This window comes from uncultured Roseicyclus sp. (assembly GCF_937892565.1).
GTDB lineage: Bacteria > Pseudomonadota > Alphaproteobacteria > Rhodobacterales > Rhodobacteraceae > Roseicyclus.
Genome location: NZ_CALAHQ010000073.1, coordinates 1 through 57,671 on the forward strand (window position 1 = coordinate 1; position 57,671 = coordinate 57,671).

Genomic DNA, 57,671 nt, shown 5'->3' on the forward strand with positions numbered 1-57,671 from the left:
TGGATCATCTCGCTGATCCTTTCGCTGATCGGTCTGGCGACACTCAAGCTGCGCTAGGTTGCGTGCGGGCGGCACGGCGGGTGCGCTTGATCGGTGTTGGTGTCTTTTGGCTGCTGTCCGCGTGACCGGATTGTTCGAGCGACAAGGGACAAGGCGCATGCTGGCCTTGGGGGCGGCAAAGGGGGAATGGGGATGATACCGGTTCAAGGGGTCGACGGGTGGCGGGTGGCGGTCTTGGGTCTGGGGCGGTCTGGCATGGCCACGGCGCGTGCGCTGCGCGCGGGCGGGGCCGAGGCGCTGTGCTGGGATGATGGCGCCGCCGCGCGCGAGACGGCCCTGGCCGAGGGGTTCACCATCTGGGATCCGATGGCGGCGGAGGCTTTCGAAGGGGTCGCCTGTCTGATCACGTCACCCGGCATTGCGCATCTTTACCCCGCCCCGCACCGCGCGATTGCGGCCGCGCGCATGGCGGGGGTGCCCGTCGACAATGATGTGGGTCTGTTTTTCCGGTCGCTCGGGATGGGCGACTGGGCCGGGATGGACGTGCCGCCGAGGGTCGTGGCGATCACCGGATCGAACGGCAAATCCACCACCTCGGCGCTGATTGCCCACATCCTTGCGGCTGCGGGGTGGTCGGTGCAACTGGCGGGCAATATCGGGCGCGGGGTGCTTGATATCGACCCGCCCGAGGATGGCGGGGTGGTGGTATTGGAACTCAGCTCCTACCAGATCGAACTGGCGCGCGCGCTGACGCCCGATGTGGCGGTCTTCACCAATCTTTCGCCCGATCATCTGGACCGGCACGGCGGCATGGGCGGCTATTTCGCGGCCAAGCGGCGCTTGTTTGCCGAAGGCGGGCCCGATCGCGCCGTGATCGGCGTGGACGAGATCGAGGGGCAATACATCGCCAACCAGATGGCCGAGGGGCCGACGGATGCCCGCGTGATCCGGGTGTCGCAGGCCAAGCTGTCGGGCTTGGGCTGGGATCTGGTGACGCGCAAGGGCTGGCTGTCGGAACTGCGCAAGGGCCGACAGGTCGCCTCGATCGATCTGCGCGGTGTGGCGGGCTTGCCCGGTGCGCATAACCACCAGAACGCGGCTTGCGCTTACGGCGCCTGCCGGGCCCTGGGCCTTGCGCCAAAAGACATCGAGATGGGCTTTCACAGCTTCCAAGGCCTGCCGCACCGCAGCCAGCGTGTGGCCGAGATCGGTGGCGTGTCCTTTGTCAACGACAGCAAGGCCACCAATGTGGACGCCGCCGTCAAGGCGCTGGGGGCTTTTGAGCGGATCCGCTGGATCTGCGGCGGGTTGGAAAAAGAGGGCGGGATGGACGCCTTGGCGCCAGCGGCGGGTGCGGTGGTCAAGGCCTATGTCATCGGGCGCGAGGCCGCGGCATTTGCCCTTCACCTTGGCGATATCCCGCACGAGATCTGCGGCGACATGGCCACCGCCGTCGCCCGCGCCGCCGCCGACGCCCAGCCGGGCGACACCGTGCTTCTGGCGCCAGCGGCCGCCAGCTTCGACCAATACGACAGCTTCGAGCACCGCGGCCGCGATTTCATGGATCAGGTTGGCAGGCTGAAGGGGTAGGGGGAGTGCCCCGCCCAAAGGCCCGCGCGCGCGTGGGCAAGGATCGGCTTTCGTATGCAGCGCGAGACGAAAGCAGGCGCGTCGAAAACCGGGTTTGCAGCTCAGTTTCGACGATGACGGTGAGGCGCCAATAGTCGAAGGTCGCGCCCAAGATTGACATCCTGACGGGGCTGCCCACCTTTCGTAGGTGCGTAAATTGAAACTGTTTTTGTGTAGGGCATGTCCCATGAAGGCAACCCATAAAACCATAGGCGTTTTGCTTTTCAAATCGGTCACGGGCATTCCCATTGGGATCTGGCGCAGGATACTGCGGAGGGAACCGGCCCTAAAGACCGATGCGTGATCTTCCCATCATGAATTTGCTACGCTCGCCTGTCATCGGTTTCACCCTGCTGGTCTTGGCGGTGACATGGTTGTTGTATTCGGAACCCCATGTCCGGACATATCTGTGCCCGGCATGCACAGGCTTCCGAGAGATCGCACCGCGCATCTATGTCGACCAGAAGGCCACGGACGCAGAAATAGACGCCGCGTTGCTGAGCTTTGCTGCTGGACAACGAATGGTTCTGGACTTCTATCCTGATCAAGCCTCCAATCCCGTGTGGCTGCTTTGCCTGTCAGGTCAATGTGGGGTACGAAACCTGCCCCGACCGCTTGCAATGGCCTATGTGAACTGGTTTGTCTTTGCCTACCCTGACGGGGCAAACGCGACCATTTTCGCTCATGAGCTTGCTCATGCGGAATTGCATCATAGGGTCGGCAGCAGTCGTCGGTTCTTCTCGCAAGCGGTGCCGGCATGGTTCGACGAGGGTCTTTCTGTCTATATCTCGCAAGATACCCGTTATTTGGACGTCGAAGATGGCGAGGTCACGGGCTGCAAAGCCGGCGATTGGCCGCAACCGCCATCAGATCAGCGGACATTCCGGCGACTTGGCGCAACACAATCGGAAGAAATTTACACAGCTTCGGCTTGTCGTGTGATTGAGTGGCTTGAACGCCATGGCGGTGCAGAGGCTGTTGTCGCGATGCTGCGCGAGAGGCGGGCAGGTGACGTCTTTCGCGAATGACCCCCCCGTCCCGCGGAGCGTCTAACGAAAGCAAGCGACCCGGCTCATGACACCGGCCCCCGAATGCCCCAACCTAACGCTGGCCCTGCGACGCGTTTCGGAGTAGAGTTGCCCCCAGACCCGGATAACCGGGCGATCCGAGGCAGGCAACGGCAAGAAACGGGCGGGTGGTTCCCATGACGGAGATCGCGCATGGCACGGTGATCGTGCAATCGGGCGAAGCGGTTATTCCACGCTGGTGGAGAACGGTCGACCGGGTCACCATCTTTTGCGTCCTTGTCTTGTTTGCGATCGGCATCTTGCTGGGCTTTGCGGCCTCTACGCCCTTGGCTGAACGCAACGGTCTTGACCCCTTCTACTATGTCACGCGGCAACTGGCCTTTGGTGGCATGGCGTTGATCGTGATGCTGATGGTGTCGATGCTGGCGCCTGTCACGATCCGGCGCATGGCCGTGATCGGCTTTTTCGGGGCGATGCTGGCGCTGGGGCTTTTGCCCGTTTTTGGCACCGATTTCGGTCAGGGCGCCGTGCGCTGGTTTTCGCTGGGCTTCGCCTCGGTTCAGCCGGCGGAATTTCTCAAGCCGGTCTTTGTGATCTTTACCGCCTGGATGATCGCGGCCAGTCAGGACATCGGCGGGCCGCCGGGCAAAAGCGTCTCGCTGTTCGCGATGGTGGTGATCGTGGGCTTCTTGGTCATGCAGCCCGATTTCGGTCAGGCTGCGCTGATCGTCTTTGCATGGTCGGTGGTCTATTTCGTGTCGGGTGCGCCGATGCTGGCGTTGTTTGTCGTGATTGCGCTTGTGGCCGTGGGCGGCGTGTTTGCCTATACCTCGTCGGAACATGTCGCGCGCCGCATCGATGGTTTTTTGTCGGCCGAGATCGATCCCCACACCCAGATCGCCTATGCCACCGATGCGATCCGCAATGGTGGGCTGTTTGGCGCGGGCTTGGGCGAGGGGACGGTCCGCTGGACCTTGCCCGATGCGCATACCGATTTCATCATCGCGGTCGCGGCCGAGGAATATGGCGTGATGCTGGTCTTTGTGATCATCGCGCTGTTCACCATCATCGCGGTCCGGGGCTATTTCCGGCTCATGCGCGAGCGCGACACCTTTATCCGTCTGGCAGGCACGGGGCTGGTCAGCCTTTTGGCGCTGCAGGCCTTCATCAATCTTGGGGTTGCGGCGCGGCTGTTGCCCGCCAAGGGGATGACGCTGCCCTTTGTCAGCTATGGGGGATCGTCGCTGATCGCGATGGGGATTTCCGTGGGGATGCTGTTGGCCTTTACCCGGTCGCGTCCGCAGGGCGATATCGGGGATTTTCTGCTTTCGCGACAGCGGTGAGGCAATGACATCCACCAGCGCCCATCTCATCATCGCGGCCGGTGGCACCGGCGGCCATATGTTTCCCGCGCAAGCCCTCTCCGAGGTGATGTTGCGCCGGGGCTGGCGGGTCAGCTTGTCGACCGATGCACGCGGCGCGCGCTACACCGACGGGTTTTCGCATGCCATCGAGGTGCGACAGGTTGCATCGGCCACCTTTGCGCGCGGCGGGGTTCTGGGCAAGATCGCAGCACCCTTTCGCATCGCAGGCGGCATTCTGGGCGCCACCGCGCGCATGTGGCGGGAAAAGCCCGATGTTGTCGTGGGTTTTGGCGGCTATCCCACCATCCCCGCCTTGGCCGCGGCGTGGATCACGCGCACGCCTTGCATGATCCATGAACAAAACGGCGTGCTGGGCCGGGTCAACCGGCTGTTTGCGGCGCGGGTCGATCTGGTGGCTTGCGGCACATGGCCCACGCTTTTGCCCGCGGGTGTGGCGGGGGTTCACACCGGCAATCCGGTGCGCGCTGCGGTTCTGGAACGCGCGGCCGCACCCTATATGCCGCCCGGCGATTGGCCCTTGAGCCTGTTGGTCATCGGCGGCAGCCAGGGCGCGCGCATCCTGTCCGATGTGGTGCCCGCCGCTATAGCACTCTTGCCCGAGCGGTTGCGCGCCCAGTTGCGCATCGCCCAACAAGCCCGCGCCGAGGATACACAGCGCGTGATTGCGGCCTATGGCGCGGCTGGCGTGCGTGCCGAGGTCGAGACGTTTTTCCGTGATATTCCGCGCCGCCTGTCCGAGGCGCAGCTGGTGATCAGTCGCGCGGGCGCCTCGTCGGTGGCCGATATCGCGGTCATCGGGCGCCCCGCGATCCTGATCCCCTATGCCCAGGCCACCGCAGATCACCAAAGCGTCAATGCCCGTGGTCTTGTCGATGCACAGGCGGCGACGATGATCCCCGAGTCCGCGCTGTCGCCGCCCCATTTGGCTGCCGCGATCCAATCCATTCTCACCGAACCGGCCAAGGCCGATCAGATGGCGCAAGCGGCCTTGTCGGCCGGCAGGCCCGACGCGGCCCAAAAGCTGGCCGCACTGGTCGAGGAACTGGCCCGCAAAGGAGCCGCATGACCGCTGCCATCACCAAATTGCCCAGCAAGCTGGGCGCGATCCACTTCGTCGGCATCGGCGGCATCGGCATGTCGGGCATTGCCGAGGTGCTGCTCAACCATGGCTATGACGTGCAGGGCTCGGATCTGAAGCCCTCGAAAATCACCGAACGGCTCGAGGCCTTGGGCGCGCGGGTTCATTTCGGACAGCGCGCCGAAAATCTGGATGGCGCCGAGGTGGTGGTGATTTCTTCGGCGATCAAGCCCGGCAACCCGGAACTGGATTCGGCGCGAACCAAGGGATTGCCCGTGGTGCGCCGGGCCGAGATGCTGGCCGAATTGATGCGGCTGCGCTCCAACATCGCGGTGGCCGGAACCCATGGCAAGACGACCACAACCACGATGGTGGCGACGCTTCTGGATGCGGGCGGCGTCGATCCGACGGTGATCAATGGCGGCGTGATCCACGCCTATGGATCGAATGCGCGGGTGGGTCAGGGCGACTGGATGGTGGTCGAGGCCGATGAGAGCGATGGCACCTTCAACCGCCTGCCCGCGACCATCGCCATCGTCACCAACATCGACCCCGAGCACATGGAACATTGGGGAACGCTCGACAACCTGCGCAAGGGGTTCCTCGATTTCGTGTCCAACATCCCCTTTTACGGGTTGGCCGTGTGTTGCACCGACCACCCCGAGGTGCAGGCGCTGGTGGGCCGCATCACCGACCGCCGCGTGGTCACCTTTGGCTTCAATGCGCAGGCCGATGTGCGGGCGATCAACCTGACCTACAAGGCGGGCGTGGCGCATTTCGACATCGCGCTACAGGCCGAAGGACAGGTGATCGAGGGCTGCACCCTGCCCATGCCGGGCGATCACAATGTGTCCAATGCGCTCGCGGCCGTGGCCGTTGCGCGCCATCTGGGCATGAAGGGCGCGGAAATCCGCGCCGCGCTGGCGGGGTTCAAGGGTGTCAACCGCCGCTTTACCAAGGTGGGCGAGGTGGGCGGCATCACCATCATCGATGATTACGGCCATCATCCCGTCGAAATCGCAGCTGTCTTGAAAGCCGCACGCCAAGCCAGCGAAGGCCGCGTGATCGCCGTGCACCAGCCGCACCGCTACACACGGCTGTCGAGCCTGTTCGAGGATTTCTGCGCCTGCTTCAACGAGGCCGATGTCGCCGGCATCGCCGAGGTCTATGCCGCCGGCGAAGACCCCATTCCCGGCGCCAGCCGCGATGATCTGGTGGCCGGCCTGATCCGTCATGGCCATCGCCATGCCCGCGCCGTGGTGTCCGAGGAAGATCTGGAGCGTTTGGTGCGTGAACAGGCCCGGCCGGGCGACATGGTCGTGTGCCTTGGGGCGGGCACGATTTCGGCCTGGGCACAAGGGCTTGCCGCGCGGCTGAAGGATCTCGATGCGCATGGCTGAGGCAGGCATGGCCCGGTCCGGACGGCGCGCCGTGCCGGGGCCGGGGGCCCGGCCATGACCGCCATCGCCGATATTCCCCTGCGCGGGCGCGCGACGCGCGACCGGCCCCTGGCCGATCTGACATGGCTGCGCGTGGGCGGCCCTGCTGATTGGCTGATCCAGCCCGCCGATGCCGATGATCTGGCCGGGTTTCTGGCGGCGCTTGGCCCGGATGTGCCGGTCTTTCCGATGGGGGTGGGGTCGAACCTGATCGTGCGCGATGGCGGTATTGCGGGGGTGGTGATCCGGCTTGGGCGCGGGTTCAACGACATCCGCATCGAGGGCGATCTGGTGATCGCGGGGGCGGCAGCACTCGATGCCCATGTCGCGATCAAGGCGGCCGAAGCGGGGCGCGATCTGACATTCCTGCGCACCATTCCGGGATCCATCGGCGGCGCGCTGCGGATGAATGCGGGCTGTTATGGCAGCTATGTGGCCGATCATGTCGTGTCGGCCCGCGTGATCGACCGCGACGGGCGGGCCCGGGTGCTGGGGCGGGGCGATATCGCTTTTGCCTATCGCACGACCGATCTGCCCCCCGATACCATCGTGACCGAGGTGACATTTCGCGCCGATGCGGGCGCGCCAGTGATGCTGTCGGCCAAGATGGCCGATCAGATCGCCAAGCGCGACGCCACCCAGCCTACCAGGGACCGCAGCGCCGGATCGACCTTTCGCAACCCGGCGGGGTTTTCCTCGACGGGGCGTGCCGATGACACGCATGAGCTCAAGGCGTGGAAGGTGATCGATGACGCGGGCATGCGCGGTGCAACCCGTGGCGGGGCACAGATGTCGTGGATGCATTCCAATTTCCTGATCAATGCGGGCGGCGCCACGGCTGATGATCTTGAATCTTTGGGGGAAGAGGTCCGAAAAAGGGTTTTCGAGACACAGGGAATAGCGCTAGAATGGGAAATCATGCGCGTCGGTATGAAACGGCGCGACGGATCCGGTTGAACCGGGCAGAAAAACACGGGGCAACGCCCCGATAACATACTGACCGGGCAATAGAATCCGGCGGATTGAGGCAATGGTGGCGGGTTCGGGCAGAACAACCCCCAAGATTGCGGTGCTGATGGGTGGCCCTTCGTCGGAACGCGAAGTGTCGCTGTCCACGGGCCGTGGCTGCGCGCAGGCGCTGCGGGGCGAAGGCTATGAGGTGATCGAGGTCGATTGCGGCCCCGATCTGCCGCAGCGTTTGGCCGCGCTCAATCCCGATGTCTGTTTCAACGCGCTCCATGGCCGCTGGGGCGAGGACGGGTGCGTGCAGGGCATCCTTGAATGGCTGCGCATTCCCTACACCCATTCCGGCGTGCTGGCTTCGGCGCTGGCGATGGACAAGGCGCGCACCAAGGATGTCTATCGCGCCCATGGCTTGCCTGTCGCCCAGAGTGTGCTTTGCACCAAGACCGAGGTGATGGCGGGCCATGTCATGACCCCGCCCTATGTGGTCAAGCCCAACAACGAAGGCTCTTCGGTCGGTGTGTATCTTGTGCCCGAGGGTGCCAATGCGCCGCCGCGCTTGTCCGAGACGATGCCCACGACCGTGATGGTCGAGGCCTTTTTGCGGGGGCGCGAGCTGACCTGTTCGGTGATGGGCGATGGCCCCGGCCAGCCCGGTGCCTTGACCGTGACCGATATTCTGACCGACGGCTGGTATGATTACGACGCCAAATACAAGCCCGGCGGATCGCGCCATGTTGTGCCGGCGGTCTTGCCCCAGCAGATTTTCGATGCCTGCATGGACATGTCGCTGACCGCGCATCGCGCGCTGGGCTGTCGGGGTGTCAGCCGCACCGATTTCCGCTGGGACGAGGATCAGGGTCTGTCCGGCCTGTTCTTGCTGGAAACCAATACGCAGCCGGGCATGACGCCCACCTCGCTCACGCCGGAACAGGCGGCGGTCTGTGGTTATGATTTCGGCGCATTGTGCCGCTGGTTGCTGGAGGATGCCTCATGCGACCGCTGATCGCCGAACGCACGCCGTCGCGTGCGCCCCGGCACGCACCCCCGCCAAATCGGCTGCAGGCGCCAGAACCGCCCCAAGCCGAGATCCCCCGTGATCCGGCGCCCTCGATCTGGTCTTATCGCGCGCAGCGCCTGTGGCTTACGCCGCATTTTCGCCGACTGGTTCGGGTCTGGCTGCCCTGTTTTGTGGTGGCACTTGGGCTGGGCATCTATTTTTCGCAAAGCGACAACCGAACCGCCTTTGGCGAAAGCTGGCAAGAGCTGCGCAGCGGCATCGAAAACCGCCCCGAATTCCGCATCACTGTCTTGGGAATAGAGGGCGCAAGCGATGCCGTGATGGCCGAGATCCGGGCGGCGCTGGCGATCGACTTGCCGGTGTCGTCATTCGATCTGGATCTTGATGCGTTGCGCACAAGGATCGAGGCGTTGCCAGCCGTGGCGCGGGCGGAATTGCGGATCCAGTCGGGCGGCTATTTGGCGGTGCGGGTCAGCGAACGGGTGCCGGCATTGATCTGGCAAACCCGCGAAGGCCCGGTTCTGATCGATGCCGAGGGGCATCATGTGGCCGCTTTGGCCGATCGTGTTCTCGACGCGCCGCTGCCGGTGATCGGTGGTGATGGCGCGGACCGCGTCGCAGATCAGGCCCTCGCGCTGCATGCTGCGGCCCAACCCCTGGCCGAGCGGTTGCTTGGTCTGGCTTGGGTGGGTGAACGGCGCTGGGATGTGGTGCTTGTCGACGGGCGGCGCATCTTGTTGCCGCAAACCGGCGCGGTGCAGGCGCTGGACCGCGCCCTGGCCTTGCATGATGCGACCGATATTCTGGACCGCGACGTGGTGCGCATCGATTTGCGCCATCCCGATCGCTTGACCGTGCAGACGACCCCGGCCGCGATCGAAGAGATGAACAAGCCACCGGCGCTGAACGGCGCACCCCCCACCGGAGAGCAACGCGGATGAACATGCTGCATCAGTCGCAACGCGCCATGCGGGCCAAAAGACAAGACGCGCTCAAGCGCGGCGTGGTGGCCGTGCTCGATATCGGGACGCACAAGATTTCGTGCCTTGTGCTGAAATTCGATCAGGCCGAGGCCGCGCTCCCCTCCGAGGGGATCGGCGCCATGGCGGGTCAGGCGAATTTCCGGATCATCGGGGCGTCGACGACGCGGTCGCGCGGGATGCGCTTTGGCGAGATCGACAGTCTGCAAGAAACCGAGCGCGCGATCCGAACGGCCGTGCAGGGCGCCCAGAAAATGGCCCAGATGCGTGTCGATCATGTGATCGTGGCCTTGGCCGGGGCCCGCCCGCGCAGTTATGGGCTCAAGGGCGAGGTGGCGCTTTCGGGTGGCTCGGTCACCGATGAGGATGTGGCCCGCGTTCTGGCTGTCTGTGACATGCCCGATCTGGGGCCCGGCCGCGAGGTGCTGCATGCCCAGCCGGTGAATTTTGCGCTCGACCATCGCAGCGGCTTGACCGATCCGCGCGGGCATGTGGGCAATCAGTTGTCGGTCGACATGCATCTGTTGTCCATCGAAGGCGCCGTGATCGAAACCTTGCTGCATTGCGTCAGGCGCTGTGATCTGGACTTGGCGGGCGTTGCCTCGGCCCCTTATGCGGCGGGCATTTCCAGTTTGGTCGAAGATGAACAAGAACTGGGTGCCGCGTGCATCGACATGGGCGGCGGCACCGCCAGCCTGTCGATCTTCATCAAGAAGCACATGATCTACGCCGATACGGTGCGCATGGGCGGCAATCATGTCACCAGCGACATCAGCAAGGGGCTGCAGATTTCCATGGCCGATGCCGAGCGGATCAAATGCCGCTTTGGCGGCGTGATCGCCACCGGGCTCGATGACCGCGAGGTGATCGAACTGACAGGCGAAACCGGCGACTGGCACCATGACCGCCGCACCGCCACCCGCGCCGAGTTGATCGGCGTGATGCGCCCCCGCGTCGAGGAAATCCTTGAAGAGGTCCGCGCCCGGCTGGATGCGGCGGGTTTTGACCATCTGCCCAGCCAGCGCATCGTGTTGACCGGCGGGGCAAGCCAGATCCCCGGCCTTGACGGGCTGGCCAGCCGCATTCTTGGCAATCAGGTGCGCCTTGGCCGCCCGCTGCGCGTTCAGGGCTTGCCGCAATCGGCGGCCGGACCAGCCTTTTCCGCGGTCGTCGGGTTGGCCTTGTTTGCCGCGCATCCGCAAGACGAATGGTGGGATTTCGAGACGCCGTCTGAACGCTTGCCGGCGCGCAGCCTGAAACGGGCGGCCAAATGGTTGCGCGACAACTGGTGACCCCTGCATCTGGTGGCTGGCCGCAATAGGCGGCTGCATCGGCGGATTTTCGCCCCAGATTTCGTCGACTCTGTCGAATTTCCGCGTGACGTGATCCTTAGAACGCGGTAACATCTTGGGAAATCAGAGGCAAAGATGGCCAATCGGCGTAAAGACCGGGGTCAGATCGAACAATGATCACCGACACGATCAATTACAGGCGGACAGACCCATGACATTGAACCTGATGATGCCCAGCAGCCAGCCGGACCTGAAGCCGCGGATCACCGTCTTTGGTGTGGGTGGGGCCGGGGGCAACGCCGTCAACAACATGATCGACCAGAACCTTGACGGATGTGAGTTCGTGGTCGCCAACACCGATGCACAGGCGCTGGCGCAATCGCGCGCGCATTCGCGCATCCAGATGGGCGCGCGGGTCACCGAAGGGTTGGGGGCAGGCGCGCGTCCGGCGGTCGGCGCTTCGGCCGCAGAAGAATCGATCGAGGAGATCGTCGATCATCTGGCGGGTGTGCACATGGCCTTCATCACCGCCGGCATGGGTGGCGGTACCGGCACCGGGGCGGCACCGATCATCGCACAGGCCGCGCGCGAATTGGGTGTGCTGACCGTGGGTGTCGTGACCAAGCCCTTCCAGTTCGAAGGCGTCAAGCGGATGCGCCAGGCCGATGAAGGCATCGAGGCGCTGCAAAAGGTCGTCGATACGCTGATCATCATTCCCAACCAGAATCTGTTCCGTCTGGCCAATGAAAAGACCACCTTTACCGAAGCCTTCGCAATGGCCGACGACGTCTTGTATCAAGGCGTCAAGGGTGTGACCGATCTGATGGTGCGCCCTGGTCTGATCAATCTCGATTTCGCCGATGTCCGTGCCGTGATGAACGAGATGGGCAAGGCCATGATGGGCACGGGCGAATCCGATGGTGACAATCGCGCGCTGCTGGCCGCCGAAAAAGCCATTGCCAACCCGCTGCTTGATGAAATCAGCCTCAAGGGCGCGCGCGGTGTGTTGATCAACATCACCGGCGGCTATGATCTGACGTTGTTCGAATTGGATGAAGCCGCCAACCGCATCCGCGAAGAGGTCGATCCCGAGGCCAATATCATCGTCGGTTCCACGCTCGACACCGCGATGGAGGGTCGGATGCGCGTCAGTGTCGTGGCGACCGGCATCGATGTCGCCGAGGCCAACCGCGCAACCGAGACCCCCCGCATCTATGCCGCCGCCGCTGTTGCCCCCCGTGCAGCCGCGCCCAAGCCCGCGCCCGAGCCCGAACCGGTTGCCGCGCCAAACCTTCAAACCCGCGCACCCGAGCGCTTTGCCCGCGACCCTCAGCCCGAGCCGTCGCTGTTCAGCGGTCTTGGCTTTCATGACGCGGACAATGACCCGATCGACGATCATGATGTTCAGGCGCCTTTGTATCGTCCGGCGGCCTCTGCACAGGCTGACCGCCGGCTTGCCGCGGACCCGGCACCAAATTTTGCGCACCAGCACGCACCATCGGCCCCAAGGCCCACGACCGAAATGCTGGCCAATCTGCGCGATGCCTTGCAGCGTGACGTGCCTGTAGCGCGCCAGCCAGAGCCCGCGCATAAGTCGCGTCTCAGCTCGCTCATCAGCCGCATGACCGGCCATGCCGAAGACGCGCCTGCCCCCGCCGAGCGGCGCCAACCTTCGGTCTTGGGTGGTCTTGCGCCCCGACCTGCAGCACCGCCCGCCCCCGTCGCGCGCCCCATGCCCGAAGACATGATGATTGACCCTGAACAGGAGCGGATCGAAATTCCCGCATTCCTGCGTCGTCAGGCCAACTGAAGCCTGTCACATTGCAACCTCAAGGGCTGGATTTTTTCCAGCCCTTTTTGTTTGTAAATCAAGCTCTTGATTGCCAGCTTGCTTGGTGTCGGCAAAGATATGCCGATCGTTGACCGGTTTGTTGCAACACGACACAAAGCTTGAATTGTTCCTTTTAATCCCCGTCGCTATTTCGGGTCCACGGTTAGCGGCTGATCCAACAAAGCCGCCACTTGGGTCCACACGGCCAAGGCCAAGGCCGATAGCCTGTGTGGACAAAAGTGAAAGAGACGGCGGGGAACTGGATGCAGGCGACGCTTAGGCAATCGGTGAGCTTCTCGGGTGTGGGGCTGCACTCGGGGCGTGTGGTCCGTGTCGTTGTGCATCCGCAGGCGGCGAACATGGGGATATGGTTTGCGCGCTCGGACCTGCCTGATGCCAAGATGATCCCGGCGCATTACACCGCTGTCCCGATGAGCCGTCTGTGCACCAAGCTGCGCGGCGATGATGGGGCCGAGATTTCGACGGTCGAGCATCTGATGGCCGCACTTGCGGGATGCGGCATCCACAATGCGATGGTCGAGGTTGATGGCCCGGAATTGCCGATTCTCGATGGATCGGCCGCCCCCTTTGTGCGCGCCTTTCTGGATGCGGGCATTCAATCCCAAAGCGCGCCCATCACCGCCATCGAGGTGCTGCGCGAGATCACCGTGACTGACGGCGATAGCCGCGCCACCTTGTCGCCCGCGCCGGGGCTTGAGATGGATTTCACCATCGACTTCGAAGATGCCGCCATCGGTCGCCAGCGCCGCGTTGCCAATCTGGCCAATGGGCGATTTGTGCGGGATTTCTGTGACAGCCGCACCTTTTGCCGCAAGGCCGATGTCGATGCGATGCGCGCCGCCGGTCTGGCGCTGGGTGGCACCTATGACAATGCCGTGGTTGTGGATGGCGACGCCGTGCTAAGCCCCGGCGGCTTGCGCCACACGGATGAAGCGGTTCGCCACAAGATGCTGGATGCCTTGGGCGATCTGGCGCTGGCAGGATCACCCATTCTGGGCCGCTACACGGGTCTGCGTGCGGGTCACATGCTGACCAATCAACTGTTGCGCGCGCTTTTTTCCAGCCCCGGCGCATGGCGGGTGGTGGAATGCAGCCCCCAACAGGCCGCGTTGCTGCCCGGCATGGGCCTGACCGGGGCCGATCTGGCCGATGTCGCCTGAAGGGCGCGCGGCGATCAGGTTGGCGCGGCCAAGGGTGATTTCAGGCGTTTTGCCCCCGGAAAGAATATGCTAGGACGGCACAAAGACGGGGCGGCATGACCGCCTGCGCACCGGCAAAGACGGGGTTTTTCGAGCATGCAGCAAAGCGAAAGCGGCGCGATCCGGAAATGGAGTCTCTGTGCGGGACTCGGTCTGGCGATGGTGCTGTCAGGCTGTGGCGAGAACGGGTTTTTCGGACGCGACGGGGGCGGGCTGTTTGCACGCAGCACCGCGCAGGTGCCGCTTGACCAGCAAGACGCGCAAAGCATCTTTCAGCAGGGCGAGGCCGCGCTTGAGGCGGGCGATTTCCCGGAAGCGGCCGCCTTTTACATCGAGGTTGAACGGCTGCACCCTTATTCCGAATGGGCCAGCCGCGGCTTGATCATGGCTGCTTTCGCCTATCATGCGGACGAGGATTACGAAAACACCCGCATCGCCGCGCAGCGCTTTCTTGATTTCTATCCCGCCGAAGAGGATGCCGCCTATGCCCAGTTCCTGCTGGCGCTCAGCTATTATGATCAGATCGATCAGGTCGGCCGCGATCAGGGCGTGACCTTTCAGGCGCTGCAAGCCTTGCGTCAGGTGATCGAACGCTATCCTGACAGCGACTATGCGCAGGACGCGATCTTGCGCTTTGATCTTGCCTTTGACCATCTGGCCGGCAAGGAAATGGAGATCGGCCGCTACTACCTGCGGGCCGAACATCATGCCGCCGCGATCAACCGTTTCCGCGTTGTCGTGGAACAGTTCCAGACCACCAGCCACACCCCCGAGGCGCTGATGCGTCTGGTTGAGGCCTATCTGGCGCTGGGTCTGACCGATGAGGCGCAGACCGCTGGCGCGATCCTTGGATACAACTTCCAATCCTCGCCATTCTACGACGATGCCTTTCGCCAGTTGACCGGGCAGAATCTGGCGCCCGAGGCGGCGGGCGAAGGATGGCTGCGCGACGTCTGGCGCCAGACGGTGCGCGGGGATTGGCTCTGAGATTGCAAAGGGCGCCCTTGACGGGGCGCGGGCGCTAAGGAACACCGTGCCCTGATGCTGCGTCACCTCGATATCCGCGACATGCTCATCATCGACCGACTGGAACTTGCCTTTCAGCCGGGCCTCAATGTGCTGACCGGCGAGACAGGGGCGGGCAAGTCGATCTTGCTCGATGCGCTGGGCTTTGCCCTGGGCTGGCGCGGCCGCGCCGATCTTGTGCGCGCGGGTGCCGCGCAGGGCGAGGTGGTCGCCACGTTTCACTTATCGCCCGGCCATCGCGGGCTGGATGTGCTGGCGCAAGCCGGTCTGCCCGCCGAGGCCGAGGTGATCGTGCGTCGCGTCAACACACCCGAGGGGCGCAAATCATCCTGGATCAACGACCGTCGCGTCAGCGGCGATGTGGTGCGCGCGCTGTCGGAAACGCTGGTTGAACTGCACGGGCAGCATGATGACCGCGGCCTTTTGGACCCACGCCAGCACCGCGTGATGCTGGACGGTTTCGGCGGGCATGACGATCTTGTGAGCCGGTCGCGCGATGCATGGTCCGCACAGCAGGCAGCGCAAAAGACGCTTGAGGCCGCCGAGGCGCGTCTGGCCACGATGCGCGCCGAAGAGGATTTCCTGCGCCATGCGGTGGACGAGCTGGATCGGCTTGACCCGCACCCCGGCGAGGAGGTCACGCTTGATGCGCGCCGCCGCTTGATGCAAGCCGCCGAACGGATGCGCGCCGATGTGGCCCGCGCCGGCGCCGCGCTTGGGTTCGAGGGGGCCGAAGGCGCCATGTCGGATGCGCGCCGCTGGCTTGATGGGGTGGCCGCACGCGCCGAAGGCGGGCTGGATGCGGCGCTTGGCGCGCTGGAACGCGCACTGATCGAACTGGGCGAGGCGCAGGCGGCTGTCGACAGCTTTGCCGAGACGCTGGCGTTCAACCCCGCCGATCTGGAACAGACCGAAGAGCGTTTGTTCGCCCTGCGGGCCTTGGCGCGCAAACATGGCGTGGTCCCTGATGATCTGGGCGCTTTGGCCGAAACCTTGCGCGCAAGGCTGTCCGCGCTTGATGGCGGTGCCGGTGAAATCGCCGCGCTCGGGCGGGCCGCCGCGATGGCCAGGGCCGCCTATGGGGTGGCCGCCGCTGCCTTGTCTGATGCGCGGCGGGCGGCGGCGGCGCAGCTTGACGCCGCCATGACCCGCGAACTGGCACCGCTCAAGATGGAGCGCGCCGTCTTTACCACGGAAATCACCCAAGGCCCGGCCGGCCCCGAGGGCGCCGATAGCGTCAGCTTTGTCGTGGCCACCAATCCCGGCGCGCCGGCCGGGCCGCTCAATCGCATCGCCTCGGGCGGGGAATTGTCGCGGTTCTTGCTCGCGCTCAAGGTCTGCCTGACCGCCGGGGACAGCGGTGTGACGATGATCTTCGACGAGATCGACCGCGGGGTCGGGGGCGCGACCGCCGATGCCGTGGGCCGCAGGCTCAAGGCGCTGGCTTCGGGCGGGCAGGTTCTGGTCGTCACCCATTCCCCTCAGGTGGCAGCACTTGGGGCGCATCACTGGCAGGTGGCCAAGCGCGTCGATCAGGGTGTCACCCTGAGCCAGGTGGTGGCCCTGAGCAGCACCGAGCGCATTGATGAAGTGGCCCGGATGCTGTCGGGCGACACGGTCACCGACGCCGCCCGCGATGCCGCCCGTGCGCTTTTGGCGGCGGGGCAGGGCTGACGCAAGGGGCGTGCCTTCACGAAAGCTTTCAATCGTGCCGGGCAAATCGGGCGCATCGTGATGTCGCCGGGCTTTCAACACGCCGCCCCGTGGCCTACACCTGTCCCACCCGGACCCGGGCCGCGTGCGCAACGGCTCGTATTTCCGGGCATGATGGCGGCTCTGCACAAGGGGAAGGACGTGGCCGAAACCGTGCTGCGCATCCTGAGGGACTGGTTCACGACTGCCTTGGCGGCAAGCCGGCGCGGCTGGGCGGTCTTGCGCGACAAGGGCCCCACGCAGGTTCAGTTCTGGATCATCGCCCTGTTGATCGGCATTGCCGCGGGGTTTGCAGCGCTCTTGTTCCGCAAGGGGATCAACTGGTTGCAAGAAACCCTTTATGGGGTCGAGGATGTGCGCTTGCTGCATTCCTTTGCCGAGGGGCTGCCTTGGTACATGATCTTGCTGATCCCGGTCGCAGGCGGGTTGGCGGTGGGGCTGATCTTGCACCTGTTCACCCCCGATGGCCGCGCACGGTCGGTGGCCGATGTCATCGAAGGGGCGGCGCTGGCCGATGGGCGGGTCGAGCAAAAGGCCGGTCTGGCCTCGGCCGCGGCATCGCTCATCACGCTGGGGACGGGGGGCTCATCGGGGCGCGAGGGGCCTGTGGTGCATCTGGCCGCGGTCATTTCAAGCCGGGTCAGCGATCTGATCCGCGCCGATGGCATCACGGGGCGCGATCTGCTGGGTTGTGCGGTTGCGGCGGCGGTGTCGGCTTCGTTCAATGCGCCGATTGCGGGGGCGCTTTTCGCGCTCGAGGTGGTGTTGCGCCATTTTGCGGTGCATGCCTTTGCACCCATCGTCATCGCAAGCGTGGCGGGCACGGTCATCAACCGGCTCGAATTCGGCGGCGTGACGGAATACAGCCTGATGGACGAAAGCGCGCTGCAATTCTACGCCGAATTGCCCGCCTTTCTGATCCTTGGGCTGTTGTGCGGGCTGGTGGCGGTGGCGTTGATGCGCGCCGTATTCTGGGCCGACGACCTTGGCAATCTGGCGCAGCGGGTCACCGGGCTGCCGCGCTGGCTCAGGCCGGCCTGTGCGGGGCTGTTGCTGGGGATGCTGGCCATTCCCTTTCCCCATATCATCGGCGTGGGCTACGAGACGACATCGGCCGCGCTGACCGGAGAGCTGCTGTTGCACGAGGCGGTGGTGTTCACCATCCTCAAGGTCGCGGCCGTGGCCATCACCCTGGGCGGGCGGATGGGCGGGGGGATCTTTTCGCCGTCGCTGATGATTGGCGCGCTGACCGGGCTGGCCTTTGGGCTTGTGGCCACGGCCATCTTTCCCGACCAGTCGGGCGAGGGCACGCTTTACGCGCTGGCGGGAATGGGGGCGGTGGCGGCCGCCGTTCTGGGCGCGCCGATTTCGACCACCTTGATCGTGTTCGAATTGACGGGTGACTGGCAAACCGGGCTGGCCGTGATGGTGGCGGTCTCGATCTCGACGGCGCTTGCCTCACGGCTTGTGGACCGCTCCTTTTTCCTGACCCAGCTGGAACGGCGCAACATCCATCTGGCCGCAGGGCCGCAGGCCTATCTTCTGGCGATGTTCCGGGTCAGGCTGGTGATGCGGCCGATGGATCATGAAAACGCCGCCCCCCACGAACAGCTTTTGACGCTGATCGAACAGGGCATCTACACCGACACCAACGCCACATTGGAGCGCGCCTTGCCGATTTTCGAGCGCACGGGGCTGGATTTCGTGCCGGTGGTCCAGCTGGCGCCCGGCGATGGCCCCCCCGCGCTGGAGGGGGCGCTGTTCCATGTCGATGCGCTCAAGGCCTATAACCGCGCTCTGGCCGCCACCGCGGCCGAGGAACACAGCTGATCAGAGCCGTTCGACCGTGATGCGGTCGGTGTAAAAGGCGATGTGGCCCGCAATCGCAGCCATCGATGCGATGGGCGCCTCATAGCTCCAGGCGGCGTCGGGCATGTCGCCCGCCGGCAGGCAGACGGTGTAGTAGCTTGCCACGCCCTTGTGCGGGCAGCGGGTCGAACTGTCGGATTTTTCCAGAAAAGCCATGCCGACATCTTCGCGCGGGAAATAGATGACCGGCGGGTAAGAGCCTTCGGTCAATTCCAGCGCCCGGTCGCTTTCGCCCAGAATGGCACCGCCCGCACGCACCACCCAGGTACCGGCTGCGTTGCGGATCGTGATGTGTTCTGCCATGTCCCATTCCCCCCCTGTGGTCATCTCTTTATGTCGGTCGCGGCCCGGGATGCCAAGGCCATGTGACAGGTCTGGTCACATCGGCGCACAGGCGCGCGCAAGCCACGCTTGCGTGTCCGCCTCCAGCAGCGGCCCGATCCGCGCCAGAACCTCGCCATGATAGCGGTTCAGCCAATCGCGCTCCCATGGGGCGAGCCGGTCAGCGATCACCAGCCGCCGGTCGATCGGGGCCCAGGTCAGCGTTTCGAAGCACAGCATCTCGCGCGCGTCCCCGCCGGGCAGCGCGGGGGCCTCGGCCACGACGATCAGATTCTCGATCCGGATGCCGAACGCGCCTTCGCGGTAATATCCCGGCTCGTTGGACAAGATCATGCCGGGCTCGAGCGGCAGGGTCGAAACCCGGCTGATCCGTTGCGGCCCTTCGTGGACACCCAGATAGACGCCGACGCCATGGCCCGTTCCGTGATCGTAATCGCGCCCCGCATTCCACAGTGCCGCGCGCGCCAGGGCATCGAGATGCGCGCCGGCCACCCCGCGCGGAAAGCGCGCGCGATGGATGGCGATCAGGCCTTGCAACACCTGGGTAAAGGCCTCGCGCGCCGCGAGGGCGGGGGCCTCGCCCACGGCCAGCGTGCGGGTGATGTCGGTCGTGCCGTCGTCATATTGTCCGCCGCTATCGATCAGGAACAGCGATCCGGGCTTGAGCGGCGCGTTGGTCGCCTCGGTCACGCGGTAATGCACGATGGCGGCGTTGGCGCCTGCGCCCGCGATGGTATCAAAGCTGATGTCGCGCAGCGCGCCCGTGTCGCGGCGGAACCCCTCGAGCGCGCGGACACAGTCGATTTCGCTCAGCGCGCCCTTGGGCGCCTCCAGGTCGAACCAGTGCAAAAACCGCGCCATGGCCGCCCCGTCGCGCAGATGCGCGGCTGTCGTCGCGGCAATCTCGGCGGGGTGTTTGCGCGCCTTTGGCAAAAGGCAGGGGTCGGTTGCCTCGACGATCGTGGCGCGGCTTGCGGCCAGGATGGATTTGGCCGCCTGCGGTGCCGAATTGGGATCGATCCGCACCCGCCCGGCTTCGCCCGCCAGCATCCCGGCAAGCGCGTCGGGCTGATGCTGGCGCACCGCTTCAGGCAGGCGCAGGGCCGCAAGCTTTTCGCGCTCCACGAAAAGATCGAGCCGCCCGTCGCGGCGCAAGATGCCCATGGCATGCAACAGCGGCGTATGGATCACATCGCCGCCGCGCAGGTTCAACAGCCAGCACAGGCTGTCGGGCTGGGTGATCAGCGCGGCATCCTCTCCCGCTTTGGCAAGATCGGCGGCAAGTCTGGCAAGCTTGTCTTCGGCCGATTGCCCGGCAAAGGCGATGGGCCATGCTTGGGCGGGGGCCATGGGTGGGTCCGGGCGGTCGGACCAGATCGCGTCGATGGGGTTGTCCACGGCCGTCAGCGCGATTTGCCGGGGGCCCAGGGCTGCCTCCAGCCGGGCGATCTCGGCGGCGGTATGCAGCCAGGGGTCAAAGCCGATCATCGCGCCATGTGGCCGGGCCTCCAACAGCCAATCCTCAAGCTGGGTTTCGGGCCAATGGACGGGGGTAAAGACCGACGCATCGGTCTGTGCCCGCACCTGTACCCGGTAGCGCCCGTCGATGAAGACACCCGCCCGGTCGCTCAGCACCGCGGCAAAGCCCGCCGATCCGGTGAACCCCGTCAGCCAGGCCAGACGCTCGTCGCAGGCGGCCACATTTTCCCCCTGAAACCGGTCCGCCCGTGGAACGAGGAACCCGTCAAGCCCCATCCGGCCCAGTTCGGCCCGCAGCGCGGCCAGCCGTGGTGGCCCATCCTCGGGCCGGGTTTTCGCCACGAAACTCTGGAACATGACCCCATCCCCTTCATCTTTCCCCAAATACGCCGTCCCGGCCGATCACCCAAGGCAGGCTGTCGGAAAGCGCTTCGGAAAACGCGCGTTTTCCGCCCGGATCGCCGCGCAAGCGGCGATACCGGCCTCAGCTTGCCCGGCGCATCCCCATGACCCGGGCCCGCGCCCGCGGGTCGCTGTCAAACAGGCTGGCCAGTTGCTCGGTGATGGCGCCGGCCAGTTGCTCGGCATCGGTGATGGTGAGGGCGCGCTGGTAATAGCGCGTCACGTCATGGCCGATGCCGATGGCCAGCAATTCCACCGCGCGGCGCCGTTCCACCATGGCGATGACATCGCGCAGATGCTTTTCGAGGTAATTGGCCGGGTTGACGCTCAAGGTGCTGTCATCGACCGGCGCGCCGTCCGAGATCACCATCAAGATCTTGCGGGCCTCGCGTCGGTTCACCATCCGCCGATGCGCCCATTCCAGCGCCTCGCCATCGATGTTTTCCTTCAACAGCCCCTCTTTCATCATCAGGCCCAGATTGTCGCGCACCCGCCGCCAGGGCGCATCGGCCGATTTGTAGACGATGTGGCGCAGATCGTTCAGCCGTCCGGGCTGGCCGGGGCGGCCCTTTGCCAGCCATTCCTCGCGTGCCTTGCCACCCTTCCAGGCGCGGGTGGTAAAGCCCAGGATCTCCACCTTGACGCCGCAACGTTCCAGCGTGCGCGCCAAGACATCGGCACAGATCGCCGCGATGGAGATCGGCCGCCCCCGCATCGAGCCGGAATTGTCCAGCAAAAGCGTCACCACCGTGTCGCGGAATTCGGTGTCCTTTTCGACCTTGAAGGACAGGGGCGTGGTCGGGTTGGCCACCACGCGTGCCAGACGGCCCGCATCAAGCGTGCCTTCCTCCAGATCGAACTCCCAGGCGCGGTTTTGCTGCGCCTGAAGCCGGCGCTGCAGCTTGTTGGCCAGACGGCTGACCGCGCCCTTCAGCGGTTCAAGCTGCTGATCCAGATAGGCGCGCAGACGTTCAAGTTCCTGCGCCTCGGCCAGATCTTCGGCGGCGATTTCCTCGTCATGGGCGGTGGTGAACACCGCATATCCCGGGTCAGCGTCGGAATGGGGGGGCGGGGGGGGCGGTTCCTTGGGGGCCTCGCCTTCGGGCATCTCCTGTTCGTCGGCTTCGTCCATGTCGCCCTCGTCGTCCATCTGGACCTGGGCCTGGCTCTGATCTTGCTGCTGATCCTGACTGCGTTCGGGGTTGGCCTCGGCCTCTTCTTCCTGACTGTCATCCTCACCGGTCGAATCGGGTTGGTCCTGATCGTCGCTTTCCGAGGTTTCCTCGTCTGACTGATCGTCCATCTCGTCGGGGTCGTCGCCCAGTTGATCGCCATAGCCCAGATCGTTGATCACGCGCCGTGAAAACCGGGCAAAGGCCGCCTGATCGGTCAACACCTCACCCAGATCTTCCAGCGTGCCGCCACAGCGATCCTCGATGAAGCCGCGCCAAAGCTCCATCACATTGGCAGCCTCGGCGGGCAGGGGGCGGCCCGTGGCCAGATGGCGGATCAGATAGCCCGCCGCCGTCGCCAGCGGCGCGTCGGCGGCATTGCGGATTTCGCCATAGCCCTTGCGGCGCGCGTCATTGGCGATCTTGGCGTCGATGTTTCCGGCCGTGCCCGGCATGGCGCGCGCGCCCACCGCCTCGCAGCGCGCGGTTTCCATCGCCTCCATCAGATCGCGCGCCATGGCGCCGGGGGGCGTGTAGCGCGCGGCCGTGCCCTGATCGTGATAGCGGTGGCGCAAGGCCAGCGCATCGGCGGTGCCGCGCGCCAGCAGCACCTCGTCGCGGGTCATGCGGCGGCTGACCTGCGGCAGGCGCACGGTATCGCCCGAGATGCCCGGTGGATCGACGGAATAGGTGACGGCCAGATCGGGATCATCGGCCAGAACGCGGGTTGCGTCGGCCAGTGCCTTTTTGAACGGATCGGCCGGGTTGTCAGTGGGGTGCTTTGCCATGGGCGGGAATGTGGCGCGAAGGCGGGCCAAGGGCAAGGGGGGCTGCGCGCCTTATGCCATGAACCAATCGGGCTCGGCATTGCCGCCGCAGATCAGCACACAGACCCGTTCGCCCGCCTCGGGCCGATAGGCGCCCGAGGTCAGCGCCGCCAGCGCCACCGCAGCACCCGGCTCACCGATCAGGCGTGTCCCTTCCCAAAGCCGCCGGGCTGCGTCGAATACCGCCGCATCGGGCAGCACGATGGCGCGGTCCACATGATCGCGCGCCACGGCATAAGACATCACGCCCAGGCGTGGGCCACCAAGCGAGCTGGCGGCAATGCCCGTGGCTTGCACGCTGATCTCGGGCCCCTCGCGCAAGGACCGTTCCAGCGTGTTGGTGCCTTCGGTCTCGACCGAGATGACCCGCACCCGGTCGCGAAACCACGCAGCCACCCCCGCGATCAGCCCGCCGCCACCCGTGGCGACAAGGATGGTGTCGATGCCGCCCGTCTGTGCCTCGATCTCGCGCGCGACCGTGCCCTGACCGGCCAGTGTCGGAAAGGTGTCGTAGGGATGGACCGAAAGCGCGCCGGTCTTTGCGGCATGATCGGCATAGGCGGCCATGCAGGCCTCGACCGGGCCGTCGGTCAAGATCACCTTGCCGCCAAACAGCCGCATCCGGCGGAGTTTTTCTTCCTTGGCGATGACCTTGGGCACAAAGATGACGGAGGCGTGGCCCAAGCTGGTGGCGGCATGTGCCACCGCTGCGCCGTGATTGCCGCCCGACGCCGCAACCACGCCCGCGGCGGGCACATCTGCGCCCAGCATCGTGTTGAAGGCGCCGCGCACCTTGAACGACCCCGTCACTTGCGTGTGTTCCAGCTTGAAGATCACCGGATGATCAAGCCCCAGCGCCGCCCCTTCGATCCGCACAATGGGGGTGTCACGAACCCAGCCCTGGATGCGGGCGGCGGCGGCAGTGATGTCTTGGGGCGTCGGAAATGTCATGGCGCAACGATGCACCGGGCCGGGGGGCGCGGTCAATCGCCGTCGGCGTGCCCGTCAACGCAGCCTTGCGCACCAATCAGGCCGTCGCCCGCCCTGATACGGCAGCGCCAGCCCTTCGGCGATCAGCCGTGCGCCCACATCGCGCCCATCCACCGACAGTTGCACCAGCCGCCGGTCGTAGCGGTCCCAGCGGCCAAGTTGCGCGTCGATCTGGCCGGATGCGGCCACCAGCGCGCGCAGACGCCGTGTCGCGGCTTGCCCCGCCAAGGCTTCTTCCGCGCACCCGGGACGATGCGTTTCAGGCGTGTCAAAACCCGTCAGACGCGCCCGAAAGCGCCCTTCGCCCAGGCAATCCAGATCGACCGTATCGCCATCGATCACGCGCACGACCGCGCAGGGGGAGCCCCCCGTCCGGGCGCTGGCCGCATCGGGCGCAAGGGCGATCAGACCCAGGCACAGCAGGGCAACAAGACCAGGGATCGGAGGGGACAGGGCGGATCGCATCCGGCCGTGATGGCGGCCCACGCGCCCCCTGTCGAGCCGAAAATTAACCTTTGGTTAACTTTTGCAATTGCCGTCCATGATCAGCGCGATGGAAGATCCGGAGCGCCGGGGTAGCTGATATCCATTCGCTCGGTTGGATGGTGAAGGGTGAAGGGAAGTGTCGCAGCCCAATCGAGGCAGCGCACGAAGGCGGCGCTAAGAGCCAGTCCTTCGGCGTCTGCGTAGGGTGAGGTCCCGTTAAAAATTGCCGCGAAGTAGGTTGTCCCAAGCGACTCCCAATAACGGCGTAATGCTGCTGCTGTGTCTAGGGCGTCCTCTATGGCCTCAGAACCGCCGATAAGCGCGACCAGGTCTTCCGAGGGGCGGGAGACTGTACCATGCCAGCCTATCCTTGTGCCGTTAGTGCTCATCATCGAGGCCACATGCGCCCCAAAAGATGAAGCGTAGTTATTGGCGGTGGTGATCGTTAGGCAGTGGCGGGCCATCTCCGCGTGCGAACCGTCCTCGGGGAAGGCCGGAAAGCCAGCCACTTGGGCAGTCGCCTCATTTGCGAACGTGAAAGCCAAAATGCCCACAACCCTAAGCATCACCGTCGGCCCGCTCAGGACATCGACATGCTTACCGCACTTTCCGGCAATTCCTCGTCAAAGCAGCGCTGATAGAATTCGGCGACCGTCTGGCGCTCAAGCTCGTCGCATTTGTTGAGGAAGGACAGCCGGAAGGCGTAGCCCACATTGCGGAAGATCTCGGCGTTCTGCGCCCATGTGATCACCGTGCGCGGGCTCATCACGGTGGACAGTTCCCCATTCATGAAGGCCGTGCGCGTCAGGTCGGCCACAGTGACCATCTGGCTGACGGTGCGGCGGCCTTTTTCGGTGTTGTAATGGGGGTTCTTGGCCAGCACGATGGCGCTTTCGGCGTCATGGCTGAGGTAATTGAGCGTCGCCACAAGGCTCCAGCGGTCCATCTGCGCCTGATTGATCTGTTGGACGCCGTGGTAAAGCCCGGTGGTGTCGCCCAGACCCACGGTATTGGCGGTGGCAAACAGGCGGAAATACCTGTGCGGCGTGATGATCTCGTTCTGGTCGAGCAGCGTCAGCTTGCCGTCATGTTCCAGCACGCGCTGGATCACGAACATCACATCGGCGCGGCCTGCGTCGTATTCATCGAACACGATGGCAACAGGATTGCGCAGCGCCCATGGCAAGATGCCTTCGTGAAATTCGGTCACCTGCATGCCGTCGCGCAGCTTGATCGCATCCTTGCCGATCAGGTCGATCCGGCTGATATGGCTGTCAAGATTGACGCGCACGGCGGGCCAGTTCAGCCGCGCGGCCACCTGTTCGATATGGGTGGATTTGCCGGTGCCGTGATAGCCCTGGATCATGACGCGGCGGTTGTGCGAAAACCCCGCAAGGATCGCCAGCGTCGTGTCGGGGTCGAATTTGTACGTGCTGTCGAGTTCGGGCACGCGGTCAGAGCGCTCGGCGAAGGCCTTGACCTTCATATCGGTGTCGATACCGAACACCTCGCGGACGGATATTTCCTCGGTGGGTTTCGCGTCCATGCTCAAGTTGCCGTCTGCCATGGTGTCCTCGATCGTAGCGGGCTGTGTTTTATCGGCTCTGGCATGCAACATATCGCTGGGGCCTGCAAGGGAAAGGCTCTGGTGCCCCGGTCCTGCGCGCAGGTGCTGCCGATCAGTTCCAGCAGCTGACGCTGACCGTCATTTCCGCGCCCAGCCGGGCCAGCCGCTCGGGGTTCAGCGGCTCTGTGCGCGTCGCGATGCGCGGCGTGATCCCGGCCGCGCCAAGCGGCTGTGACAAGAGATCGGCACGCAAGGCCAGCGTCACATCCCTGGGCAGGGTCCGCCCCGCGGCCATGTCGGGCAAGACCATGCCCACAACCGCCCCGGTCATGTCGAACACCGGCCCGCCCGCCTCGCTGTCGCTGGTGGCCACTGCAAGACGCTGGATCATCGGCTCGCCATGGATGCCCCGAAGATCGGCAAGGCGTCCAAACGCCATCGAAGCCGCCCCAAGCGCCCCGTCAAAGGGAAATCCCGCCACGGCGATCTCTGCGTCGACCGGGCCGGGCTGGCTGGACATTTCGGCAAAACTCAAGGGTGCCAGCGCCTGCAGCGGGCGCAACACCGCCAGCCCCAGCGCGTCATCGAAATGGGCGATGTCGGCCTGATAGGCCATGTCGATCAAGATGCGCGCACAGGTTCCCGCCACCGCCTCGGATGTGGTGATCACATGGCCATCCGCATCGATGAAAAAGCCCGAACGCACGCGCGCGGGCGACCCCGCCGCAGAACCCGTGGCCAGATCGATCGCCCCCAGCGCATCTTGTGGCACGGCGCCGGGATCAAGAACGCCCTCCAGCGCGCGAAAGCTGGCTTGCATCATGGGCAAGATGCGGGCGATGCGAGCATCTTGTCGGGGGGGCCAGACAAGGGCAAAACCCTTGATCGCGCCGCCGATCAGCCGTGCCTCGGTATGGCTGCGCAGCCGTTCGGATTGACCGGTCAGCACAAAGCCGTCGCCTTGGAGGTCACGCGCACCCGACGGCGGCACGAAATCGAGCGTCTCCATCATCGCATAGAGCCCCGACAAGCTGGCGCGGTCGCCCGGCTGGCTGATCAGCAAGACCTGCACGCCGCTGTCATTTTGCGGCGCAAACTGGACAAAGGGAAAGTTGTAGCCGTCAAAGCTTACCATCGCCATGGGCAAGTCGATCTCGATGCCCGCGCGCGGATCGCGCACCGGGGCCATGCCAAGGCTGTCGAGCTCGGTCCGATAGGCCCTGAGCAGGTGGTCACGCTCGGCCGTGCTCAGGATGCCGGTCGGCACAAACCCCGCGTCGCGCTGCCAGGCCCAGATCGCATCGCGGGTGGCCGGGCCAAAGGCGCCATCGATGGTGCCCTGATACTGGCCCAACCATTGCAGCGCGCCTTGCAGTTCCGCGCGCTCGGCGCGGTCCAGTCGGTTTTCGGCCTGCAGGGCCTGTTCGAGCGTCTCTTGCGGCGGCGATTGTGGCCCGGGGCTTGCGGCACCGGGCACGGAATCGGGCGCGGGGCTGGCGATCTCGGGCTTTGGGGTGATCGGGTCCGCCACCGCCCCGGGCGCTGCGGCCAGCGCCGTGCCGCCATAGGGAAAGACCCGCGCGACATAGGGGCCGGCATCGCTGAGGAAGCTGTCGCCCGGCACCAACCCGCGCGCCAGAAGGTCGCGCAACCGCGCCTCTGCCTCGCCCTGCCGATAGGGGCCGAGTGCTATGGCATAAAGCCCGGTTCGGGCGCGAAAGGCGTTCACATTGTCGAGGCGCTGCTCGATCGCGCGGGCGCGGCTTTCGGCGGCGCCAAGGGTGGGCCAGCTTTCGATCTGGATAAAAACGCCCTCTTGCGCGCGGGCCAGACCCGGCCAGACCAGCGCCAGTGCAAGCGCCAAAATCGCCACCGAAATCAGGTCGATCACACCGTCAAGCCACAGCACCCGCATCGTTCCCGCAATCCTTCATCGGCATGTCCGCACCATCCCGCAACCTGCGGGCCGCCTTGCCCCGCGCGCCATGGCGTCTTTTTGGAATGCACCGGAATTTGAAGGATTTGCAAGCGGCCTGCCGCGCGGGCGCGTTGACCGCAGGCTTGCGTGACACTAGGAAGGCCCGACCACATCCCCCCAAAGGACAGCGGACCGCGCCATGCCCGACACCCCCCGGAGTTTTCAGGAAATCATCTTGCGCCTGCAAGCCTATTGGGCCGCTCAGGGCTGCGCGATCATGCAACCCTACGACATGGAGGTGGGCGCGGGCACCTTTCATCCGGCGACCACCTTGCGCTCGCTTGGGTCGCGGCCATGGGCGGCGGCCTATGTGCAGCCTTCGCGGCGGCCCACCGATGGGCGCTATGGCGAAAACCCCAACCGGTTGCAGCATTACTATCAGTATCAGGTGCTGATCAAACCCAGCCCGCCGAACCTTCAGGCGCTCTATCTGGGCAGCCTCGAGGCCATCGGCATCGACATGGGGCTGCACGACATCCGCTTTGTCGAAGATGACTGGGAAAGCCCGACCTTGGGCGCCTGGGGTCTGGGGTGGGAGGTGTGGTGCGACGGGATGGAGGTCAGCCAGTTCACCTATTTCCAGCAGGTGGGCGGCCATGATTGCACCCCTGTTTCGGGCGAGCTGACCTATGGGCTGGAACGTCTGGCGATGTATGTGCTGGGCGTCGATCATGTGATGGACATGCCCTTCAACGACCCCGCAGCACCCATCGCTTTGACATACGGCGACGTCTTTCGCCAGACCGAAGAAGAATATTCGCGCCACAATTTCGATGCGGCGCACACCGACACGCTGTTGCAGCACTTCAAGGATGCCGAGGCCGAATGCCAGCGGCTGCTCGACCAGCCCGCCCAAGACCCAAAGACCGGCAGGCGGATCATCATGGCGCACCCCGCCTATGATCAATGCATCAAGGCCAGCCACCTGTTCAACCTGCTTGACGCGCGCGGCGTGATCAGCGTGACCGAACGCCAAGCCTATATCGGCCGCGTGCGGACGCTGGCCAAGCTTTGCGCCGACGCCTTCGTGCAGACAGAGGCGGGCGGATGGGCTGCGCCGGGGCCTGTGGCATGACATCGGGGCGGCTCATCGCCATCGCCATCGTCGCCATCACCGCCGTCTTTGCGGCCGTGCTCTGGTATGCCCAGACCCGTGCCTATTTCGAGACGCTCGATCAGGCCGATCTGGTCGTGACCCTGCCCTCGGGCGACGTGGTGGCGCTGGCGCATGACGCCTTTCAAGGGATCGATGCAGCAAGCTCGCCCCTGCGCTTCCGGGGCTGTTTCCTGCTCGAGGGCGAGGCTTTGGCGCTTGCATCGGGGGCCATGCCCCATCCTGACCCCACACCGCTTGTCGCGCCCGACTGGTTCGGCTGTTTCGATGCCCGCGCCATCGGCGAGGCCTTGGCCAGCGGCGAGGCCGTGGCGATCCTGTCGGTCCACGAGATCCATCGCGGCATCGACAGGGTGATCGCCGTCTATCCCGACGGGCGCGGTTTTGCATGGCACCAGTTGAACGGGACATTGGAGTAGGCGGTGATGGCGGATCTGGCGGCCCAGCATGCGGCGCTTATCGCAGATCACGACAAACTCAAGCGCCGCGCCAAGCGCAACGCGCGGGCGCAATTCGCGCGCGGCTTGCTGCAAGGGATCGTGTCGATGTTGCGCCCCGGCGACGTGGTGATGGATTGCGGCGCCAATGTTGGCGCGGTGACCGGCCCCCTGGCCGAAACCGGCGCAACCGTGCATGCCTTTGAGCCCGACCCCTTTGCCTTTGCGCAATTGTCCGCCCGGGTGGCGGGGATGCAAAATGTCGTGTTGCACCACGCCGCGGTCGGCGTGACGGCGGGCCGCGTCGGGCTGATGCGCGCCACCAACTTCGAGGCCAACCGCATGGCCGGATCGGTCAAATCCACCGTGATACCTGGCGGGCATAACATCGATCAGGCCGAAGCAAATTCCATCGAGGTCGAACAGATCGCGCTGCCCGACATGATCCGCGATATCGCCGCAGAGCGCGGCGAGGTCGCCTTTCTCAAGATGGATATCGAAGGCGCCGAACTGGATCTGCTTGAACATATGCAGGCCGAGGGGCTTTTCGAACTTGTCCGGTTGACGGTGGCCGAGACCCATGAAAACAAGTTTCGCGATCTGCGCCCCCGCTTCGCCGCCCTGCGCAATGCTGTGGCGGCGCATTACCCCGTGACCCGCGTCAATCTCGACTGGATCTGACCGCTCTTTCAGGACGTTGCACCATGCCCGATTTTCTCCTCGAACTTTTCTCCGAGGAAATCCCCGCCCGGATGCAGGCGCGCGCCGCCGAGGATCTGAAGCGTCTTGTGACCGATGGCCTGGTCGGGGCGGGGCTGACCTATGCGAGTGCCGGCGCCTTTGCCACGCCGCGCCGCCTGGTGCTGACGCTCGAGGGGCTCAGCGCCCATTCCCCCACCACCCGCGAGGAACGCCGCGGGCCCCGCACCGACGCGCCCGAAGCCGCGATCGAGGGGTTCTTGCGCGGCGCGGGCATCACGCGCGACCAGCTCGAGGCGCGCGCGGACAAAAAGGGCGATGTCTTCTTCGCCATCATCGAACGCGCGGGCCGCCCGGCCGCGGATATCATCGCCGAGGTCGTGCCGGCCGTGATCCGCGATTTTCCCTGGCCCAAATCGATGCGCTGGGGGGCGGGCACGTTGCGCTGGGTGCGCCCGCTGCAATCGATCCTGTGCATCTTGTCGGATGAGGCGGGCACCGATGTCGTGCCCTTTGATGTCGATGGCATCGTGTCGGGCAACACCACCGAGGGGCACCGCTTCATGGCGCCCGCCCGCTTTCCGGTGGCCCATTTCGCCGATTACGCGGCCAAGCTGAAGCGCGCCAAGGTGATGCTGTCGTCCGAAGACCGTGCCGCCCATATCCGCCATGATGCCGACCAGATGGCCTTTGCCGCCGGGCTGACGCTGGTGGCGGATGCGGGCCTTCTGGCCGAGGTGGCGGGGCTGGTGGAATGGCCCGTGGTGCTGATGGGCACGATCGAGGATCGCTTTCTCGATCTGCCGCCCGAGGTGTTGCAGACCTCGATGCGCGAACATCAGAAATTCTTTTCCGTCCGCAATCCAGAAACCGGCCGGATCGAGCGCTTCATCACCGTTGCCAATGTCGAAACAGCAGATCATGGCGCGACGATTCTGGCGGGAAATCAAAAGGTGCTGTCGGCCCGCCTGTCGGATGCCAAGTTCTTCTGGGAAAACGACCTGCGCGTGGCGCGGGCGGGGATGGGCGATTGGCTGGACGGGCTGAAATCGGTCACCTTCCACGCGAAATTGGGCTCTCAGGCCGAGCGGATCGCGCGCATCGCCGCACTCGCGCGCGAGATCGCGCCGATGCTGGGGGCCGACCCTGAACAAGCGGCAGAGGCCGCCCTGATCGCCAAGGCCGATCTGCGCTCGGACATGGTGGGCGAATTCCCCGAGCTTCAGGGCGTCATGGGCCGCTATTATGCGCTGGAGGCGGGCCGCGACCGGGCCGTGGCCGATGCATGCCGCGACCATTGGAAACCGATGGGGCAGGGGGATGGCGTGCCCAGCGCGCCCGTGTCACTGGCCGTGGCGCTGGCCGACAAGATCGACACGCTGACCGGGTTCTGGGCGATTGACGAGAAGCCAACGGGGTCGAAAGACCCCTACGCGCTGCGCCGCGCGGCGCTGGGCGTGGTGCGGATGGTGCTGGAGAATGGGGTGCGGTTGGGGTTGGGGCCGATCGCCACCACCGCTTTTGCCGCGCATGATGAGCGGGGCGTGTCCGAGGCCGCATCATTGGAGGCTTTCTTCCACGACCGCCTCAAGGTCCATCTGCGCGATGAGGGCATCCGTCACGATGTGATCGATGCCGCCTTGGCCCGCCCGCCCGCCGATGACCTGTTCCTTGTGGTCGCGCGCGCCCGTGCCCTGGCCGCGTTCCTTGCCACGCCCGATGGCGAAAACCTTGTCCAGGGGTTCCGCCGCGCGGCCAATATCTTGCATCAGGCCGAAGCCGCCGATGGGGTCGAATACCGCTATGGTGCCGACCCGAAATTCGCCGAAACCGCGCAAGAACGCGCGCTTTTCGACGCGCTGGCCACAGCCGAGGCCGCGATCCGGCCCGCGCTCAGATCCGAGGATTTTGCGGCTGCGATGACCCGGATGGCCGCCCTGCGCGCGCCCATCGATGCGTTTTTCGACGCGGTGCAGGTCAATGCCGAAAACCAGATCCTGCGGCGCAATCGGTTGAACCTGTTGCACCGGATCGTCGAAACCTGCGGTGCTGTGGCCGATCTGTCCAAGCTGGAGGGCTAAGCCGGCAGGCGTCAGAATTTAATGACAGTCAGAGTGATGGTTTTTCTGGACACTTCGCTTTGCGGTTGTATCTAATGCTGCAGGTGCAAACGAGGCATCCATGCTGACCACGCCCGACTTTACCGAAATCACCGCGACCGCCAAGCTGCGCACATCGACCCATGGCAATCGTGCCAAATGCCTGCAGCGTCTGGTGCGGCTGGAGCTGCCGGTGCCGCGCACCGTGGCGCTGAGCTTTGACACCGTGCGCGCCATCGCCGCCGGACGCTTGCCCGACATGCAATCGCTGATCGGTGTCTTTGGCCCCGGCGCGCTGTTGTCGGTGCGCTCGTCCTCGCAGATGTCGGATTGGGGCGGGCCGGGCACGATCCTGAACATCGGCATGACCGATGCCAAGGCTGCCGAACTGGCCATGACCCATGGCCGCGATGCCGCCGATGCGCTTTATGTCAGCTTCATCCGCTCTTATGCGGTCGATGTGCTGCGGCTGGATGCCGATGGCTATGAGGGTCCGATGACGCCCCGGCTGGCCAAGGCCGAATTCGAGACCGAAACCGAAGATCCCTTTCCCCAGAACACCGCCGAACAGCTGGCCGAAGTGCTGAAATCCATGGCGCGCGCATGGGAAGGCACGACCGCGCGGCTCTTGCGTCAAGCGCAGGGCGCGCCGGTCGATGCGGGGCTGGGGCTGGTCGTGCAGGAAATGGCGCTGGGCATCGGTCAGGGGGTGTCGGGTTCGGGCGTGGTGCAATTTGCCGCCCCCGACACCGGCGCGCCACAGGTCACGGGCCGCTGGCTGCCGCAGGCCCAGGGGCGCGCCGCCTTGTCCGAAAGCGATGCCCATTACATCCTCAACGATCCGCGCGGACGGTCCTTGCAAGAGGTGGCCCCTGATACGGTCAGTGCGCTTTGTGCGGCGGGGCGGTTGATGCGCGACCGCCTGCGCGAGGAAATGCAGATCGAATTCACCCTGATGAACGGCCAGCTGTCGATTCTCGATGCGGTGCGCTGCCCCCGGTCGGGGCGGGCCGAGGTCGCGATTGCCGTCGCGCTGGCCGAAGACGGGATCATCACCCGCGACGAAGCGCTGATGCGCATTCCGCCCTTTACGCTCAACCAGCTTTTGCACCGTCAGGTCGGCCCCGGCGTTGCGCGTGATGTGCTGACGCGCGGCATCGCCGCAGCCCCCGGTGCCGCCACCGGCAAGATCGTCTTTTCCGCCGCCACCGCCCAAGCCATGGCCGCGCAGGGCGAAGCGTGCATCCTTGTGCGCCGTGAAACCAGCCCCGAAGATATCCGTGGCATGCATGCGGCCCAGGCCATCCTGACCGAACGGGGCGGCATGACCTCGCATGCTGCCGTCATCGCCCGGGGGCTTGGGTTGCCCTGTGTGACGGGGGCGATCCGTCTGCAGCTGGATGGGCGCAAGAAAACCCTGACCGTTCCCGGGCGCCGCATCTTTCACGAAGGCGATGTGATCACGCTTGACGGGTCCACGGGCGATATTCTTGTGGGCCCCGTGCCGCTGGTCGAGCCCGCTTTGGGCGGGGCCTTTGCCAGCTTGATGGATTGGGCCGACGCCGCGCGCGATATCGGCATCCGCGCCAATGCCGACACGCCCGAAGACGCCGCCATGGCGCAGCGCTTCGGTGTCGATGGGATCGGGCTCTGCCGCACCGAACACATGTTCTTTGACCCTGCGCGCCTGACGGTGATGCGCGAGATGATATTCGCTGAAAACCCCGCCGATCGTGCCGCCGCGCTCGACCGGCTCTTGCCGATGCAGCGCGCCGATTTCATCGAATTGTTCCAGATCATGCAGGGCCAGCCGGTGACGATTCGGCTGTTCGATCCGCCGTTGCACGAATTCCTGCCCGGTGACCGCGACGGTATCCGCGCGCTGGCCGAGGCGCTGGATCTGCCCGTCAGCCGGGTGCAATCGCGCATCGAAAGCCTGCAGGAATTCAACCCCATGCTGGGTCTGCGGGGGGTGCGCCTGGGTGTGACCGTGCCCGAGATCTACGAGATGCAGGCGCGCGCCATCTTCGAAGCCACGATCAAGGCCTCGGGCAAGGGTGCGCCCGTGGTGCCCGAGATCATGATCCCGCTGGTATCGGCCCGCCGCGAGGTCGAACTGGTCAAGGCCCGCATCGACGTGATCGCCGCCGAGGTCAAATCGCGCAGCGGTCAGGAATTCACCTATCGGCTGGGCGTCATGGTGGAAACGCCGCGCGCCGCGCTTCGCGCGGGCGAGATCGCCGAGCATTCGGCCTTCTTGTCGTTCGGAACCAACGATCTGACGCAGATGACCTATGGTCTGTCGCGCGATGATGCGGGGCGCTTCATGTCCGCCTATGTGCAGCTGGGCGTGTTTCCCGAAGACCCGTTCCAGCAGCTTGATATCGACGGGGTGGGCGAATTGATGCTGTTGGGCGCCGAACGCGGGCGCCGGGCGCGGCCCGAATTGATGCTCTCGATCTGCGGCGAACATGCGGGCCACCCCGCCACCATCGCCTTTAGTCGACGCGCCGGCTTTGATTATGTGTCCTGCTCACCGTTCCGGGTTCCGGTCGCGAAATTGGCGGCTGCGCAATTGTCCATTCAAGACAAGATTTTGCCATACGACGCTCACTGATCGGTTGAAGATCTCGGCTGATGTGCCGCCGCTGCCCCCCAAGTCTAGGGGCACGGGTCCAAATATCCACAAAACCCGGTGCCGATTTGGCGCTTGTCCGCTTCATGGTTAACAAACGGAATCATGTAGTGAAACCGTGAAGCTGCCGAAGCGGGGTCAAGCCCCCTGAAAGGGTTTTGGACATGAGGACAAGACGTCTGGTCGTATTGCTTAGCGTGGGTCTTGTGTGTGTTGCTGCTCCACTTGCCGCCGATGTCGCGGTGAGCACCTCCAACCCCTCGGTCAGCGCCGATATCGGGCTACGGCTGGGCGCATTGATGGGGGTCGAAACCGCTGTGATGTCTGCGCTGTCGGATGATCACCTGCGCCGACTAGGCGCCCCTTTTGCCGGTCGGCCCGGGGCGGATGATGCGCATATCCTGTCGGCCAGCGAACTGGATGCGCTTCCCCCCTTGCGTGGCAATGGCCAATGGCGCTGCATGACCGAGGCACTCTATTTCGAAGCCCGCGGTGAGACCATCGTAGGTCAGTATGCCGTGGCCGAGGTGATCTTGAACCGTGTGGAAAGCGCCAGCTATCCTGCGAGCATTTGTGGTGTCGTGCATCAAGGCACCGGGCGTCGCTACGCCTGCCAGTTCACCTATACCTGCGATGGGGTTCCCGAACTGATCTCGGATCAGCAGGCGTGGCACCGTGCGGGCCAGATCGCGCACATCATGATGGAGGATGCCCCGCGCAGCCTGACGGCGGGCGCCACCCATTACCACGCCGCTCGGGTCAACCCGCGCTGGGCGCGGGTCTATCCACGCACATCGCAGATTGGCGCGCATATTTTCTACCGTCAGCAATACTGAAGCGTCGCAGACAGCGCGCCGCCTGCCGCCTGCGGGCATGGTTTGGCGGCGCGCGCCATGCTAGTCCGCCGCCATGAGCCACGAGATATCCCTTGCCTTCGGGCATCCAGCTGAACGGGCCAAGGCGCTGGCGGGCGATCCGCCGCGCGATCGCATCTTGATGACCGATCACCGCCGCGAGGTCGAAATCGGTGCCTTTCAGGCCGAGCGCGGCGTCACCCAGACGGTCCAGTTCGATGTGGTGGTCGAGGTGGCCACCCGTGCGGAGCAGGCCGTCGATGATGTCGACCGCATCTTGAGCTATGACACCATCGTCGAGGCGATCGACGCGGCGCTGGCGGCCGAGCGGGTGAATTTGCTGGAAACGCTGGCAGCGCGGATCGCGGAGCGTATCCTGACCCATCCGCTTGCGGCGCGCTGCATCGTGCGCATCGGCAAGCTGGACCGCGGCCCCTATGTCTTGGGGGTTGAAATCCTCAGGAACGCGCCCGAGGGGCGGCGGTTGCGGTTGTTGCCATCCGATGCGCCCCATCCGCGGATCGTTTACCTGTCCGCCGCCGCCATTGCGCGCCCCGATCTGTCGGATTTGCTGGACAGGTTGGAAACGGGTGGGGTGCCCTTGATCTTGTGCGTCGGCCGCCCCGAAACCACCGCGCCGCGCGCCATTCACGCCATGCCGCAGCGCCGGATCGATCTTTTGGCGATCGAGCAATCGGCCTGGGTTCTGGCATCTTGTGATGCGCGGTGTGTGGTGGTCGACAGCCGGACCGAGCTTGACTGGGCCATGCGGCAGGGGCGGATCAGCGTTTGGGCGCCCTCCAAGCTGGTGCTTGATGCCCATGACGGGCCGGCGGCATCGGTGACCGAACCTTTGGCCCTGGCATTGTGGCTTGCGCAGGCGTTCGAGGCGCTGGAGGTGCTGGTGTTCGGTGCCACCGCCGATCTGGCGCCGCCGCGCGGCGTGCGTGTCACACGCTTGGGACCGCTCGATCCTGCCCCGCCCTTGGTGTAAGCGTCAGCCGCATCCGCCGTTGTCCGCCCACTGGTGGATCGCCAACAAAGCCCACCTTTTCCAGCACGCGGATAGAGGCGGCATTGTCCAGGCTGACCATCGCGAAAAACTGGTCTTCGCGATAAAGGCTTGCGGCCTGATCCAGCGCGGCCTGAACGAATTCGCTGGCCAGCCCTTGCCCCGCAACCTCGGGCAGGAAATGAAAGCTCAATTCCAAGCCCTCACCGCCGAACCCGATCCGAAATCCCGCTACGCCCACCGGGTAATCGGCGTGAAACATCACCCAAGGTGAAACCCGATAACGGTCCCAATCCTGCAGGTCGGCAGCCAAGCGCGATGCGCCCTCAACCGTGCCGAAAACCCGCGCATAGAGATCAAGATCACTCAGGTGCGGCGCCCTGCCGTTGAGTCGGAAACTGCGGAAAAGGGTCTGGCTGTCCATACACGCATGAGGGGCAAAAAGTGACATTGCGTCAATACTTGCTGGCGTATGGGCGCAAATTCGATGCTGAACCCTTGCCAAGGGCTGGGCTTGGGCGCTAGGCGCCAGCCATGACCGATACGTATCTGCGCCCGATCCCCTTGACCGACCCTGCGTATCGCGGTGGCAAAGCCTTGCAGCTTGCGGGGGGCTGGGTGCGCTTTACCCATCTGGAACGCCTGCGCCGTGGCGCAGCGCCCGACATCGTTGCCGCCCATGATCTGCCCGCCGCCGCCCTTGCCCCTTTTCTGGCGCCCCGCCCGGCGGTGGCGGGGCTGACGCTGGACCGGCCGCGTCTGATGGGGATTTTGAACGTCACGCCTGACAGTTTTTCGGACGGCGGGGTGGATGACAGCGTGGCGGCCGCCATCGCGCGCGGCCAGATGATGCTGGGTGAGGGTGCCGATCTGATCGATATCGGCGGCGAATCGACCCGTCCGGGTGCGCGACCCCTGCCCGTGGCCGAGGAAATCGCCCGTGTGGCCCCGGTGATCGCGGGGCTGCGGGCCGCCGGTGTCGGCGCGCCCATCAGCCTTGATACCCGCAAGGCGGCGGTGGCCGAAGCAGGGCTGAGGGCGGGGGCCGGTCTGCTCAATGATGTCTCCGGCCTGCGCCATGATCCGGCCTTGGCCCGGATCGCGGCGCATGCGGGTGCGCCCCTGATCGTGATGCATTCCATCGGCACGCCCGAAACCATGCAAGCCATGGCGCCCGGGGCCTATGGCGATGTGGTGCTGGATGTTTATGATGCCCTGGCGGCCATCGTGGCCGAGGCCGAGGCGGCGGGCGTGGCGCGCGCGCGCATCATGATCGACCCCGGGATCGGCTTTGGCAAGACGCTGGACCAGAACCTTGCGTTGCTGGACCGACTGAGCCTGTTTCACGGGCTGGGCTGCGGGATCTTGCTGGGCGTGTCGCGCAAGGGAATGATCGGCACCCTCTCGGGCGAGACGGTGGCCGCCCGGCGCGGTCCCGGATCGGCGGCGATCGGCCTATGGGCGGTGCTTCAGGGCATACAGATGCTGCGCGTTCATGATACAGCCACACACAAACAGGCCATCGCGCTGTGGCAGGCGCTGGCCCTGGGCAGGCAGGAAGAGCAAAGCACATGACACGAAAGCTGTTCGGCACCGACGGGGTGCGGGGGCGCGCCAATACCTATCCGATGACGGCCGACATGGCGTTGCGATTGGGTGCGGCGGCGGGGCGCTATTTTCGCCGTGACGGCAGCCGCGCGCATCGGGTCGTGATTGGCAAGGACACGCGGTTGTCGGGCTACATGATCGAGAACGCGCTGACGGCGGGGTTCACCTCGACTGGCATGAATGTCTTGCTGTTGGGTCCGGTGCCCACACCCGCCGTGGGGCTTTTGACCACGTCGATGCGGGCTGATGTGGGGGTGATGATCTCGGCCAGCCACAACCCGGCCGAAGACAATGGCATCAAGTTCTTCGGCCCCGATGGCTTCAAGTTGTCCGACGAGGCCGAGGCCGAGATCGAGGCGCTTGTGTCGGGTGATATCTTGCCCGCGCAGGCCGCCAACATCGGCCGGGCAAGGCGCATCGATGACGGGCGGTTTCGCTATGTCGAGCGGGTGAAAAGCAGCTTTCCGCAGGGATTGACGCTCGATGGGCTGAAGGTTGTGATCGATTGCGCCCATGGGGCCGCCTATCGCGCCGCCCCTGAGGTGCTGTGGGAATTGGGTGCCGATGTCGTGGCGATCGGCGTGGCACCCGACGGCACCAATATCAATGCCGGGGTCGGGTCGACCGCGCCCGAAGCGGCGGTGGCGCGTTTGCGGGAAACGGGGGCCGATATTGCGATCTGTCTGGATGGCGATGCCGACCGGGTGATCTTGATCGACGAGACGGGCGGCGTGGCCGATGGCGATCAGATCATGGCACTGTTTGCAGCGCGCTGGGCCGAGGAGGGGCGCCTGAAGGGGGGCAAGCTTGCCGCCACGGTGATGTCGAACCTGGGGCTTGAGCGGTTTCTGGACGCACGCGGGATCGGTCTTCACCGCACGCCGGTGGGCGATCGGTATGTGGTCGAGGCGATGCGCGCTCATGGTCTCAATCTGGGGGGGGAACAATCGGGCCATATCGTGATGACCGATTACGCCACCACGGGCGACGGGTTGATCGCAGGCTTGCAGTTTCTGGCAGAAATGGTGCGCACGGGCCGACCGGCCAGCACCTTGGCGCGGCATTTTGTGACCGTCCCGCAGCTTTTGCGCAATGTGCGCTATGCTGCGGGTCAAACCCCGCTGGAACACCCCGCCGTTCGGGCGGCGATTGCGGCGGGTGAGGCCAAGCTTGCAGGTCAGGGGCGGCTGCTGATCCGCAAATCGGGCACCGAACCGCTGATGCGCGTCATGGCCGAGGCCGAGGATGAGCTGCTGATGCGCGCGGTGGTCGATGAGATCGTCGGCGCGATCGAGGCGGCGGTGTAGGGCGCGCTCCGCGCGCGGTGCGATTTTTCGTACGAAAAATCGGGGCCCCTGTCCGCGTCGCCTGTGGCGGCGCCGACCGGCTTTCCTATCAAGCACACAAGGGCTGGCTGGCGCGTGATGTGACGGGCGCGCCCGCCACTGATCCGCAAATCGGGCACCATGCTCTTGATCCGTGTCATGGCTGAGGCCGAGGATGAGCCGCTGATGCGCGCGGTGGTCGATGAGATCGTCGGCGCGATCGAGGCGGCGGTGTAGGGCGCGCTCCGCGCGCGGTGCGATTTTTCGTACGAAAAATCGGGGCCCCTGTCCCCGTCGCCTGTGGCGGCGGCGCCCGGCTTCTCTATCAAGCACACAAGGGCTGGCTTGCGCGTCATGTGACAGGCGCGCCCGCCACATAGACCTGACGCGTGGCGCGGTCATCACCCATCATGAGGGTGGGAAAGACCGCCTGCCAGATGTCGTTTGCACGCGCGCTGGCCTGTGCGATGGCGGGTGTGGAGGCAAGATCGAGGACGAGCAGATCAGCTTCGAAACCGGGTGCGAGGCGCCCGATCTTGTCGCTCAGGCCCAAGGCCTCGGCCGAGGCGCCGGTGGCCAGCCAGATCAGTTCGGCCGGATGCAGCGCCTGCCCGCGCAGTTGGGCGATCTCATAGGCGGCGGCCATGGTTCTGAGCATTGAAAAGGACGATCCGCCGCCGGTGTCGGTGGCCAGGCCCACCCGCACCCGCGCCCGCAGACCCATGTCGAAAAGCCCAGATCCGATGAAGGCGTTGGAGGTGGGGCAATGGACCAAGGCCGCCCCCACCTCGGCCAGGCGGTCGATCTCGCGGGGTTCCAGATGGATGGCGTGGCCATAAAGCGCGTTCGGCCCCAAAAGCCCATGGGCCTCGTAGGTGTCAAGATAGTCCCGCGCCGTGGGATAGAGCGATCGGACCCAGGCGATTTCATCGGTCTGTTCGCTCAGATGCGTCTGCATCAGGCAGTCGGGGTATTGCGCCCAGAGCGCGCCCAATGCGTGCAGCTGATCGGGGGTGGAGGTGGGCGAAAAGCGCGGGGTGATGATATAGGACAGCCTGTCGACCCCATGCCAGCGCGTGATGAGCGCCTTGCTGTCGTCATAAGCCGATTGGGCGCTGTCGCGCAGATAGGCGGGCGCTGTGTCGCGATCCATGCAGGTCTTGCCCGCCAGCACCCGCAGACCGCGTGCCTGTGCTTGGGTGAAAAAGGCGGTGACGCTTTCGGGGTGGATCGTGCCGAAGCTGGCCACGGTTGTGGTGCCATGGCTCAAAAGCAGGTCGAAATACCGCGCTGCAATCGCTGTGGCATAGGCAGGATCGGCAAAGCGGGCTTCCTCGGGGAAGGTGTAGGTGTTGAGCCAGTCGATCAGCCGTTTGCCCCATGAGGCGATGATGGCGGTCTGGGGGTAATGGGCATGGGCATCGATGAAACCGGGCAAAATCAGCCCCGCCCCGTGATCGGTGACCGGGATTTGGGGATACCGGGCGCGCAGATCATCGGCACGGCCCAGAGCGGCAATCTTGCCGTCCCGGATCAAGATTGCGCCCTGACGTTCGTGATGGGCCACATCGGGGCCTTGGCGAAACGGGTCACCGCCAAAGGCCAGCGTCTGGCCAAGGATCAGCCGGTCGGTCATGGCGGGCCCCTTTCTGTCCGTTTTGCGCTGTGCGCGTGATAGCCGGCTGCGGGGGGCTATGTTAGGGGCAATTCATCGATACGCAGTGCAAAGTTCAGGACAAGGTGGCCCGGATGACAGGTGACGAAAGCGATCTCGCAACCCGCGATGTCGGATCTCATCGTGATGTCTATGCCTTGACCGGGGGGGTAGGCGCGCGGCTGAAGGCGTTGGTCTTGGCGGGTGATGTCACGGCCATCGATGCCCTGATGGCGCCGCTGCACCCGGCCGACATCGCCGATCTTCTGGAACAGGTTTCCGAGGCAGAGCGCGCGGCGTGGCTCGCGCTTTGGTCGCGGGGGATCGATGGCGATGTGTTGTCGGAACTGGATTGGGGCTTGCGTGAAGAGGTCATCGCGCTGCTGCCCGATGATGTGCTGGCCGATGCGGTGCGCGATCTCGACAGCGACGATGTGGTCGATCTGGTCGAGGATATGGCCGACGCACAGATCGAGGCGATCCTCGAGGTGCTGGCACCCTCGGACCGGGTGGCAGTCGAACAGGCGCTGTCGTTCCCCGAGGAGTCCGCGGGTCGGCTGATGCAGCGCGAGGTGGTCCATGCGCCCGAGCATTGGACCGTGGGCGAGATGATCGATTATCTGCGCGCGGGCAAGGCCAGCCTGCCTGCGCAATTCTATCATGTGATCCTGACCGATCCCCGGCACAAGCCCGTGGGCTATGTGACGCTGGGGCGGCTGTTGTCATCGGCCCGCCTCACGGCCCTGTCAGACATCACCGAGGACAGTTTCCGCACCATCCCGGCGACCCAGCACGAGGATGACGTTGCCTATATCTTCAACCATTATCATCTGATCTCGGCCCCGGTGGTCGATGAGGACGAGCGGTTGGTTGGCGTGATCACGATCGATGACGCGATGATCGTGCTCGATCAGGCGGCTGAAGAGAATTTGTTGAAATTGGCGGGTGTGGGCGAGGATTCCAGCCTGTCGGACCGGGTGCTGGAAACGACCAGACAACGCTTTCCGTGGCTCTTGGTCAATCTGGGGACCGCGATCATCGCCTCGCTGGTCATCGCCCAGTTCGAAGCGGCCATCACCCAGATCGTGGCCTTGGCGGTGCTGATGCCGATCGTGGCGTCGATGGGGGGCAATGCGGGCACGCAATCGCTGACGGTGGCGGTGCGTGCGCTGGCCACTCACGATCTGACGCGCTCGAACGTGATGCGCGTGGTGTGGCGCGAGGGGGCGGTGGGCCTGATCAACGGCTTGGTCTTTGCCGTCGTGATGGGGGGTGTTGGCGTGCTCTGGTTCGGCAGCCCGGCGTTGGGCGCGGTGATCGCGGCGGCGATGGTGATCAACCTTTTGGTGGCGGGTTTGGCCGGTATCTTGATCCCGGTGCTTCTGGATCGGCTCAAGATCGATCCGGCGCTGGCCTCGGGCGCTTTTGTCACGACCGTCACCGATGTGGTGGGGTTTTTCGCTTTTCTGGGCTTGGCAGCGACGTTCTTGCTGTAGCGGGCGAGGGGGTCAGCCCGGGATTTCCAGCGTCACATTGCGCCCGTTGACCACATATTGAAGCGAGCTTTCGCCGATCGCTACGACACGCCCGCCATCCAGCCGATCCCCCACGCTGACGCTGACGAAGCGGCCTGAGGGTAGCCGCACCAGCGCGCTGCGGTTGGAGGACGTTCCCGTAACGCCGATCAGATTGATATCGCGCAGGCGAATCTCGTTGCGCGCCGTTGCCGCGCGCGACACATCGGTGTTTGACGGGATGCTGGGCGGCGGGGCGATTTCGGTCGCGGCAACGGCGATGATCTCTTCGGATGCGCGCGCGGATTGCGCGGCGATGTCCGCGATATCGGCAGGTCTGAGGCTTGGCACGCGTGAGGCGGCAACAGCGCGCGGGGTTCCCAGGATGGCGGCGGCTTGTGCCGGGGCCGTGCTGTCGGTGCCCGCGACAAACAACGAGGCACCGGCCACGGCCGCGCTTTGTGCCGCGTCTTGTGCCGATGCCGGGCGTGGGGTCGGGCGTCGACCTGACAATTCCGACACGGTCAGCCCCCCCAGAAGCTGACGCTCGCGCGATTCCACGAGATCATCGGGGCGCGGGCGGGGCGAGACGGTGGGGCGGGGTGTATCTTGCGCAACCACGGCGGGGGCGGCTTCGATCTCGGGCACGATGCCGGCCGGGCGGGGCAGCGCCAGCACGGCCGGTCGGCCTGAAACGACAAAAGCCCCCTCGGGGGTCAGCACGCCCTCTGGGGTGGCTGCGATCAGGCCCAGGGCGTCACGTTCGAGTTGGGCACCAAATCGGGGCGGTGGCGGCACCGCGCGCAGGATCTCGGCGATGTTGATCTGGGGGTCGGCCAGCGCCACGGCATCAAGGGCTGTCACCGTCGGATCGATCGAGGCGATGTAGATGTCGTCGGTCAGGGTGAAGGGGCTGAAGCTGGGTGGGTCGGGCGGACGCGGCCAGATGCTGTCTTCGGCGTAAATGCGTTCCGTTTCCGCCAGCGAGGGCAGCGCGTCTTGCGGCAGCGGCGGCAATGGCGGCAGGTCCAGTTCGGCGTCGATATCGGGCAATGCCGCGCGTGTCGCCGGGGGTGCGGGCGGCAGGCTTGGCACCGGCTGTTGGGCAATGTCGGGGGCAGGCAGTGCCGCCAGAGCGGCGGGTGCTTCCGGTTCGACAGCCACCGGGAGGGTTTCGGGCTCTGGAGGGGTGGGCGCTGTCGCGACATCCTGGCTGACCGCGCCGCTGCCACTGTCGAACACACGCGCCACCGGGCTGTCGGGCAGGAAAAACACCGACCAGACCGCGATCAGGATCAACAGCACCAGCAACACAAGCGTCAGCAACAGCCCCGCGCGCATCGAAGGGGCCGCACCAGTGTCGGATTTGCGCGCCAATAGCCCGGCGTTGATGACGGCATCGGCGGTGCTGCGCTGCGTCGGGGCTTTGGCGACCTTGCCGGCTGCGGCGGCTGTGGGTTTGCCACCCGGCACTGGCAGGCCTGTTTTTGCAATCATCGCCTTCGCATCATCGCCCTGCGCCATGATCGCGGGGGGGGGCGCTGGCGGTTTGGGTGCGGGGATGTTGATCTTGGGGCGCACCCTGCTGGCGTCGCGCAGCCGCGCAAGTTGGGCCGTCAACTTGCTGGTGCGCGGTGCCGCCTCTGGCGGTGAGGGGGGCGAGGGTGCATCGGGCGGTGTCTGGGGGGCCGCATCGCCCATCGAGAATGTGCCAAATCCCAGCCGCCCCAAGCGGCCCGACAAGAACGCCCCGGGTTCGCCATCTTGCTTGGGCGCACGGCTCCGACGCCCGCTGAAGCTGAGCGAGGGGGGGCCTTCCGATCTGGACGAGGGGGGGGTGGACGCGCGCCCGGCATTGGATGATTTCGCCGTCCCGTCGCGCGACGCGGGGCGGGCGGGGTCGGTGCCGCCGCGCACCCCGACGGTGGCGGGCTGCGCATCCGCGATCCGGTCGGGCTGGACCCCATCGGATGATCCTGCAGAACCGGCGTCAGGGCGGACCGGGGTGATGGTCTGATCGAGCGTCAGATCAAGGATCGCAGCCAGGCCCATCTGCATTTCCGGCTCGGCCTCGGTCAGCGTGGCGGCCGCTGTGTCGGGGGGCGGCGCTGTCTGCGTGTCGGGCGGGGCGGATGCCGCTGACCCAGGGTTTTCGCCGGGGCTGGGGTTGGGCCTGTCGGCTGGGGCGTCGGCGGTGGTTGGTTGCGCGATCAGATCGAGCGGCGCGCCGGCTTTGTCGTCGCCCGGGATGTCTTGTGGCGCGGGGTCGGTCGGCACAGCCGATGCGATTTCGGCTGTGGCCTTAACGGTGGCTGGGGCTGGGGCTGGGTCGGGTGCTTCGGCCACAGCCAAACTTGCGGCCATGTCCGGGTCGACCCATGTATCCGGCCCAAACGCCAACCCCGTCGCACCATCGCCAAGACCCGGCGGCCTTGGCCCAAAGGCGGGCATTCCGGGAAAACGCTCCAGCGGCGGCATCGCGATGAAGCCCGCGCTTTCAAACCCGAATGCCGCCACAAAGCCCGAGGCTTCGTTCAGGGTGTCTTGTGCGATGACCGCCACCTTGACCCGGTCGGCTTCGATCGGGCGCCAGTCATGGACCAGATCGGCCACCGCGTAAGGTGTCAGCCCCTCCAGCCCTTCGACGATCCGCGCCTCGACCAGGAGGGTGTCCTGGATCGGCGCCATGAACGAGGTGTAGAGGATCTGGTCATCCGGCAAGACCAGCACAACCGGTTGCGTCGTGCCGCCCCGCTTTGCGATCACGTCCTTCAGCGCGGCCATGTCTGCGGCCAGATCGGGGCCGTCGGGGGCCGCTTCGCCCACAAGCGCCCAATGGCCTTCGGTCTGGCGATGGGCCAGTGCAATGCCTTGCGGCGACAAGAACAGCGCGAAATCGACCGTCACATCCGACCCCAGTCGTCGTTTCAAGTTGCGGCCGGGCCCATCCTGATCCCGGCTCTTGATGCTCTACAACACAAAAGCCTCGGGGAAAACACTTCCCCGAGGCCTCAGTCGCCTTTCGAACCTCTTAGGACAACGCCTGAATGCCGAAAGATGACATCGGCATGCATCCGCCGACCTATGCCACGGCGCGCGCCAGTGCCTGATTCAGATCGGCGATCAGGTCATCTGCATCCTCGATGCCGATCGACACCCGCACGACATCCGGGGCGGCACCGGCGGCTTTTTGCTGTTCGGGGGTCAATTGGCGATGCGTGGTCGAAGCCGAATGAATGATCAAGCTGCGCGTATCGCCCAGATTGGCGACATGGCTGAAGATCTCGAGCGAATCGACCAGCCGCACGCAGGCCTCGTATCCGCCCTTGACCGCAAAGGTGAACAGGGCGCCTGCGCCTTTGGGGCAAACGGTTTTTGCGCGGTCGAAGTAGGGCGACGACGGCAGCCCCGCATAGGTCACATAGGCGATGCGCGGATCGGCCTCGAGCCACTGGGCGATCTTGACCGCATTCTCCACGTGCCGCTCCATCCGCAAGGACAGCGTTTCGATCCCCATCAGCGTGTAATGGGCGGCCTGCGGGTTCATGGTCATGCCCAGATCCCGCAGACCGATGGCGATGCCGTGAAAGGTATAGGCCAAGGGGCCAAAGGTCTCGTGAAAGCGCAGGCCGTGATAGGCGGGTTCGGGCGCCGAAAGCGATGGGAACTTGTCGCTGGCCGACCAGTCGAAGCGCCCCGAATCGACCACACACCCCCCTGTGACCGTGCCGTTGCCGGTCAGGTATTTGGTGGTCGAATGCACCACCAGCGTCGCGCCATGTTCGATGGGGCGGCACAGATAGGGTGTGGCGGTCGTGTTGTCGACGATCAGCGGCACGCCCGCCGCGTCAGCCAGATCGGCCACCGCGCGCACATCGGTGATGTAGCCACCCGGATTGGCGATCGCCTCGCAGAACACGGCGCGGGTGTTGTCGTCGATGGCAGCGGCCACCGCATCGAGATCATCGAAATCGACAAATTTGGCCGACCAGCCGAACCGCTTGATCGTCTGGGAAAACTGCGTGACGGTGCCGCCGTAAAGCCGGGTCGAGGCCACCACATTGCGCCCCGGTGCCATCAGCGGGAACAGCGCCATGATCTGTGCGGCATGCCCCGACGAACAGCATACGGCGCCCACGCCCCCCTCCAGCGTTGCGATGCGTTCCTGAAGCACCGCCACCGTTGGGTTGGTCAGGCGCGAATAGATATATCCGACCTCCTGCAGATTGAACAAGGCGGCGGCATGTTCGGCATCGCGAAACACATAGGCCGTGGTCTGATAGATCGGCGTCTGCCGCGCCCCCGTGGCGGGGTCGGGGCGGGCGCCGGCGTGGATCTGCAGCGTGTCGAAACCATAGCTTGGGCCGTCGGTCATGGGTCTTTCCCCCTAATGGTGGCTGTGTCTGCAACAAGGATTAGGCCAAGGCCTCGTGTGCGGCAATCGCTCGGGCGTCAGAAAAGACCGCGCAGTCTTGCGAATTCGGCCACGCCTGACGATTGTCCGTGCCAGATGCGCTTTGGCGGAACATCAGCGTCTGCGCCTTTGGGCGATTGCACATGCGCGCGGGTGGGCTGCATGCATGCTGTGCCGATTGCGTCGCACGCAGACGCGACCGCATGGCACTGGACGCACCCCACCACATCGGGCACAAGACGGGCTGTCGGATTGCAACCCCGAAAGGGCCTGTTGATGCTCAGCTTTCTCAAGCGCCTTGTGACATGGTGGAATGGCCAGACCATCGGGACCCAGCTTTTCACCGCGCGCCATGGCGTGCGGGTGGGACAAGATCAGCAGGGCAACATCTTTTACCGCTCCAAGGACGGCGCACGCCGCTGGGTCATCTACAATGGCGAGGTCGAGGCAAGCCGGGTAGATGCCGATTGGCATGGCTGGTTGCATCACACCTTTGACAGCGCGCCCAGCGAACAGCCTGTCGCGCACAAGGTCTGGGAAAAACCGCATCTGCCCAATCTGACGGGCACATCCGCCGCGCATCTGCCCGCGGGTTCCATTCGCCGTGCGGCACCCGCAGACCGCCGCGATTATGAGGCATGGTCGCCCAAGTAAGCGGCCTTGATCGGCGGGAAATCGGCCCAAGGGCGGCAAGCCCCCTTGGATCGCGCCGGTCTTGGCGCCATAAGGTAATGATGACGGGGGGCAATCGCCATGTCCACGCGGGATAACAGCATCACCGAGGTTCTTGTTGGCGCCGCCGTTCTGGCTGTGGCGACCGGGTTTTTCTTTTATGCCGCCAGCAGCTCCGGCAGCGGCCCGTCGGGGGGCACCTATCCCATGGCTGCATCCTTCCGCAGCGCCGAAGGCATCGCGGTCGGCACCGAGGTGCGGCTGGCCGGGGTGCGTGTGGGAACGGTAACCGCCATGACGCTTGATCCGATGACCTTTCGTGCCGAAACGACCTTTAGCCTGCGCGAAGACATCTTGTTGCCCGATGACAGCGCCATCACCATCGCCTCCGAAGGTCTGTTGGGCGGCAGTTTTGTCGAAATCATTCCGGGGGGCTCACCCTTCAACTACGCCCCCGGCGACCGGATCACCGACACGCAAAGCTCGGTCAGCCTTGTGACGCTTTTGATGCGCTTTGTGACGGGGGATGGGTCTGAGTGATGCGCAGCACGCTTGCGGCGCTGGTGGCGGGCGTGGCGCTGTGCGCATCGCCCGCGCTGGCCCAGCAGTTCGACAATTACAGCGATGGTCCGATCCCGGGCTTTCAGCTTCCGCCCGGTGGCCTTGCCGGGTCCAATCCGGCGGCGCCGGGTCAGGACGGCGCCCCCCCCCAAGGCGGCTTGTTCCCGTTGACCCAGCCCCCGACGGGACAAGGCGACGGGGCGACGACCATCTTGCCCGGCACATCTGCGCCCATCGCGTCGATCAGCCAGCCCACGACCGCGCAAGCCAATCGCGTCACCCTGCGCGCGCTTGACCGGATGCTGGGCCAGCCCACCGATGTGGAAATGGTCGTGGGTGATACGGTGATTTACGGGCGCATTGCCATCCGCGTGCTTGAATGCCGCTTTCCCAGCGATGATCCCGCATCCGATGCCTATGCGCATCTGGAAATTCTGGATCTGCCGGGCAACCGCCTGTTTGATGGCTGGATGATCGCCTCATCGCCTGCGCTCAATGCGCTGGAGCATCCGCGCTATGATGTCTGGGTGCTGCGCTGTTTCGCTGAGTGAGCGCCATCACGCGCCTTGTGGGGCCGTGTCACGGTCGATGGCAAAGAAATCCGCAGGCGAGGTGACGGCAAGCTGCAATTGCCGCCGGTATTCGGCGCGCGGAATTTCGATTGCCCCAAGGCTTTGAAGATGTTCGGTGGTGAATTGCGTGTCAAACAACTGAAATCCACCCGCCCTGAGCCGGGCAATCAGATGGGTCAGGGCGATCTTTGATCCGTCCGTGCGGCGCGAGAACATCGATTCCCCAAAATAGGCCGCCCCCAGCACCACGCCGAACACGCCCCCCGCCAGCGCCCCGTCCATCCAGACCTCGACCGAATGGGCATGCCCCTGAGCATGCAACGACAGGTAGGTGCCGAAGATTTCGCTGTTGATCCATGTTTCCGGGCGATCGGCACATGCGGCGATGATACCCGGAAAGTCGCGGTTGACCGTGATCTCGAAACCGCCCTGCGCCAGTCTGCGCCTGAGCGTGCGCGAGATATGGAACGCATCAAGCGGAAACACCCCCCGCCGTTGCGGGTCGACCCAGAAAATACCCGGCTGATCCGCGCCGTCCGACATCGGGAAAATGCCGGCCGCGTAAGCCCTTATCATCAGTTCCGGGGACAGCACCGGGCGAACCGGGCTGAGCATGTCATGCGCCATGCAAGGCGATATAGGGCGCGGTCCCGGAAAATCCTGTGGAAAACGAAAAAGAGCTGCGGGCGGCAAACCACCCCCCAATTCCACCGCGCCATGCCCCTGCGGCAACGCGGGGATGGCGGCCGGGTCGATGGGTGCGCCCGGACGCTGGGTATCAGCCGAAATTCTCGGCAAGCCAGCCCTCGAGCCAATGGATCGTGTACTCGCCCGATTGCACGGCCGGTTCGGCCAGCAGGGCATTGAACAGGGGAATGGTCGTGTCGATCCCGTCGATGATCAATTCGCCCAAGGCCCGGTGCAGGCGCGCCAGCGCCTCGGGCCGGTCGCGGCCATGCACGATCAGCTTGCCGATCAGGCTGTCGTAATAAGGCGGGATGCGGTAGCCGTCATAGATGGCACTGTCCATCCGCACACCCAGGCCCCCCGGCGCGTGATACTGGCTGATCCGCCCCGGGCTGGGCGAGAAATTCGGCAGCTTCTCGGCGTTGATGCGCACTTCGATCGCATGCCCGTTCACCTTGAGATCTTCTTGATGGAACGACATCGGCAGACCGGATGCCACGCGGATCTGTTCGCGCACCAGATCGACGCCGAAAATCGCCTCGGTGACGGGGTGTTCGACCTGAAGGCGGGTGTTCATCTCGATGAAGAAGAATTCACCATCTTCGTAGAGAAACTCGATCGTGCCCGCGCCTTCATAGCCCAGATCGCCCACCGCCTGTGCGCAGGTGGCGCCGATGCGTTCGCGGGTCGCCGCGTCGATGGCGGGGCCGGGGGCTTCTTCGAAGACCTTCTGATGGCGCCTCTGCAGCGAGCAATCGCGCTCGCCCAGATGCACGGCGCGGCCCCGGCCATCGCCGAAGACCTGCACCTCGATATGGCGGGGGCGCCCGAGGTATTTCTCGATATAGACCTCGTCATTGCCAAACGCGGCCTTTGCCTCGGACCGTGCGGTGCGAAAGGCGGTCTCCATGTCCGCCTGCGACCGCGCCAGCTTCATGCCGCGCCCACCACCGCCTGCCGTGGCCTTGACGATCACCGGGTAGCCCGCACTGCGCCCGACCTCATAGGCGGCATCCAGCGTCGGCACGCCACCCTCCGAGCCCGGCACGCAAGGCACGCCCAGTTTCTTCATCGTGTCCTTGGCGGTGATCTTGTCGCCCATCAGACGGATATGTTCCGCCGACGGGCCGATGAACTTGATCCCATGGTCTTCGATGGCCTGCACGAAGCTGGCGTTTTCGCTCAGAAAACCATAGCCGGGATGGATCGCTTCGGCGCCGGTGATCTCGCAGGCCGAAATGATGGCGGCCATCGACAGATAGGATTGCGTGCTGGGGGGCGGCCCGATGCAGATCGCCTCATCGGCCATGCGCACATGCATCGCGTCGCTGTCGGCGGTGGAATGCACCGCAACGGTCGCAACCCCCATCTCGCGCGCGGCCCGGATGACGCGCAGAGCGATCTCGCCGCGGTTGGCGATGAGGATTTTCTTGAACATGGGGTGCCCCGTCTACTCGATGATCATCAGCGGCGCGCCGTATTCGACGGGTGCGCCATCCTCGACGAGGATGCGTTTCACAGTGCCCGCGCGCGGTGCGGGGATCTGGTTCATCGTCTTCATCGCTTCCACGATCAGAAGCGTCTGGCCCTCGGTCACGCGGTCGCCGACCGACACAAAGGCTTTGGTGCCGGGTTCTGCCTGAAGATAGACAGTGCCAACCATGGGTGAGGTCACGGCGCCCGGCGCCTGTGCGGGATCCTCGATCACGGAGGGCGCGGGGGCGGGGGCGGCCGGGGCCGCCATCGGCTGTGCGCTGGGCGCAGCCAGCATCTGGACCGGGGCCGCCACCATCTGCATCTGGCGCGCAACGCGCACATTCAGCCAATCATGCTCGCCGTATTCGCGCTTCACATGCAGCTCGCTCAGGTCGTTCTTGCGCAAAAGCTCGGCCAAAGCCTCGATAAAGGCCACGTCATTGGCGCGCGTGGCATCGGTCTTGTCGCTCATGTCTGTCCTCGCAAACCGGGGCCGCATTGCGGCTGGCCCTTAACCCTCACCCGGCCCCGTGCGAAGGTCCGGCTGCTGGTCGCGTATAGCGCAGCCTTTGCCCGGGGAAAACCCGGTCCGTCAACTTGGGCACAGGCTTTTGTGCCGACGCAAGGCCGGGCTGTGCCTGATTTTTCGGCAAAGCGCGACCTTGGGGCGAAAAATCTGTGGGCTTCAGCGGTGACGAATAAATTTACCGTTTGATAAAAAATCGAACCCGTGACACCCTTTGCCTCACACGCAGCCATTCGCTCGCAGGGAGATCTGCCGATGACGAACAGCCCCTTTACCCCCGGCATCGCGCCCGCGCGGCTTGATGCAGACGCCCTGCAGGCCAATTTCGCCGATCTGCATGCCCCGCTCGATGCCCATGAGGCGCTGGTGGCTGCGGACCGGTGCTATTTTTGCCATGATGCCCCTTGTATCACGGCATGCCCCACCACCATCGACATTCCCCTGTTCATTCGTCAGATCGCCACAGGCACGCCCGAGGCCGCAGCCAGGACGATTTTCGACCAGAATATCCTCGGCGGCATGTGCGCGCGGGTCTGCCCCACCGAAACCCTGTGCGAACAGGCCTGCGTGCGCGAGACCGCCGAGGGCAAGCCCGTCGAAATCGGGCGGCTGCAACGCTATGCCACCGACAGGCTGATGTCGGCGGGCGTGCATCCCTTTACCCGCGCCGCGCCCACGGGCAAGCGCGTGGCGGTTGTGGGGGCGGGTCCGGCGGGTCTGTCTTGCGCCCATCGTCTGGCGCTCAAGGGTCATGATGTCGATCTGTTCGATGCGCGGCCCAAAGGGGGCGGTCTGAACGAATACGGCATCGCCCATTACAAGGCGACCGATGATTATGCGGCGGCCGAACTGGACTGGTTGATGCAGATCGGCGGGATCAGCCTGCATACGGGCCAAGCGCTGGGGCGTGACCTGTCGCTCGAGACGCTTACGGCCGATTATGATGCGGTCTTTCTTGGAATGGGTCTGGCAGGGGTGAATGCGCTGCGCGCCGAGGGTGAAACGCGGGCCGGCGTGACGGACGCGGTCGAATTCATCGCGGATCTGCGGCAAGCGGGCGATTTGTCGGCACTGCCCGTGGGGCGCAATGTGGTGGTGATCGGCGGGGGCATGACCGCCATCGACGCTGCGGTGCAGTCCAAGCTTTTGGGGGCGCAAAGCGTGACGATCCTGTATCGACGCGACCGTTCGGCCATGCCCGCCAGCCGCTATGAGCAAGATCTGGCCGCAGCCAAGGGCGTGCAGATCATCTTCAACGCCCTGCCGATAGCCATCTTGGGCAATGGCGCGGTGACCGGGGTTCGGGTCGAATATACCCGGTCCGAGGGCAAGGCGTTGATCGGCACAGGCGAGACCTTCGAGATACCCGCCGATCAGGTGTTGAAGGCAATTGGTCAGACACTTTCGGGCACGCCGGGCGGTCTTGAGATTGCAGGCGGAAAGATCAAGGTGACCGGTGCAGGGCGCACATCACGCCCCGGCGTCTGGGCGGGCGGCGATTGCGCGGCGGGTGGCGAGGATCTGACGGTGACAGCCGTCGCCGAAGGCCGCGACGCGGCAGAAGACATTCACACAAGCCTGATGGGCTAAAGCGATTATTCGTACGAATAATCGATCACTGCGAATTTTCGTACGAAAATTCGGACAAGCGCATAGGGGAGACCGGAACCATGGCAGACCTTTCCAGCGATTTTCTGGGCATCAGATCGCCCAATCCATTCTGGTTGGCCTCGGCGCCACCGACCGACAAGGCCTATAATGTCGTGCGCGCCTTCAAGGCGGGTTGGGGCGGCGTTGTGTGGAAAACGTTGGGCGAGGCGGGCCCGCCGATCGTGAATGTCAACGGTCCGCGCTATGGCGCGATCTGGGGTGCCGACCGCCGCCTTCTGGGGCTCAACAACATCGAGCTGATCACCGACCGCCCGCTTGAGGTGAATCTGCGGGAGATCAAGGAGGTCAAGCGCGACTGGCCCGATCGCGCGATGATCGTAAGCCTGATGGTGCCTTGCGAAGAGCAGGCGTGGAAAGCGATCCTGCCCTTGGTCGAAGACACCGGCGCGGATGGGATCGAGCTGAATTTCGGTTGCCCGCACGGCATGAGCGAACGGGGCATGGGGGCGGCTGTGGGGCAGGTGCCCGAATACATCGAAATGGTGGCGCGCTGGTGCAAGCAAAACACGCGCATGCCCGTGATCGTCAAGCTGACGCCCAACATCACCGACATCCGCTATCCTGCGCGCGCGGCGAAACGGGGTGGGGCTGATGCCGTCAGTCTGATCAACACGGTATCGTCGATCACCTCGGTCAATCTTGACAGCTTCAGCCCCGAGCCATCGATCGACGGGCGCGGCAGCCATGGCGGCTATTGCGGCCCGGCGGTCAAGCCGATTGCGCTGAACATGGTCGCCGAGATCGCCCGCGACGCCGAAACCCGCGGATTGCCCATTTCGGGCATCGGTGGGGTCACCACATGGCGCGACGCGGCCGAGTATCTGGCGTTGGGTGCAGGCAATGTGCAAGTCTGCACGGCGGCCATGACCTATGGCTTCAAGATTGTGCAAGAAATGATCTCGGGCCTGTCGCAGTATCTTGACAACAAAGAGATGACGCTGAGCGATCTGATCGGGCGCGCGACGCCCAATGTGACGGAATGGCAGTATCTGAACCTCAACTACGTCACCAAGGCGCGCATCGATCAGGATGCCTGCATCCAATGCGGGCGCTGTTATGCCGCCTGCGAAGACACGAGCCATCAGGCGATTTCAATGTCGCCCGACCGGGTGTTTGAGGTGATGGATGATGAATGCGTCGCCTGCAATCTGTGCGTCAATGTCTGCCCAGTGGAAAATTGCATCACGATGGAGCGCATGCCCGCAGGCGCGGTGGACCCGCGCACCGGGGCGGTGGTGTCGGATGACTATGCCAACTGGACGACCCATCCCAACAATCCCGCCGCCCGCCCGGCGGCAGAATGAGGCAAGCGAGTGGGCTGTCTCGGCGCCAGTTTCGCGAAATGACGGGTGCGGGGGGGGCTGTCTGCCCCCCTCACACACAGCCCGAGAGTATTTTTGAAGCAAAGAGGATCAGGGCGCCAGAAGCCGTGTGAACAGGGTATCGAGGAAGCGTTCGGCCTCGGCCATGGGGTCACGGCCTTCGCCCAGAACAGCGCGGATCTGGACATCGAAATCGGCGTAGTGCTGGGTCAACGCCCAGATCGAAAAGATCAGGTGGTGCGGATCGACATCGGCGATGCGGCCGGCCGCAGCCCAACCCCGGATCACCGTGGATTTTTCATCGACCAGCGTCTTGAGATCGGTGGCCAGTGCCGCCTGCATATGGGGCGCGCCCTGGACGATTTCATTGGCAAAAAGGCGTGATTCGCGGGAAAAGTCGCGGCTGAGTTCCAGTTTGCGCCGCATGTAGGCGCGCAATTCCGCGACCGGGTCGCCTTGGGCGTCAAGCGCGCGCAACGGATCAAGCCATGTGTCCATCAACTGGCTGAGCAAGCTGACATGGATCGCTTCCTTGGACGCGAAATAATAGAGCAGATTGGGTTTGGACAGCCCGGCTTGCGCCGCGATCATGTCAAGGGTGGCGCCGCGAAAGCCATGTTGCGAAAACACCTCGAGCGCGGCCTCGAGGATGGTTTCGCGATTTTGTCGCTGGATGCGCGTGCGTGGTTTTTGTTGTCGCATGCGTCTATCTGAGCCTTTGGCCCGTCTTGGCACAAGCCCCGTTTCGGCATATGATGAAACCTTGGGCAAGGGTGTCTGAACGGGCATCATCTGCCTTGTCTTTATGCACGCGCCTATCAGGAAATTCATTGCGGGCCGTTGACTGGCACAGCGCCTCTGCTAGCGTTCGGTTGACCATTTGGTCAAAAACAATCCAGCGGTCCGGCAGCGCGCGCCCGGACCGGCAAGACAGGGAATGCCACCATGGCGCTTGACCGTTCCAACCCCGTGCCGAATGATTTGTCCGCTTTCTGGATGCCCTTCACCGCCAACCGCCAGTTCAAGAAGGCGCCGCGGATGTTGGTGTCGGCGGATCGCATGCATTACCGCACCGCCGATGGGCGCGAGGTGCTTGATGGGGTGGCGGGGCTGTGGTGTTGCAACGCTGGCCACAATCGCCCGAAAATCGTCGAGGCGATCCGCCAGCAGGCCGGTGAGCTGGACTATGCGCCCGCTTTCCAGATGGGCCATCCCAAGGCATTCGAGCTGGCCAACCGCCTGCGCGACATGGCGCCCCAGCCGATGGAGCATGTGTTTTTCACCAACTCCGGATCCGAGGCGGTTGAAACCGCGCTGAAGATCGCCATCGCCTATCAGCGGGCGATCGGCCAGGCCACGCGCACGCGGCTGATCGGGCGCGAGCGCGGCTATCACGGGGTGAATTTCGGGGGTATCTCGGTCGGCGGCATCGTCAACAACCGCAAATTCTTTGGCACGCTGCTGAACGGGGTCGATCACCTGCCCCATACCCATCAGCCTGCCTTGAACGCCTTTAGCCGGGGTGAGCCCGAGCATGGCGCCAATCTGGCCGATGAGCTTGAGCGCATCGTGGCGCTGCATGGCCCGGAAACGGTCGCGGCCGTGATCGTGGAACCCGTGGCGGGGTCCACTGGCGTGCTGATCCCACCCAAGGGCTATCTCAAGCGGTTGCGCGAGCTGACGCGCAAGCATGGCATCTTGCTGATTTTCGACGAGGTGATCACAGGCTTTGGCCGCCTGGGCGCGCCTTTTGCCGCCGATTACTTCGATGTCATGCCCGACATGATCACCTGCGCCAAGGGTCTGACCAATGGCGTGATCCCGATGGGGGCGGTTCTGGCCACCAAGGAAATCCACGACGCCTTCATGCAGGGGCCCGAGCATGTGATCGAGCTGTTCCACGGCTACACCTATTCCGGCAATCCCATTGCCTCGGCCGCCGGTCTGGCCACGCTGGAGACCTATCGCGAAGAAGGTTTGTTCGAACGTGCCGCCGAGATTGCGCCCTATTGGGAGGATGCGGTCCACAGCCTCAAGGGGTTGCCGCATGTCATCGACATCCGCAATCTGGGCCTGATCGCAGGGGTCGAGCTTGAGCCCATCGCGGGCGAGCCGACCCGGCGTGCCTTCAGTGCGTTTCTTGATGCCTATGAGCATAATGTGATGATCCGCACCACAGGCGACATCATTGCCATGTCGCCACCGTTGATCATCGAGAAATCGCATATCGACACGCTGATCGGCACGGTGGCGGACGTCCTCAAGCGTCTGCAGTGACCACGGCCCATAATACCCTGATCTGAAAGGCACATCCCATGGCCGCGCCCGGCGAGAACATGACCATCAACGGCGAGCGGCTGTGGGATTCGCTCATGGACATGGCCAAGATCGGCCCCGGCATCGCGGGTGGCAACAACCGCCAGACGCTGACCGACGAAGATGCCCAAGGGCGCGCAGTTTTTCAGACGTGGTGCGTGGCGGCGGGCATGACCATGGGCGTGGACCAGATGGGCAACATGTTCGCCCGCCGCGAAGGTACCGACCCCGATGCGGCCCCGGTCTATATGGGCAGCCATCTTGATACCCAGCCCACCGGCGGCAAATATGACGGGGTGCTGGGGGTCTTGGGCGGGCTGGAGGTGATCCGCACGCTCAACGACCTCAAGATCAAGACGCGCCACCCCATCGTCGTGGTGAACTGGACCAACGAAGAGGGCACACGCTTTGCGCCCGCGATGCTGGCCTCGGGTGTCTTTGCCGGGCGGCACACGCAGGATTGGGCCTATGATCGTGTCGATGCCCAGGGCAAGCGCTTTGGTGATGAACTGGAACGCATCGGCTGGAAAGGCAGCGAGCCGGTCGGTCACCGGCCGATGAAGGCGTTTTTCGAGCTGCACATCGAACAGGGCCCGATCCTTGAGGCCGAGGGCAAGCAGATCGGCGTTGTCACCCATGGTCAGGGGTTGCGCTGGATCGAATGCACCATCACCGGCACCGAAAGCCATACGGGATCCACGCCGATGGCGATGCGGCGCAATGCGGGGCGGGGTTTGGCGCTGATCACCGAGCTGGTGCATGAGATCGCGATGAAGACCCAGCCCG

Annotated in this window: 49 protein-coding genes (1 of these 49 running past the window's edge); 32 read left to right on the forward strand and 17 right to left on the reverse strand. The window is 64.8% G+C overall.

Going from position 1 to position 57,671, the window contains the following annotated elements; genetic code table 11:
* Positions 1–192: 192 nt before the first annotated feature.
* The 10 genes from murD (at position 193) to ftsZ (ending at position 12,625) form a co-directional block, all read left to right on the forward strand.
* On the forward strand, positions 193–1,590 hold the full coding sequence (gene murD / locus Q0094_RS10220) for a UDP-N-acetylmuramoyl-L-alanine--D-glutamate ligase (RefSeq protein WP_297618781.1): 1,398 nt from the start codon (positions 193–195) through the stop codon (positions 1,588–1,590).
* 335 nt (positions 1,591–1,925) lie between these two features.
* The gene (locus tag Q0094_RS10225; RefSeq protein WP_297618783.1) at positions 1,926–2,657 is read left to right on the forward strand and encodes a hypothetical protein; all 732 of its coding nucleotides are present in this window, start codon (positions 1,926–1,928) and stop codon (positions 2,655–2,657) included.
* Between the two features lie 176 nt (positions 2,658–2,833).
* Entirely contained in the window at positions 2,834–4,000 is a 1,167-nt protein-coding gene (locus tag Q0094_RS10230) for a putative peptidoglycan glycosyltransferase FtsW (protein WP_297618786.1), read from the forward strand.
* Between the two features lie 4 nt (positions 4,001–4,004).
* On the forward strand, positions 4,005–5,108 hold the full coding sequence (locus Q0094_RS10235; protein WP_297618789.1) for a UDP-N-acetylglucosamine--N-acetylmuramyl-(pentapeptide) pyrophosphoryl-undecaprenol N-acetylglucosamine transferase: 1,104 nt from the start codon (positions 4,005–4,007) through the stop codon (positions 5,106–5,108).
* The gene (murC, locus tag Q0094_RS10240) at positions 5,105–6,520 is read left to right on the forward strand and encodes a UDP-N-acetylmuramate--L-alanine ligase (protein WP_297618792.1); all 1,416 of its coding nucleotides are present in this window, start codon (positions 5,105–5,107) and stop codon (positions 6,518–6,520) included. Before Q0094_RS10235 ends, murC begins: the two co-directional genes overlap by 4 nt.
* Before the next feature lie 54 nt (positions 6,521–6,574).
* Positions 6,575–7,516: a UDP-N-acetylmuramate dehydrogenase gene (gene murB / locus Q0094_RS10245; protein ID WP_297618795.1), complete on the forward strand. Its 942-nt coding sequence runs from the start codon at positions 6,575–6,577 to the stop codon at positions 7,514–7,516.
* A gap of 73 nt (positions 7,517–7,589) precedes the next feature.
* Positions 7,590–8,528, forward strand: a complete 939-nt coding sequence (locus tag Q0094_RS10250) for a D-alanine--D-alanine ligase (RefSeq protein ID WP_297618798.1) — start codon at positions 7,590–7,592, stop codon at positions 8,526–8,528.
* Positions 8,516–9,484, forward strand: coding sequence for a cell division protein FtsQ/DivIB (locus Q0094_RS10255; RefSeq protein WP_297618801.1), 969 nt, complete (start codon positions 8,516–8,518; stop codon positions 9,482–9,484). The genes Q0094_RS10250 and Q0094_RS10255 overlap by 13 nt, the downstream gene beginning before the upstream one ends.
* Positions 9,481–10,815: a cell division protein FtsA gene (gene ftsA, locus Q0094_RS10260; protein WP_297618804.1), complete on the forward strand. Its 1,335-nt coding sequence runs from the start codon at positions 9,481–9,483 to the stop codon at positions 10,813–10,815. The genes Q0094_RS10255 and ftsA overlap by 4 nt, the downstream gene beginning before the upstream one ends.
* Positions 10,816–11,026: 211 nt before the next feature.
* Positions 11,027–12,625, forward strand: a complete 1,599-nt coding sequence (gene ftsZ, locus Q0094_RS10265) for a cell division protein FtsZ (RefSeq protein ID WP_297618806.1) — start codon at positions 11,027–11,029, stop codon at positions 12,623–12,625.
* A gap of 6 nt (positions 12,626–12,631) precedes the next feature.
* Here the strand turns inward: ftsZ and Q0094_RS10270 are convergent, their stop codons facing one another.
* Entirely contained in the window at positions 12,632–12,847 is a 216-nt protein-coding gene (locus Q0094_RS10270) for a hypothetical protein (RefSeq protein ID WP_297618810.1), read from the reverse strand.
* A gap of 62 nt (positions 12,848–12,909) precedes the next feature.
* Between Q0094_RS10270 and lpxC the strand changes: the two genes are divergently transcribed.
* The 4 genes from lpxC (at position 12,910) to Q0094_RS10290 (ending at position 18,435) form a co-directional block, all read left to right on the forward strand.
* Positions 12,910–13,827, forward strand: a complete 918-nt coding sequence (lpxC, locus tag Q0094_RS10275; RefSeq protein WP_297618813.1) for a UDP-3-O-acyl-N-acetylglucosamine deacetylase — start codon at positions 12,910–12,912, stop codon at positions 13,825–13,827.
* A 135-nt stretch (positions 13,828–13,962) separates the two neighbouring features.
* A complete protein-coding gene (locus tag Q0094_RS10280) occupies positions 13,963–14,853 on the forward strand; it encodes an outer membrane protein assembly factor BamD (protein ID WP_297618816.1) in 891 nt (296 codons plus the stop codon).
* A 54-nt stretch (positions 14,854–14,907) separates the two neighbouring features.
* On the forward strand, positions 14,908–16,566 hold the full coding sequence (recN, locus tag Q0094_RS10285) for a DNA repair protein RecN (RefSeq protein WP_297618819.1): 1,659 nt from the start codon (positions 14,908–14,910) through the stop codon (positions 16,564–16,566).
* Between the two features lie 150 nt (positions 16,567–16,716).
* Complete coding sequence (locus tag Q0094_RS10290; protein ID WP_297618822.1) at positions 16,717–18,435, forward strand: chloride channel protein; 1,719 nt, start codon at positions 16,717–16,719, stop codon at positions 18,433–18,435.
* Here the strand turns inward: Q0094_RS10290 and Q0094_RS10295 are convergent, their stop codons facing one another.
* The 8 genes from Q0094_RS10295 to Q0094_RS10330 form a co-directional block, all read right to left on the reverse strand.
* Entirely contained in the window at positions 18,436–18,777 is a 342-nt protein-coding gene (locus Q0094_RS10295; RefSeq protein ID WP_297618826.1) for a DUF427 domain-containing protein, read from the reverse strand.
* A gap of 75 nt (positions 18,778–18,852) precedes the next feature.
* On the reverse strand, positions 18,853–20,652 hold the full coding sequence (locus Q0094_RS10300; RefSeq protein ID WP_297618829.1) for an aminopeptidase P family protein: 1,800 nt from the start codon (positions 20,650–20,652) through the stop codon (positions 18,853–18,855).
* 127 nt (positions 20,653–20,779) lie between these two features.
* Positions 20,780–22,657, reverse strand: a complete 1,878-nt coding sequence (gene cobT, locus Q0094_RS10305) for a cobaltochelatase subunit CobT (protein ID WP_297618832.1) — start codon at positions 22,655–22,657, stop codon at positions 20,780–20,782.
* Between the two features lie 51 nt (positions 22,658–22,708).
* Entirely contained in the window at positions 22,709–23,647 is a 939-nt protein-coding gene (locus tag Q0094_RS10310) for a threonine/serine dehydratase (protein WP_297618836.1), read from the reverse strand.
* A 54-nt stretch (positions 23,648–23,701) separates the two neighbouring features.
* Entirely contained in the window at positions 23,702–24,151 is a 450-nt protein-coding gene (locus Q0094_RS10315; protein ID WP_297618839.1) for a thermonuclease family protein, read from the reverse strand.
* Positions 24,152–24,231: 80 nt separating this feature from the next.
* Positions 24,232–24,738 carry a hypothetical protein gene (locus tag Q0094_RS10320; RefSeq protein ID WP_297618842.1) on the reverse strand — a complete coding sequence of 169 codons (507 nt, stop codon included), beginning with the start codon at positions 24,736–24,738 and terminating at the stop codon, positions 24,232–24,234.
* A 14-nt stretch (positions 24,739–24,752) separates the two neighbouring features.
* Positions 24,753–25,739, reverse strand: a complete 987-nt coding sequence (gene cobS, locus Q0094_RS10325; RefSeq protein WP_297618846.1) for a cobaltochelatase subunit CobS — start codon at positions 25,737–25,739, stop codon at positions 24,753–24,755.
* Between the two features lie 112 nt (positions 25,740–25,851).
* Positions 25,852–27,654 (reverse strand): serine protease, encoded by a 1,803-nt coding sequence (locus tag Q0094_RS10330; RefSeq protein WP_297618849.1) that lies wholly within the window; start codon positions 27,652–27,654, stop codon positions 25,852–25,854.
* 202 nt (positions 27,655–27,856) lie between these two features.
* Here Q0094_RS10330 and Q0094_RS10335 point away from each other — a divergent pair, with 202 nt between their 5' ends.
* The 7 genes from Q0094_RS10335 (at position 27,857) to Q0094_RS10365 (ending at position 36,549) form a co-directional block, all read left to right on the forward strand.
* Positions 27,857–28,792, forward strand: a complete 936-nt coding sequence (locus Q0094_RS10335; protein ID WP_297618852.1) for a glycine--tRNA ligase subunit alpha — start codon at positions 27,857–27,859, stop codon at positions 28,790–28,792.
* Positions 28,765–29,250 (forward strand): DUF6446 family protein, encoded by a 486-nt coding sequence (locus Q0094_RS10340; RefSeq protein WP_297618855.1) that lies wholly within the window; start codon positions 28,765–28,767, stop codon positions 29,248–29,250. The genes Q0094_RS10335 and Q0094_RS10340 overlap by 28 nt, the downstream gene beginning before the upstream one ends.
* A 6-nt stretch (positions 29,251–29,256) precedes the next feature.
* Complete coding sequence (locus Q0094_RS10345; protein ID WP_297618858.1) at positions 29,257–29,949, forward strand: FkbM family methyltransferase; 693 nt, start codon at positions 29,257–29,259, stop codon at positions 29,947–29,949.
* Positions 29,950–29,972: 23 nt separating this feature from the next.
* Positions 29,973–32,048, forward strand: a complete 2,076-nt coding sequence (glyS, locus tag Q0094_RS10350) for a glycine--tRNA ligase subunit beta (protein ID WP_297618861.1) — start codon at positions 29,973–29,975, stop codon at positions 32,046–32,048.
* A 100-nt stretch (positions 32,049–32,148) separates the two neighbouring features.
* The gene (locus tag Q0094_RS10355) at positions 32,149–34,683 is read left to right on the forward strand and encodes a putative PEP-binding protein (protein WP_297618864.1); all 2,535 of its coding nucleotides are present in this window, start codon (positions 32,149–32,151) and stop codon (positions 34,681–34,683) included.
* Between the two features lie 182 nt (positions 34,684–34,865).
* Positions 34,866–35,537, forward strand: a complete 672-nt coding sequence (locus Q0094_RS10360) for a cell wall hydrolase (protein WP_297618867.1) — start codon at positions 34,866–34,868, stop codon at positions 35,535–35,537.
* 73 nt (positions 35,538–35,610) lie between these two features.
* A complete protein-coding gene (locus Q0094_RS10365; protein ID WP_297618870.1) occupies positions 35,611–36,549 on the forward strand; it encodes a dihydroneopterin aldolase in 939 nt (312 codons plus the stop codon).
* Here Q0094_RS10365 and Q0094_RS10370 read toward each other — a convergent pair.
* On the reverse strand, positions 36,506–36,991 hold the full coding sequence (locus Q0094_RS10370) for a GNAT family N-acetyltransferase (RefSeq protein WP_297618874.1): 486 nt from the start codon (positions 36,989–36,991) through the stop codon (positions 36,506–36,508). The two genes, Q0094_RS10365 and Q0094_RS10370, sit on opposite strands and share 44 nt — an antisense overlap.
* Before the next feature lie 110 nt (positions 36,992–37,101).
* Here Q0094_RS10370 and folP point away from each other — a divergent pair, with 110 nt between their 5' ends.
* The 3 genes from folP (at position 37,102) to Q0094_RS10385 (ending at position 39,737) form a co-directional block, all read left to right on the forward strand.
* Positions 37,102–38,142: a dihydropteroate synthase gene (gene folP, locus Q0094_RS10375; protein WP_297618877.1), complete on the forward strand. Its 1,041-nt coding sequence runs from the start codon at positions 37,102–37,104 to the stop codon at positions 38,140–38,142.
* Entirely contained in the window at positions 38,139–39,482 is a 1,344-nt protein-coding gene (gene glmM / locus Q0094_RS10380) for a phosphoglucosamine mutase (protein WP_297618881.1), read from the forward strand. The genes folP and glmM overlap by 4 nt, the downstream gene beginning before the upstream one ends.
* A 141-nt stretch (positions 39,483–39,623) precedes the next feature.
* Positions 39,624–39,737, forward strand: a complete 114-nt coding sequence (locus Q0094_RS10385; protein ID WP_297619093.1) for a hypothetical protein — start codon at positions 39,624–39,626, stop codon at positions 39,735–39,737.
* A 115-nt stretch (positions 39,738–39,852) separates the two neighbouring features.
* On the opposite strand, the gene guaD is transcribed toward Q0094_RS10385, so the two are convergent.
* Entirely contained in the window at positions 39,853–41,136 is a 1,284-nt protein-coding gene (gene guaD / locus Q0094_RS10390; RefSeq protein WP_297618884.1) for a guanine deaminase, read from the reverse strand.
* Between the two features lie 113 nt (positions 41,137–41,249).
* On the opposite strand from guaD, the gene mgtE reads away from it, so the two are divergent.
* The gene (gene mgtE, locus Q0094_RS10395) at positions 41,250–42,650 is read left to right on the forward strand and encodes a magnesium transporter (protein WP_297618886.1); all 1,401 of its coding nucleotides are present in this window, start codon (positions 41,250–41,252) and stop codon (positions 42,648–42,650) included.
* A 12-nt stretch (positions 42,651–42,662) separates the two neighbouring features.
* Here mgtE and Q0094_RS10400 read toward each other — a convergent pair whose 3' ends face one another.
* Complete coding sequence (locus Q0094_RS10400; RefSeq protein WP_297618888.1) at positions 42,663–45,599, reverse strand: hypothetical protein; 2,937 nt, start codon at positions 45,597–45,599, stop codon at positions 42,663–42,665.
* A gap of 151 nt (positions 45,600–45,750) precedes the next feature.
* Positions 45,751–47,043 (reverse strand): O-acetylhomoserine aminocarboxypropyltransferase/cysteine synthase family protein, encoded by a 1,293-nt coding sequence (locus Q0094_RS10405; RefSeq protein WP_297618890.1) that lies wholly within the window; start codon positions 47,041–47,043, stop codon positions 45,751–45,753.
* Positions 47,044–47,358: 315 nt separating this feature from the next.
* Here Q0094_RS10405 and Q0094_RS10410 point away from each other — a divergent pair, with 315 nt between their 5' ends.
* From Q0094_RS10410 to Q0094_RS10420, 3 genes are all read left to right on the forward strand, one after another.
* The gene (locus Q0094_RS10410) at positions 47,359–47,736 is read left to right on the forward strand and encodes an NADH:ubiquinone oxidoreductase subunit NDUFA12 (RefSeq protein ID WP_297618893.1); all 378 of its coding nucleotides are present in this window, start codon (positions 47,359–47,361) and stop codon (positions 47,734–47,736) included.
* Between the two features lie 99 nt (positions 47,737–47,835).
* Positions 47,836–48,294 carry an outer membrane lipid asymmetry maintenance protein MlaD gene (gene mlaD / locus Q0094_RS10415; protein WP_297618896.1) on the forward strand — a complete coding sequence of 153 codons (459 nt, stop codon included), beginning with the start codon at positions 47,836–47,838 and terminating at the stop codon, positions 48,292–48,294.
* Positions 48,294–48,866, forward strand: coding sequence for a DUF2155 domain-containing protein (locus Q0094_RS10420; protein WP_297618899.1), 573 nt, complete (start codon positions 48,294–48,296; stop codon positions 48,864–48,866). The genes mlaD and Q0094_RS10420 overlap by 1 nt, the downstream gene beginning before the upstream one ends.
* A gap of 6 nt (positions 48,867–48,872) precedes the next feature.
* Here the strand turns inward: Q0094_RS10420 and aat are convergent, their stop codons facing one another.
* The 3 genes from aat to accB form a co-directional block, all read right to left on the reverse strand.
* A complete protein-coding gene (aat, locus tag Q0094_RS10425) occupies positions 48,873–49,514 on the reverse strand; it encodes a leucyl/phenylalanyl-tRNA--protein transferase (RefSeq protein WP_297618902.1) in 642 nt (213 codons plus the stop codon).
* Between the two features lie 151 nt (positions 49,515–49,665).
* Entirely contained in the window at positions 49,666–51,012 is a 1,347-nt protein-coding gene (accC, locus tag Q0094_RS10430) for an acetyl-CoA carboxylase biotin carboxylase subunit (RefSeq protein ID WP_297618905.1), read from the reverse strand.
* 12 nt (positions 51,013–51,024) lie between these two features.
* Positions 51,025–51,522 (reverse strand): acetyl-CoA carboxylase biotin carboxyl carrier protein, encoded by a 498-nt coding sequence (gene accB, locus Q0094_RS10435; RefSeq protein ID WP_297618908.1) that lies wholly within the window; start codon positions 51,520–51,522, stop codon positions 51,025–51,027.
* A 309-nt stretch (positions 51,523–51,831) separates the two neighbouring features.
* Between accB and Q0094_RS10440 the strand changes: the two genes are divergently transcribed.
* Together Q0094_RS10440 and preA are read left to right on the forward strand one after the other, a co-directional pair.
* A complete protein-coding gene (locus tag Q0094_RS10440) occupies positions 51,832–53,166 on the forward strand; it encodes an NAD(P)-dependent oxidoreductase (protein ID WP_297618911.1) in 1,335 nt (444 codons plus the stop codon).
* Between the two features lie 80 nt (positions 53,167–53,246).
* Complete coding sequence (gene preA, locus Q0094_RS10445) at positions 53,247–54,551, forward strand: NAD-dependent dihydropyrimidine dehydrogenase subunit PreA (RefSeq protein ID WP_297618915.1); 1,305 nt, start codon at positions 53,247–53,249, stop codon at positions 54,549–54,551.
* A gap of 108 nt (positions 54,552–54,659) precedes the next feature.
* Here preA and Q0094_RS10450 read toward each other — a convergent pair whose 3' ends face one another.
* Positions 54,660–55,271: a TetR family transcriptional regulator C-terminal domain-containing protein gene (locus Q0094_RS10450; protein WP_297618918.1), complete on the reverse strand. Its 612-nt coding sequence runs from the start codon at positions 55,269–55,271 to the stop codon at positions 54,660–54,662.
* A gap of 243 nt (positions 55,272–55,514) precedes the next feature.
* Here Q0094_RS10450 and Q0094_RS10455 point away from each other — a divergent pair, with 243 nt between their 5' ends.
* Both Q0094_RS10455 and Q0094_RS10460 read left to right on the forward strand, forming a co-directional pair.
* Positions 55,515–56,846 carry an aspartate aminotransferase family protein gene (locus Q0094_RS10455; protein WP_297618921.1) on the forward strand — a complete coding sequence of 444 codons (1,332 nt, stop codon included), beginning with the start codon at positions 55,515–55,517 and terminating at the stop codon, positions 56,844–56,846.
* A 38-nt stretch (positions 56,847–56,884) separates the two neighbouring features.
* A protein-coding gene (locus Q0094_RS10460; RefSeq protein WP_297618924.1) for a Zn-dependent hydrolase crosses the window boundary here: on the forward strand, positions 56,885–57,671 show its 5' portion. Its footprint extends 464 nt past the window's final position; 787 of the gene's 1,251 nt are visible here — the first part of the coding sequence; the start codon lies at positions 56,885–56,887; the stop codon falls past the right edge of the window.

Coding starts and splice junctions, on each gene's coding strand:
- murD (WP_297618781.1), top strand. CDS start 193: ATGATACCGGTTCAAGGGGTCGACGGGTGGCGGGTGGCGGTCTTGGGT.
- Q0094_RS10225 (WP_297618783.1), top strand. CDS start 1,926: ATGCGTGATCTTCCCATCATGAATTTGCTACGCTCGCCTGTCATCGGT.
- Q0094_RS10230 (WP_297618786.1), top strand. CDS start 2,834: ATGACGGAGATCGCGCATGGCACGGTGATCGTGCAATCGGGCGAAGCG.
- Q0094_RS10235 (WP_297618789.1), top strand. CDS start 4,005: ATGACATCCACCAGCGCCCATCTCATCATCGCGGCCGGTGGCACCGGC.
- murC (WP_297618792.1), top strand. CDS start 5,105: ATGACCGCTGCCATCACCAAATTGCCCAGCAAGCTGGGCGCGATCCAC.
- murB (WP_297618795.1), top strand. CDS start 6,575: ATGACCGCCATCGCCGATATTCCCCTGCGCGGGCGCGCGACGCGCGAC.
- Q0094_RS10250 (WP_297618798.1), top strand. CDS start 7,590: ATGGTGGCGGGTTCGGGCAGAACAACCCCCAAGATTGCGGTGCTGATG.
- Q0094_RS10255 (WP_297618801.1), top strand. CDS start 8,516: ATGCGACCGCTGATCGCCGAACGCACGCCGTCGCGTGCGCCCCGGCAC.
- ftsA (WP_297618804.1), top strand. CDS start 9,481: ATGAACATGCTGCATCAGTCGCAACGCGCCATGCGGGCCAAAAGACAA.
- ftsZ (WP_297618806.1), top strand. CDS start 11,027: ATGACATTGAACCTGATGATGCCCAGCAGCCAGCCGGACCTGAAGCCG.
- lpxC (WP_297618813.1), top strand. CDS start 12,910: ATGCAGGCGACGCTTAGGCAATCGGTGAGCTTCTCGGGTGTGGGGCTG.
- Q0094_RS10280 (WP_297618816.1), top strand. CDS start 13,963: ATGCAGCAAAGCGAAAGCGGCGCGATCCGGAAATGGAGTCTCTGTGCG.
- recN (WP_297618819.1), top strand. CDS start 14,908: ATGCTGCGTCACCTCGATATCCGCGACATGCTCATCATCGACCGACTG.
- Q0094_RS10290 (WP_297618822.1), top strand. CDS start 16,717: ATGATGGCGGCTCTGCACAAGGGGAAGGACGTGGCCGAAACCGTGCTG.
- Q0094_RS10295 (WP_297618826.1), bottom strand. CDS start 18,777: ATGGCAGAACACATCACGATCCGCAACGCAGCCGGTACCTGGGTGGTG.
- Q0094_RS10300 (WP_297618829.1), bottom strand. CDS start 20,652: ATGTTCCAGAGTTTCGTGGCGAAAACCCGGCCCGAGGATGGGCCACCA.
- cobT (WP_297618832.1), bottom strand. CDS start 22,657: ATGGCAAAGCACCCCACTGACAACCCGGCCGATCCGTTCAAAAAGGCA.
- Q0094_RS10310 (WP_297618836.1), bottom strand. CDS start 23,647: ATGACATTTCCGACGCCCCAAGACATCACTGCCGCCGCCGCCCGCATC.
- Q0094_RS10315 (WP_297618839.1), bottom strand. CDS start 24,151: ATGCGATCCGCCCTGTCCCCTCCGATCCCTGGTCTTGTTGCCCTGCTG.
- Q0094_RS10320 (WP_297618842.1), bottom strand. CDS start 24,738: ATGCTTAGGGTTGTGGGCATTTTGGCTTTCACGTTCGCAAATGAGGCG.
- cobS (WP_297618846.1), bottom strand. CDS start 25,739: ATGGCAGACGGCAACTTGAGCATGGACGCGAAACCCACCGAGGAAATA.
- Q0094_RS10330 (WP_297618849.1), bottom strand. CDS start 27,654: ATGCGGGTGCTGTGGCTTGACGGTGTGATCGACCTGATTTCGGTGGCG.
- Q0094_RS10335 (WP_297618852.1), top strand. CDS start 27,857: ATGCCCGACACCCCCCGGAGTTTTCAGGAAATCATCTTGCGCCTGCAA.
- Q0094_RS10340 (WP_297618855.1), top strand. CDS start 28,765: ATGGGCTGCGCCGGGGCCTGTGGCATGACATCGGGGCGGCTCATCGCC.
- Q0094_RS10345 (WP_297618858.1), top strand. CDS start 29,257: ATGGCGGATCTGGCGGCCCAGCATGCGGCGCTTATCGCAGATCACGAC.
- glyS (WP_297618861.1), top strand. CDS start 29,973: ATGCCCGATTTTCTCCTCGAACTTTTCTCCGAGGAAATCCCCGCCCGG.
- Q0094_RS10355 (WP_297618864.1), top strand. CDS start 32,149: ATGCTGACCACGCCCGACTTTACCGAAATCACCGCGACCGCCAAGCTG.
- Q0094_RS10360 (WP_297618867.1), top strand. CDS start 34,866: ATGAGGACAAGACGTCTGGTCGTATTGCTTAGCGTGGGTCTTGTGTGT.
- Q0094_RS10365 (WP_297618870.1), top strand. CDS start 35,611: ATGAGCCACGAGATATCCCTTGCCTTCGGGCATCCAGCTGAACGGGCC.
- Q0094_RS10370 (WP_297618874.1), bottom strand. CDS start 36,991: ATGGACAGCCAGACCCTTTTCCGCAGTTTCCGACTCAACGGCAGGGCG.
- folP (WP_297618877.1), top strand. CDS start 37,102: ATGACCGATACGTATCTGCGCCCGATCCCCTTGACCGACCCTGCGTAT.
- glmM (WP_297618881.1), top strand. CDS start 38,139: ATGACACGAAAGCTGTTCGGCACCGACGGGGTGCGGGGGCGCGCCAAT.
- guaD (WP_297618884.1), bottom strand. CDS start 41,136: ATGACCGACCGGCTGATCCTTGGCCAGACGCTGGCCTTTGGCGGTGAC.
- mgtE (WP_297618886.1), top strand. CDS start 41,250: ATGACAGGTGACGAAAGCGATCTCGCAACCCGCGATGTCGGATCTCAT.
- Q0094_RS10405 (WP_297618890.1), bottom strand. CDS start 47,043: ATGACCGACGGCCCAAGCTATGGTTTCGACACGCTGCAGATCCACGCC.
- Q0094_RS10410 (WP_297618893.1), top strand. CDS start 47,359: ATGCTCAGCTTTCTCAAGCGCCTTGTGACATGGTGGAATGGCCAGACC.
- mlaD (WP_297618896.1), top strand. CDS start 47,836: ATGTCCACGCGGGATAACAGCATCACCGAGGTTCTTGTTGGCGCCGCC.
- Q0094_RS10420 (WP_297618899.1), top strand. CDS start 48,294: ATGCGCAGCACGCTTGCGGCGCTGGTGGCGGGCGTGGCGCTGTGCGCA.
- aat (WP_297618902.1), bottom strand. CDS start 49,514: ATGGCGCATGACATGCTCAGCCCGGTTCGCCCGGTGCTGTCCCCGGAA.
- accC (WP_297618905.1), bottom strand. CDS start 51,012: ATGTTCAAGAAAATCCTCATCGCCAACCGCGGCGAGATCGCTCTGCGC.
- accB (WP_297618908.1), bottom strand. CDS start 51,522: ATGAGCGACAAGACCGATGCCACGCGCGCCAATGACGTGGCCTTTATC.
- Q0094_RS10440 (WP_297618911.1), top strand. CDS start 51,832: ATGACGAACAGCCCCTTTACCCCCGGCATCGCGCCCGCGCGGCTTGAT.
- preA (WP_297618915.1), top strand. CDS start 53,247: ATGGCAGACCTTTCCAGCGATTTTCTGGGCATCAGATCGCCCAATCCA.
- Q0094_RS10450 (WP_297618918.1), bottom strand. CDS start 55,271: ATGCGACAACAAAAACCACGCACGCGCATCCAGCGACAAAATCGCGAA.
- Q0094_RS10455 (WP_297618921.1), top strand. CDS start 55,515: ATGGCGCTTGACCGTTCCAACCCCGTGCCGAATGATTTGTCCGCTTTC.